Origin of the sequence: Amycolatopsis sp. FBCC-B4732, from assembly GCF_023008405.1 — a bacterium.
GTDB classification, from domain to species: Bacteria; Actinomycetota; Actinomycetes; order Mycobacteriales; family Pseudonocardiaceae; genus Amycolatopsis; species Amycolatopsis pretoriensis_A.
Genome location: NZ_CP095376.1, coordinates 4,850,114 through 4,907,784 on the forward strand (window position 1 = coordinate 4,850,114; position 57,671 = coordinate 4,907,784).

Sequence of the window (57,671 nt, forward strand, 5' to 3'; positions counted from 1 at the left end):
GCGGCCCGTTCACCGCCGCGAGGTCGACCTCGCCGGTCAGCAGGGGGCGGACGTCCGCCTCGGAGGCTTCGACGGCGACCATCGCGCCCCCGGGCGCAAGCGTTTGCATCAGGCGGCCGCGGGCGGCCACCAACGTGCACGCGTCTTCCAGGGACAGCACCCCGGCGACGTGCGCGGCCGCGATCTCGCCGACGGAGTGCCCGGCGACGAAGTCCGGCCGCACGTCCCACGACGCCAGCAGCCGCACCAGGGCGACCTCGATCGCGAACAGCGCGGGCTGGGCATGCCCGGTCTGGGCCAGGGCGTCGGCGGCCGTGCCCCAGATGACGTCCCGGAGTCCGGGGTCGAAGAAGGCGAGCACCTCGTCGAGGGCGGCGGAGAAGACCGGGTACGCCTCGGCCAGTTCGCGGCCCATGCCGAGCCGCTGCGCGCCCTGCCCGGTGAAGAGGAACGCCGGCACCGGCGGGCGGCCGGTCTCGGTGGCGCCGGTCAGTGCCCGCAGCTCGCGGACCGCGGCTTCCGGTTCGGTGGCGACGATCGCGGCCCGGTGCGCGAAGCTCGCGCGGGTCGTGGCCGCGGCGAAGGCGACGTCGAGCAGTTCACCGGACGTCTCGAGCCGCTCGGCGAGGCGGGCGGCCTGGTCCCGCAGCGCGTCGGCGGTCCGGCCGGAGACGACGAGCGGCACCGGGATCGCGGCCGGCTCCTCGCGCGGGGTTTCCGGGCGCGCTTCGGGTGCTTCGAGGATGACGTGGGCGTTCGTCCCGCTGATCCCGAACGACGAAACGCCCGCGCGGCGGGCCCGGCCCACCGGCGGCCAGGGAACGGCCTCGGCGACGACCTCGACCGCGCCGGCCTCCCAGTCCACATGGGACGACGGCTCGCCGACGTGCAGCGACTTCGGCACGACCCCGTGCCGCATCGCCTCGATCACCTTGATCATCCCGGCGACGCCGGCGGCTGCCTGGGTGTGGCCGATGTTGGACTTGATCGACCCCAGCAGCAACGGCGTGCCGCGGTCCTGCCCGTAGGTCGCCAGCAGCGCCTGAGCTTCGATCGGGTCGCCCAGGGTGGTGCCGGTGCCGTGCGCTTCGACGACGTCGACGTCCGAAGTGGACAGACCGGCGCTGGCGAGTGCGGCGCGGATGACGCGCTGCTGCGACGGCCCGTTGGGCGCGGTCAGGCCGTTCGACGCGCCGTCCTGGTTGACCGCGGAACCCCGCACCACGGCGAGGATCCGGTGCCCGTGGCGCAGTGCGTCGGACTGCCGCTCGACGACCAGCAGGCCCGCGCCTTCGGACCAGCCGGTGCCGTCGGCGTCGTCGGAGAACGCCTTGCAGCGGCCGTCGGGGGCGAGGCCGCTCTGGCCGCTGAACCCGATGAACCCGCCCGGCGTCGCCATCACGGTCACGCCGCCGGCGAGGGCGAGATCGCACTCCCCCGATCGCAGCGACTGCGCGGCCAGGTGCAGCGCCACCAGCGACGACGAGCACGCGGTGTCGATCGTCATCGCCGGGCCCTCCAGGCCCAGCACGTACGACAGCCGGCCGGAGGCGACGCTCGCGGCCAGCCCGGTGCCGGTCTGCCCGCGCAGGTCGGCGTCGGTGGTCATGAGCAGGTCGGAGTAGGTCTGGCCGTTGGTGCCGACGAACACGCCGGTGCGCGAACCCCGCAGGCGCGTCGCGTCCAGCCCGGCGCGTTCGAACGCCTCCCACGACACCTCGAGGAGCAACCGCTGCTGCGGGTCCATCGCGACGGCCTCACGCGGCGAGATCCCGAAGAACGCGGCGTCGAATTCGGCGGCGTCGTAGAGGAACCCGCCCGCGCGGGTGTCGGAGGCGGCCAGCGCCGCGGCGTCCCAGCCGCGGTCGGCCGGGAAACCCGAAACGGCGTCCCCGCCCGAGGCGACCAGGTCCCACAGCCCGTCGGGACCGGTGACGCCGCCCGGGAAGCGGCACGCCATGCCGACGACCACGACCGGGTCGTCGGACACCGGCCCGGTGACCACGACGGCGGTGCCGGTGCCGGCCGAGCCGACCAGCTCGCCGCGCAGGAACTCCGCGACCGCGCCCGGGGTCGGGTAGTCGAACACCAGCGTCGAGGGCAGCCGCAGGCCGGTCACCGCGGCGAGCCGGTTGCGGAACTCCACCGCGGTCAGCGAGTCGAAGCCCAGCTCGCGGAACTCCCGCGTGGTCTCGACGTCGTCGGCCGCGTGCCCGAGCACGGTCGCGACCTCGGCGGCGACGTGCCCGGTGAGCACCCGCAGCTGCTCGGCCGGGCGCATCCCGGCGAGCTGTTCGCGCAGCGACCCGCGCACGTGCTCGGCGTCGCCACCCGCGCGGCGGCGGCCCGGCCGGGCGACCGGGCGCAGCAGCCACGGCAGCTCACCCTGGGCGCGCATCGCCGTGAGGTCGACGCGCATCGGCACGACCACGGCGCTCGGCGAGCGGGTCGCCCGGTCGAACAGCCGGATGCCCTGCTCGACGGTCAGCGGCGGCACGCCACCACGGGCCATCCGCTCGCGGTCGGCGTCGGTGAGCGTGCCGACCATGCCGGTTTCCCAGCCACCCCAGGCCAAGGAGAGCGCGGCGCGGCCTTCGACGTGGCGGCGCTGGGCGAAGGCGTCGAGGAAGGCGTTGGCGGCGGCGTAGTTGCCCTGCCCGGCCGAGCCGACCGTGCCGGCGACCGAGGAGAAGACGATGAACGCGGCCAGGTCGAGCTCACGCGTCAGCTCGTCGAGGTGGACGACGGCGTCGGCCTTGGGCCGCAGCACGGTGTCCAGGCGCGCCGGGTCGAGCGACGCGACGACGCCGTCGTCGAGGACGCCCGCGGTGTGCACGACACCCCGCAGCGGGTGCGCGGCCGGGATCCGGGCGAGCACGGCCGCGAGCTGGTCACGGTCGGCGACGTCGCAGGCCGCGATGGTGACGTCGACACCCAGCTCTTCGCGCAGCTCGGCCGCGCCGGGGGCGTCGGGCCCGCGGCGGCTGGTGAGCAGGAGGTGCCGGACGCCGTAGGTGCGCACGAGGTGGCGGGCCAGCTCGCGGCCCAGCCCGCCGGTGCCGCCGGTGATCAGCACGGTGCCGTCGGGTTCCCAGCGCGGCGGCAGGGTCAGCACGATCTTGCCGACGTGCTTCGCACGGCTCATGTGCCGGAACGCGGCCGGGGCCTGGCGCAGGTCCCAGCTCCGGATCGGCAGCGGGGTGAGGACGCCGTCTTCGAACAGCCGCAGCAGCTCGACGAGCAGTTCTGCGGTGCGGTCGGGCCCGGCCTCGCCGAGGTCGAACGCGCGGTAGCGGACCCGCGGCAGCGCGGCGGCGTCGCGGATGTCGGTCTTGCCCATCTCGAGGAACCGGCCGCCGTCGGCGAGCAGGTCCAGGGAGGCGTCGGCGAACTCGCCGGTCAGCGCGTTGAGCACGACGTCGACGCCGGTCCCGCCGGTGACGCGGCGGAAATCGGCGCCGAACTCCAGCGAGCGGGAGGAGGCGATGTGGTCGCCGGCGACGCCGAGTTCGCGCAGGACGTGCTGCTTGCCCGCGCTCGCCGTGGCGAAGACCTCGGCGCCGAGGTGGTGGGCGAGCTGGATGGCGGCCATGCCGACGCCGCCGGCACCCGCGTGGATGAGGATCTTCTGACCGGGCCTGAGGTCCGCGAGGTCGACCAGCGCGTAGTAGGCGGTCAGGAAGACGAGCGGGACGGACGCGGCGGTGCGCGCGGACCACCCGGCGGGCACCGGCGCGAGGTAGCGGACGTCGGAGACGCTGTGCGTGCCGAACGAGCCGGGCAGCATGCCGAAGACGCGCTCGCCGATCCGGGCCGGGTCGACGCCCTCGCCGGCCGCCTCGATCACGCCGGCGCCTTCCGCGCCGAGGTCGCCGAGCTTGCCCGGGTACATGCCGAGCACGGACAGGACGTCGCGGAAGTTGAGCCCGGCCGCTTCGAGGCGGACCCGGACGTGGCCCGCGGGCGGGTCGTCGAGCACGGCCGGGCACGCTTCGGCGCCCAGGTCGTCGATGCCCGCGGGACCGGCGGTGAGCCGCCACGCCGGTACCGCGGGGGGCAGGAGGTCGCCGTTGCCGGCGAGGCGGCCGAGCCGGGCGACGCGGACGCTTTCGCCGCGGACGGCGAACTGGGGTTCCCCGGAGACGACGAACCCGGTGCCGGGCAGGGCCGCGCCGGCTTCGAGGTCGACGAGGACGAACCGGCCGGGCTGCTCGGACTGCGCGGAGCGGATCAGGCCCCAGGCGGCCGCGGCGGCGGGATCGGCGATCCGGTCCCCGGGCTCGACGGCGACGGCTTCCCGGGTCACGAAGACGACCCGGCGGGCCCGTTCGTCGGCGTTCTGCAGCACGGCCAGGGCCTGCGCGGTGACCTCGCGGACCGCGGTGAGCAGGTCGTGTCCGCCGCCGCCGGATGCCGTGAACGACTCGTTCACCGCGTCCGACGTCATGAACGACTCGTTCATGACGTCCGGGCCGGCGCCGAGCGGGACCAGGAGCACGTCCGGTTCCAGGGCCAGTGCCGTTTCGAGGTCCGCGCAGGGGCGGGCCACCGCCGCCAGCTGCGGGTCGTCGCCGAGCAGGGCCCAGGTGCCCGCCGGGGCGTCCTTGGCCAGGGCGGCCGGGACCCACGTGGTCTGGAAGAGGGAGTCGTCGTCCGCGTCGCGCTGGGCCGCTTCGCGCAGCTGGAGCGACTGGACGGTCAGGACCGGCTCGCCGGCCTCGTCGGTGACCGCGATCGCCACCGACTCGCGGTCCACCGGCGTGAAGCGGGCACGGATCCGCGTCGCGCCCGAGGCGTGCAGCGACACCCCGGACCACGCGAACGGCAGGCCGCCCGCGATCGTGTCGAGCCGGTGGAGGGCGTGCAGGGCCGCGTCGGACAGGGCCGGGTGCAGGCCGTAGTCGCCGTCGGCTTCGCCGGGCAGCTCGGCCTCGGCGAGCAGCGTGTCGCCGTCCAGCCAGGCCCGGGTCAGGCCGCGGAAAGCGGGTCCGTAGGCCAGGCCGGTCGCGGCCAGTTCCGGGTACACGGTGGACACGTCGAGCTCGGTCGCCCCGGCGGGCGGCCACTCCCCCGGCGGCGCCGCCGGGTGTTCCCCGACCGCGACGAACCCGGCCGCGTGCTGCACCCACTCGGCGTGCGGGCCGGTGCCGCGGGCGGAGATGGTCAGCTCGCGGCGCCCGGCGTCGTCCGGGCCGCCGGCGGCGATCTGCAGCAGCACCGGCTCGTCCGGGCGCAGCCACAGCGGCGCGGCGATGGACAGGCTTTCCACGGCCGAGCAGCCGACCTGGTCCGCCGCGCGGACGGCGAGGTCGAGGAACCCGGTGCCGGGGAACAGCACGTGCCCGCCGACGACGTGGTCGGCCAGCCACGGCTGGGCGTCCCGCGAAAGCAGCCCGGACAGCACGACACCGCCGGAGTCGGCGAGGTCGACGGCGAAGTCCAGCAGCGGGTGCCCGGCCGGGGTCAGCCCGAGGCGCTCGACGGCGCCGCGGCCCGGCACCACCCGCGGCCAGTAGTGCTGCCGCTGGAAGGCGTACGTGGGCAGGGTGATCCGCCGGGCGCCGGTGAACCACGGCGTCCAGTCGACATCGACGCCGGCGACGTGCAGCCGGGCCAGTCCGCTAAGGACGGTCTCGGCTTCCGGGCGGTCCTTGCGCAGCAACGGGGTCACGAGCGCGCCGGGCTCGTCGACCAGTGCCGAGAGGACGCCGTCCGGGCCGATCTCGACGAACGCCGTGACGTCCAGGTCCGCGAGGACGTCGGCGAAGCGGACGGTGTCGCGGACGTGGCGGACCCAGTACTCCGGGTCGGTGACGTCGCCGCTGGTGACGAGCGGGATCCGCGGCGGCGTGAACGCCAGCCCGGCGACGACCGCGCGGAAGTCGTCGAGCATCGGGTCCATCAGGTGCGAGTGGAACGCGTGGCTCACCTTGAGCCGCTTGGTCTTCCCGAACGTCGACGCCACCGCCAGCACCGCGTCCTCGGCGCCGGAGAGCACGACCGCGCGCGGGCCGTTCACCGCGGCGATGTCGACGCCGCCGGTGAGCCGGGCGCGAACGTCCTCTTCGGACGCTTCGACGGCGACCATCGCGCCGCCGCGCGGCAGGGCCTGCATCAGGCGGCCGCGGGCGGTCACCAGCGCGCAGGCGTCCTCGAGGGACAGCACGCCGGCGATGTGCGCGGCGGCGATCTCGCCGACCGAGTGCCCGGCGACCCGGGCGGGCCGGACGCCGTGCGCCTCGGCCGTGCGGGCCAGGGCGACTTCGAGCGCGAACAGCGCCGGCTGCGCCCAGCCGGTTTCGGCGAGCAGGCTTCCGTCGTCGCCCCACAGGACGTCCCGCAGGCCGGGGTCGAGGTGGGCGAGGACGGCGTCGAGCGCGGTGGCGAACGGCTTCGAGGTGCGGTACAGCTCGCGGCCCATGCCGAGCCGCTGCGAGCCCTGGCCGGTGAACAGGAAGCCCACCGAGAGCGCTTCCGCGGTTCCCCGCGCGATCTCGCGGACGCCGTCCGGCGTGGCCGAAAGCACCGCGCGGTGCGGGAAGCTCGCGCGGGTGGTGGCCAGGGAGTACCCGGCGTCGAGCGGGTCGGGCCCGGCCTCGGTAAGCCGGGCGATCTGGGCGGTGAGGGCGTCCTCGGTCTTGGCCGACACGACCCACGGCACGACCGGAACCTCCGGGCGCGGCGCGGGGACGGGCCGCGGCTCGGGTGCTTCGAGGATGACGTGGGCGTTGGTGCCGCTGATCCCGAACGACGAAACCCCGGCCCGCCGCGCCCGATCCACCGCGGGCCACTCGACGGCTTCGGAGACGACCTCGACCGCGCCGGCTTCCCAGTCCACATGGGACGACGGCTCGCCGACGTGCAACGACTTCGGCACGACCCCGTGCCGCATCGCCTCGATCACCTTGATCACGCCCGCGACACCCGCGGCCGCCTGCGTGTGCCCGATGTTCGACTTCACCGACCCGAGCAGCAACGGCGTCTCACGGTCCTGCCCGTACGTCGCCAGCAGCGCCTGCGCCTCGATCGGATCGCCCAGCGTCGTCCCGGTGCCGTGCGCCTCGACGACGTCGACGTCCGAAGTGGACAGACCGGCGTCGGCCAGCGCGGCGCGGATGACCCGCTGCTGCGACGGGCCGTTCGGCGCGGTCAGGCCGTTCGACGCACCGTCCTGGTTGACCGCGGAACCCCGCAGCACGGCGAGGATCTCGTGCCCGGCGCGGAGTGCCTCGGACTGCCGCGCCAGCACCAGCACGCCGACACCTTCGGACCAGCCGGTGCCGTCGGCGTCGTCGGAGAACGCCTTGCAGTGGCCGTCCGGCGCGAGGCCGTTCTGGCCGCTGAAGCCGACGAACCCGCCCGGCGTCGCCATCACCGTGACACCGCCGGCCAGCGCCAGGTCGCACTCCCCCGCCCGCAGCGACTGCGCGGCCAGGTGCATCGCGACCAGCGACGACGAACAGGCGGTGTCGATGGTCATCGCCGGGCCCTCCAGGCCCAGCACGTAGGACAGGCGACCGGAGACAACGCTGCCGGCGATCCCGGTGCCGGTCTGGCCGCGCAGCTCGACGTCGGCGGTGAGGAACAGGTCGGAGTAGGTCTGGCCGTTGGTGCCGACGAACACGCCGGTGCGCGAGCCGCGCAGGCCGGTCGCGTCCAGCCCGGCGCGTTCCAGTGCCTCCCAGGACACTTCGAGCAGCTGGCGCTGCTGCGGGTCCATGGCGACGGCTTCGCGCGGGGAGATGCCGAAGAACCCGGCGTCGAATTCGGCGGCGTCGTAGAGGAACCCGCCCGCGCGGGTGTCGGAGGCGGCGAGCGCGGCGGCGTCCCAGCCGCGGTCGGTGGGGAAGCTCGACACCCCGCTGCGGCCGCCGGCGACCAGGTCCCACAGGTCTTCGGGGCTCTCGACCCCGCCGGGGAAGCGGCAGGCGACCCCGACCACGACGATCGGGTCGTCGTCCCGCCGTCCGGTGGTCACCGCGGCGGGGGTGGCCGCGTCGCCGAACAGCTCGGCCAGCACCAGCCGGGCGACCGCGACCGGCGTCGGGTGGTCGAACACCAGCGTCGAGGGCAGCCGCAGCCCGGTCACCGCCGCCAGCCGGTTGCGCAGCTCGACGGCGGTCAGCGAGTCGAAACCCAGGTCGGAGAACGACTTCGCGGCCCCGACCGCGGCGGGATCGGAGTGGCCGAGGATGGTCGCGGCGCGGCCGCGGACGAGATCGGTGACCTTCGCGAGCCGCTCCTCGTCGCTCAGGGCGCGCAGCTGCCCGGCGAGGTCGGCGGCGGCCCCGGACGTCGTGGCGGCCGAGCGGCGGATGCCCCCGGCCAAGCCGCGCAGGATCGGCGGCAGCTCGTCGAGCAGGCGCAGGGCGGCGAGGTCGACGGCGACCGGCACCACCAGGGCCCGCGGCAGCGCGAGGGCGGCGTCGAACAGCGCGAGGCCGTGGTCGAGTTCGAGCGGCGGCATGCCCGAGCGGGCCATCCGCGCGCGGTCGGCTTCGGCGAGCGAGCCGGCCATGCCGACCGTCCACGAGCCCCAGGCCAGCGAGTGGGCGGGCAGGCCGGCGGCGTGGCGGTGCTCGGCGAGGGCGTCGAGGAAGCTGTTGGCGGCGGCGTAGCTGCCCTGCCCGGCGCCGCCCATGATCCCGGCGACGGAGGAGAACAGCACGAACGCGTCGAGGTCGTGGGTCAGCTCGTGCAGGTGCCACGCGGCGGCGGCCTTGGCGGCCAGCACCGGGGCGAGCCGCTCCGGGGTGAGCGCGGTGACGACGCCGTCGTCGAGCACGCCGGCCGCGTGCACGACCGCGGTCAGCGGGTGTTCGGCCGGAACCGCGGCGAGCGCGGCGGCCAGGTCGTCGCGGTCGGCGACGTCGCAGGCGCGGATCTCGGCGCCGAGCTCCTCCTGCAGTTCCCGCGCGCCGGGCGCGTCCGGGCCGCGACGGCTGAGCAGCAGCAGGTGCCGGACACCGTGCTCACGCACGAGGTGCCGGGCCAGCTCGGCCCCCAGTCCCCCGGTGCCGCCGGTGATCAGGACCGTCCCGTCCGGATCCCAGGCCGCACTTTCACGTGAAAGTGCGGCCCCCAGGTGGGCACTTTCACGTGAAAGTGCGGCGTCCAGGCGGGCGAGGCGGGGGGCGCGGGCGGTGTTGCCGCGCAGCTGCAGCTGGGGTTCGTCGAGGGCGAGGGCACGGGCGATGGTCGCGTCGGTGGTCTCGGCGTCGACGTCGACCAGCACGAAGCGGCCCGGGTTTTCCGCCTGGGCGGTGCGGATCAGGCCCCAGACGGCCGCGGCGGCGAGGTCGCCGGCCTCGGTCACGAAGACCAGCCGCGACGCCGCGGACTGCTCGTCCGCCAGCCAGTCCTGCACCAGTTCGAGGGCGCGGGTGGTCAGCGTGGTGAGGTCGTCCAGGGGGCTGCCGTCGCCGGCCAGCCGGACGAGGGTGACGTCGGTGGCGCCTTCCGGGGGCAGCACGACCGGCACCCAGCGCGGCTCGAACAGCGAGTCCACCTCGGACTCGGCGGTCACGGCTTCCGAGCGCACCGAGCCGATCGACGCCACGGGCAGGCCCGCGGCGTCGGTGAGAGCCAGGCCGGCACCGACCTGGACCCGGACCCGAGCCGCTCCCGTCGCGTGCAGCGAAACCCGCGTCCACCGGGTGGGGTACCCGGTGATCCCCGCGGCCTCCAGGACGTCCTGGAGCAGGCGCGGGTGCAGCCCGAAGCGGGCCGTCTCGGCTTCGTCTTCGCCGAAAGCGACTTCGATGCCGGAGTCGTCCGAGAAGTCTTCGTGGTGCGCGCCGGTGGCGAGGACGCCCTCCGCGCGGCGGATCCAGCGACCCTCGGTGCGGGTGTGGATGTCCAGGCGACGACGGCCGGTCTCGTCCGGCTCGCCGACCGCAAGCTGCAGGTCGGCGGCCTCGTCGGCGGCGAGGACCAGCGGGGCGCCGAGGGTGAGTTCTTCGACCAGGTCGCAGCCGAGGTCGAGCCCGGCGCGCAGGGCGAGCTCGACGAAACCGGTGCCCGGGAACACGCCGTCGGTGAGCCACGGGTGCGTGCGCGCCGAGATGCGGCCGGTCAGCAGCAGGCCGTCGGACCCGGCCGGGGCCAGGGACGCGCCGAGCAGCGGGTGGGTCACCGGGTCGAGCCCGAGCCCGGCGGCGTCGGCGGCGACGTCCACAGTGGACGGCCAGAAGCGTTCGCTCTGGAACGGGTACGTCGGCAGGGAAACCGTGCGCGCGCCGGTGCCGGCGAAGAACGCCGGCCAGTCGACCCGTACGCCGGCGGTGTGCAGCCCGGCCAGCGCCGCGGTCAGCACCGCGGCTTCGTCGGAGTCGCGGCGCCCCAGCGGAATCGCGGTGCCGTCCCCGATCAGCGGGGTGAGCGCGGCGTCCGGGCCCAGCTCGGCGAGCACCGAAGCACCGGACCCGGCGAGCCGCGCCACGGCGTCGGCGAACCGGACCGGTTCCCGCACGTGGCTCACCCAGTACTCGGGCGACGTCACGTCCCCGGAAGCGACGAACGGCAGCACCGGCTCGGCGAACGACAACCCGCCCACGACCGCCCGGAAGTCGTCGAGCATCGGGTCCATGAGCGGCGAGTGGAACGCGTGCGACACCGAAAGCCGGCGCGGGCGCTCGAAGTGCGCGGCCGCGGCCAGCACGGCGTCCTCGGCCCCGGACAGCACGACCGACCGCGGCCCGTTGACCGCGGCGATGGCGACGTCGTCGCCCAGGTACGGCCGGACGTCCTCCTCGCTCGCGCGGACGGCGACCATCGCGCCCCCGGCGGGCAGCGCCTGCATCAACCGGGCCCGGGCACCGACCAGTACGCAGGCGTCGTCGAGGGACAGCACACCGGACACGTGCGCGGCGGCGATCTCGCCGACCGAATGCCCGGCGACGAAGTCGGGCCGGATCCCCCAGGACTCCAGGAGCCGGAACAGCGCGACCTCGATCGCGAACAACGCGGGCTGCGCGTACCCGGTCTGGTCCAGGGCGGCGGCGTCGTTGCCCTGCAGCACTTCGCGGACGGCCGGGTCGAGCCGGTCGAGCGAAGCGGCCAGAGCGTCGGCGAACACGGGGAACCGCGCGGCCAGCCCCCGGCCCATCCCCGGCCACTGCGCGCCCTGGCCGGTGAAGACGTACGCGAGCGCGGGCGGCCGCTCGACCGAACCCGTGACGACGCCGGGCGCGTCCCCGTCCGCCAGCCAGGCGGCCAGCGCCGCACGAGGGTCCGGGTCGAGGACGCTCAGCCGCTCTTCGAAGGCCGACCGGGTGGTGGCGAGGGAGTAAGCGACGTCCAGGGGATCGCCGGTGACGTCGACGATCTGGGCGACCTGGGCGCGCAAGGCGGCCGGGGTGCGCCCGGACAGCAGCCACGGCGCCGGAACGTCCGCCCGCTCGGTCTCGACGGCCGCCGCGACGGGCGCCTGCTCGATGAGGACGTGGGCGTTGGTGCCGCTGACCCCGAACGACGAGACCCCGGCCCGGCGCGCACGATCGACCGCGGGCCACGGCTCGTTCGCGGTGGCGAGCCGCACCGCACCGGAGCTCCAGTCCACATGGGACGACGGTGTCTCAGCGTGCAACGTCCGCGGCACGACCCCGTGCCGGATCGCCTCGACCACCTTGATGATCCCGGCGACCCCCGCCGCCGCCTGGGTGTGCCCGATGTTGGACTTGACCGACCCCAGCAGCACCGGCGTCTCGCGGTCCTGCCCGTAGGTCGCCAGCAGCGCCTGGGCTTCGATCGGGTCGCCGAGCTTCGTACCGGTGCCGTGCGCCTCGACGACGTCGACGTCCGAAGTGGACAGTCCGGACGCGGCCAGCGCGGCCCGGATCACGCGTTGCTGCGAAGGACCGTTGGGGGCGGTGAACCCGTTGGACGCGCCATCGGAGTTGACCGCGGTGCCGCGGACCACGGCGAGCACCTCGTGCCCGTTGCGCTGCGCGTCCGACAGCTTCTCCAGCACCAGCACGCCGACGCCTTCGGACCAGCCGGTGCCGTCGGCGTCGTCGGAGAACGCCTTGCAGCGGCCGTCGGCCGAAAGCCCGCCCTGGCGGCTGAACTCCAGCAGCGACCCGGGCGTCGACATCACGTTCACGCCCGCGGCCAGCGCGAGCGTGCACTCCCCCGCCCGCAGCGCCTGCGCGGCCAGGTGCACCGCGACCAGCGACGACGAGCACGCCGTGTCGACCGTGACGACCGGGCCTTCGAGCCCGAGCGTGTAGGCCACCCGGCCGGACAGCGCGCTCGCCGCGATGCCGGTGCCGACCGAACCGTCGGCGTCGGCCAGCGAACGGACCATCAGATAGGCGTAGTCCTGCCCGTTGGTCCCGGCGAAGACGCCGGTCCGGCTGCCGCGCAGCCGCCTCGGGTCGAGGCCGGCCCGCTCGATCGCCTCCCAGGACACCTCCAGCAGCAGCCGCTGCTGGGGGTCCAGGGACACCGCCTCGCGGGGCGAGATCCCGAAGAACCCGGCGTCGAAGTCCGTGACACCGTCGAGGAACCCGCCCGCCTGGCTGACGCCCATGCCCCGCTCGTCCACTCGAGCGCCGGTGACCGCCTCGACGTCCCAGCCGCGGTCGGCCGGGAACGGCCCGATCGCGTCACCGCCGGCTTCGAGGAGCCGCCACAGCGCTTCGGGGCCGCGGACGCCGCCGGGGAACCGGCAGCCCATGGCCACGATGGCGATCGGCTCCGTGGCGGCGGCGCGCAGCTCCTGGTTCTGCCGCTTGAGCCGCTCGGACTCCTTCATCGCGGCACGGAGTGCTTCGACGACCCGGTCGCTCGGGGTGGACATGTGTCAGCTCCGTAGGTTCATCGGGGTCAGGTGGCCTCGCCGTCGAGCGCCGCGCGGACCAGGTCGTCGACCGACATGCCGTCGAAGTCGGCGGCCCCGTCCCCGGCCGGGTCGGGCCCGGCCAGGCGGCGCAAGGTGTCCAGCACGCCGCTTTCGCGCAGGCGCGCCGGGGAAACGGCCGCGAGCAGAGCCCGCAGCTCGGTGTCCAGGTCATCGGGGACCCGCTCGTCACCGACGAGCTGCCGCACCAGGTCGGCGGCGAGCACGGCGGGGGACGGCTGGTCGAACACGAGCGTCGCGGGCAGGTCGAGCCCGGTCGCCGCGGCCAGCTGGTTGCGCAGCTCGATCGCGCTGAGGGAGTCGAAGCCGAGCCCGGAGAACGGCCGCTCCGGGTCGACCGCGTGCGGCCCGGCGAACCCGAGCACCGCGGCGACCTGGGTGCGGACGACGTCGAGCGCGGCCTTCTCGCGGTCCGGCACCGGCAGCTTGCCCAGCCGCTCCCGCAACGCCGCGCCCGCGTCGGCCGCCCCCGGCGCTTCCGCGGTGAGGCGGTGGTACTCCGGCAGGTCGGTCAGCAGCGGCGCCGGCCGGGCCGCGGTGAACGCGCGCAGGAAGGTGGCGTGGTCGATGTCGGCGACCACCGGTGCCGCGTCGGTCGTGAGCACGACCTGCGCGAACGCGGTGAGTGCCAGCTCCGGCGCGACCGGCCGGGTGCCGGTGCGCTGGGCCCGGGCCGCCGCGTCGGCGGTCTCGGCCATGCCCGCCCGCCAAGCGCCCCAGGCGATCGAGGTGCCGGGCAGCCCGTCCGCGCGCCGCTGTTCGGCGATGGCATCGAGCACGGCGTTCGCCGCGGCGTAGTTGGCCTGGCCGGCGTTGCCGACCGAGCTGGACGCCGAGGAGAACAGCGCGAAGACGTCGAGGTCCAGCTCGCGGGTGACGCGGTCGAGCACGAGCGCGGATTCGGCCTTCGCCGCGAACACGGCGTCGAACCGGTCCGGGCCGTAGCCCTCGAGCACGCCGTCGTCGAGGACGCCGGCCGCGTGGATCACCGCGGTGACGTCGGCGGTGAGCAGCTCCCGCACGGCGTCCGGGTCGGTCAGGTCGCAGGCGACGACCGAGGCCCGCGGGCCCAGCTCGGCCCGCAGCGCGACGGCGTCCGGGGTGTCCGGGCCGCGGCGGCCGGTGAGCACCACCCGCGCGGCGCCTTCGGCCAGCGCCCAGCGGGCGACGTGCTTGCCGAGCGCGCCGGTGCCGCCGGTGACGACGACGGTCCCGCGCGGCTGCCACGCCCTCGCCGACGGACCGGCCGGAGCGCGCACGAGCCGCCGTGCGAACCCGCCGGCCGCCCGCACCGCGACCTGGTCTTCGGTCCCGGCGAGCACCGCGCCCAGCCGGGCGAAGGCGTGGTCGTCGATCTCGGCGGGCAGGTCGACGAGACCGCCCCAGCGCTGCGGCTGCTCCAGCGCCGCGACCCGGCCCAGGCCCCAGAGCGCGGCCTGCGCGATCGAGGTGACCCGGTCCGACGGCACGGCGGTGACCGCGCCGCGGGTCAGGCACCACAGCCGGGCCGCGCTGCCGGTGCCGGCCAAAGCCTGCAGCAGCGCGGTGGTGGCCGCGGCGCCCGCGGTCGGCGTCGATTCGTCCAGGCCCAGCAGGGAAACGACGCCGGTGACGCCGTCGAGCGCCGCGGTCAAGGTGTCGGGGCCGGTGACCTCGGCGCCGAGCGCCTTGACCACACCGGCGACCCACGGGTCTTCGGTGAAGCCGGCAGGCACGACGACCAGCCACTTTCCGTCCGGCACCGCACCCGAAGCGCCGCCGAGCGGCTTCCAGGCGACGCGGTACCGCAGTTCGTCCACAGTGGACTGCTGCGCCCGGCGGTGCTGCAGGTCGAGCAGGGCGGGCAGCACGGCGTCGAGCGCGGCGCGGTCGACGTCGATCTCCTTGGCGAGCACGTCGGCGTCGAGCCCGGTCAGGAAGTCCGGCGTGGGCGTCGCGGCGGCCGGGGTGTCCGGCCAGAACCGCTCGTGGTGGAACCGGTAGGTGGGCAGGTCGACCGGGCGGGCCCCGGCGAACAGCCCGGCCCACTCGACCGGGGTGCCGCCGACGTCGAGCCGGGCCAGCGCGGAGAGCAGCGTCGGCTCGTCCTCGCGGCCGGCGCGCAGAGCGGCGGTCACGGTGGCGGACTCGCCGGTGAGCGTCCGGGTGAGCGCCGCGAGGGTGCGGTCCGGGCCCAGTTCCAGGTACTTGGTGACGCCGAGCGAGTCGAGCGCGGCGACCGCGCCGGCGAACAGCACCGGGCGGCCGACGTGCTCGGCCCAGTACGCCGGGGTCCCGAGTTCGCCGGTGACCGGGGACGCGGTGACGGTGGACACGACCGGGAGCGCCGGCGGGGCGAACTGCACCCCCGCGGCGATCCGCTCGAACTCGTCCCTCATCGCGTTCATATGCGACGAGTGAAACGCGTGGCTGACCCTTAAATGTCTAGTCTTTCGGCCCCGGGCCGCGACCAGGTCCGCGACCTCGGCGACGGCGCCGGTGTCACCCGAAACGACCACCGCTTCGGGTCCGTTGACCGCGGCGATCGACAGCGGCCGCCCGCTGATCAGCTCTTCCGCCTCGGCTTCGGTGACTTGCAGCGCGGCCATCGCCCCGCCCGGCAGCTCCTGCATGAGCCGGCCGCGGGCGGCGACCAGCGTGCAGGCGTCGGCCAGCGACAGCACCCCGGCCGCGTGGGCGGCGGCGAACTCGCCGATCGAGTGCCCGGCCAGGTGGTCGGGCCGCACGCCCCACGACTCGACGAGCCGGTAGAGCGCGACCTCCACGGCGAACACCGCCGGCTGCGACCACCGGGTCTGCGCCAGCACCTCGGCGTCGTCGCCGAAGACGACGTCCCGCAGCGAGCCGGGCAGCTCGAGGTCCAGGTGCGCGCAGGCCTCGTCGAACGCGGCGGCGAACAAGGGGAACCGCTCGTACAGGTCGCGGCCCATGCCCGGGTACTGCGAACCCTGCCCGGAGAACAGGAACGCGAGCTTGCCGGCCGCCGGCTTGCCGGTGTGCACCAGCGGCGACGACGTCCCCGCGGCGAGGGCACCGAGCCCGGTCAGCAGTTCCTCGCGGTCCCCGGCCACGACGACCGCCCGCGACTCGAACCAGGCGCGGGTCGTCGCCGCGGAGAAGGCCACGTCGGGCAGCGCGAGACCGGGGTGGGTGACCAGGTGGTCCCGCAGGGCCCGGGCCTGGGCCCGCAGCCCGTCGTCGCTGCGCGCGGACAGCCGGACCGGCACGGTCGCCGGGGCGGCGGCCGGGCGCGGCTCCACCGCCGGGGCCTGTTCCAGTACCAGGTGGGCGTTGGTGCCGCTGGCGCCGAACGCGGAGATCCCGGCCCGGCGCGGGTGCCCGGTCTCGGGCCACGGCCGGCTCTCGGTGAGCAGCGCGACGCTGCCCGCCGACCAGTCGACGTGCTCCGACGGCTTGTCCACGTGCAGGGTCTTCGGCAGCAGCCCGTGGCGCATGGCCAGCACCATCTTGATCACCGCCGCCGCACCGGCCGCGGCCTGCGTGTGGCCGAGGTTCGACTTGACCGAGCCGAGCAGCAGCGGCTGTTCGCGGTCACGGCCATAGGTGGCCAGCAACGCCTGCGCTTCGATGGGATCGCCGAGCTTCGTGCCGGTGCCGTGCGCCTCGACGGCGTCCACTTCGGACGGTGCCAGTCCGGAAACGGCCAGGGCGCGCTTGATCACGCGCTGCTGGGCCGGGCCGCTGGGCGCGGTGAGCCCGTTGGACGCGCCGTCGGAGTTGACCGCCGAACCCCGCACCACGGCGAGGACCGGGTGCCCGTGGCGGCGCGCGTCGGACTCGCGTTCCAGCACGATCATGCCGACGCCTTCCGACCAGCCGGTGCCGTCGGCGGCGTCGGCGAAGGCCTTGCAGCGCCCGTCCGGGGACAGCGCGCCCATCTCGCCGAACTCGACGAACCCGGTCGGGCTCGACATCACCATCACGCCGCCGGCGACGGCCAGGGAGCACTCCCCCGTCCGCAGTGCCTGCGCGGCCAGGTGCAGCGCGACCAGCGAAGACGAGCACGCGGTGTCGACGCTGACCGACGGGCCTTCCAGCCCGAGTGCGTAGGAGACGCGGCCGGAGAGCAGGCTGGCCGCCTGCGCGGTGGCCTGGTGGCCCGGCGTGTCGGTGGGCGGGGTGTAGTCGCCCGAGCCGCCGCCGATGTAGACGCCGGTGTCGCCGCCGCGCAGCCCGGTGGCGTCGATGCCGGCGCGTTCGAAGGCCTCCCACGCCACTTCGAGGACGAGCCGCTGCTGCGGGTCCATCACGATCGCCTCGCGTGGCGCGATCCCGAAGAAGCCGGGGTCGAACTCGGCGGCGTCGTGCAGGAAGCCGCCTTCCTTGGCGGCGCTGCTGCCCGGGCCGTCGCCGGTGAGCGTGGCCAGGTCCCAGCCGCGGTCGGCCGGGAAGCCGCCGACGACGTCCCGTTCGTCGACGACCGCCCGCCAGAGGTCTTCGGGCGAGCCGATGCCGCCGGGGTAGCGGCAGCTCATGCCGACGATGACGACCGGGTCGGCCCCGAGCGCCGCCGGAGCGGCTTCGGTGGCGACTTCTTCTTCGTCGCCGAACAGCTCGGTCAGCAGGAACGCGGTCAGCTCGCGCGGGGTCGGGTGGTCGAACACCAGCGTGGCCGGCAGCCGCAGCCCGGTCTCGGTGCTCAGGACCGTGCGCAGGTCCATCGCGGTGAGCGAATCGAAGCCCAGTGCGGAGAACGCGCGGTCGGCCTCGATCCGGTCGGTGCCGGGGTGGCGCAGCACGGTCGCGGCCGCGGTCCGGACGAGGTCCAGGACGACGTCGGACCGTTCGCCCGGAGCCAGGTCGCGCAGGCCGGAACCGGTCGACGGCGCCGGGGTGAACAGCGTCGACAGCAGCGGGCTCGGGCGCGCCGCCGTGAACGCCGGGCCGAACCGGTCCCACCGGACGTCGGCGACGACCGTGGTGAGGTCGGCGGACCGCACGGCGGTGCGCAGCGCGGCCGTGGCGGCGGCCGGGTCGAGCACGGGCAGCCCGCTGTCGCGCAGGTGGGCCTCGTCCTCGCCGGTGCCCGCCCACGCCGCGAAGGCGACGACGGACGCGGGTTCGCCGCGGTCACGGCGTCGCCGCGCGAAGGCTTCCAGTTCGGCCGCTTCGGCGGCCTCGTCGCCGCGGCCGCGCACGCCCCAGACCCCGGCGATCGAGGTGAGCAGGACGAACGCCTCGAGCGGCCACTCGGCGTACCGCCTGGCCTCTTCGAGGCTCCCGCTGTGGATGACCGCGTCCGGCGGCGACGCCAGCGCGGCCGGATCGCGGACGACGTCGACCCCGGTCAGGTGGTCGGCGAGGAGTGCGGCGGGTCCGTCGCCGGTGACGAGCACGGTGCCGCGCGGCTCCCAGCGCTCCCCGCCCGCGGTGGCGCGGGTCAGGCGGCGGCCGTAGACCCCGGCCGCGCGGACGGCGACCTGGTCTTCCGCCCCGCCGAGCACCGCGCGCAGCCGGGCCGCGGCGCGGGTGTCCAGCTCGGCCGGGACGTCGACGAGCCCGCCCCAGCGCTGCGGGTCGTGCAGGGCCGCGACGCGGCCGAAGCCCCACAGCGCGGCCGGGCCGTCGACGCGTTCGGCCGGGGTGACCGCGACCGCGCCGCGCGTCAGGCACCAGACCGGGATGTCGACTTCGGCGAGGAGTTCCCTTGTTCCCGCAACGGTTTCCCGCAACGACACGACCACGTCGGCGCCGGCCAGGTCGCGGCCGGCCCCGAGGGCTTCGGTGACCCGAGCGGCCCACTCGGCGTCGTCGCCGGGGACGACCGCGATGTTCGCGGCCTTCGGCTCGCCGACGCCGACCGGCTGCCAGGTGATCCGGTAGCGCAGTTCGTCGGCCGCGGCCGCTTCGGCCTGCTTGCGCCGCCACGCGGCGAGCGCGGGCAGGACCGCGTCGAGCGTGGCCGGTTCGATGGCGAGCTGGTCGGCGAGCCCGGCGGTGTCCGCGCGGTCGACCGCTGCCCAGAAAGCGTCGTCGGCCGGGCCGCTCGTGACCACCTCGGGCCAGTACCGCTCGTGGTCGAAGGGGTAGGTCGGCAGTTCGGTGCGGCGGGCGCCGGTGCCGGCGAACCACGCGGCCCAGTCCGGGTTCACGCCCGCGGTGAACAGCGTGCCCAGCGCGGCCGCGGCACTGTCCTCTTCGGACCTGCCCCGGCGCGCCAACGGGACGACCACGCGGTCGTCGGCCGGTTCGACCAGCGGTGCCAACGCGGCGTCGGGCCCGACCTCGACGAACAGCGACACCTCGGCCAGCCGGTCGAGGGCGTCGCCGAAGCGGACGGTCTCGCGCACGTGCCGCACCCAGTACTCGGGGTCGGTGACGTCGCCGTCGCTGACGAGCGGGATGACCGGGGCCGCGAACCGCAGCCCGGTCACGACAGTGCGGAACTGCGGCAGCATCGGGTCCATCAGCGGCGAGTGGAAGGCGTGGCTCACGGTCAGCCGCCGTCCGCCGCCGAAGGTTTCGGCCACCGCGAGCACGGCGTCCTCGTCGCCGGAGAGCACGACGGACTCCGGGCCGTTGACCGCCGCGATGGCGACCCCGTCGGTGAGCCGCGTGCGGACGTCGGCTTCCGAGGCGCGGAGAGCGACCATCGCGCCGCCCTCCGGCAGCTCCTGCATCAGCCGGGCCCGGGCGGCGACGAGCGTGCACGCGTCTTCCAGCGAGAACACCCCGGCCACGTGCGCCGCGGCGACCTCGCCGATCGAATGCCCGGCGACGAAGTCCGGGCGCACGCCCCACGACGCCAGGAGCCGGAACGCGGCGACCTCGAACGCGAACAACGCGGGCTGCGCCCGGCCGGTCCGGTCCAGTTCGGCCGCGTCCTCGCCCCAGGCGACGTCGCCCAGCGGCATCCCGAGGTGCGCGCAGACCTCGTCCCACGCGTCGGCGAACACCGGATACCGCGCGTACAGCTCGCGGCCCATTCCCAAACGCTGGGCGCCCTGACCGGAGAACAGGAACGCGGTGACCCGCTCGCGGGCCACTCCCCGGCTCACGACCTCGCCGCCGACCAGCACGGCACGGTGGTCGAGCGCGGCCCGGCCGATGGCCAGGGTGTACCCGGTGTCGAGCGCATCGCCGGCCACAGTGGACAGCAGCGCGTCCAGCGCCGTCTCGGAACGCGCCGACACCGGCCACGGCACGACCGCGGGTGTGGTGCCGGGCGCGGCGTCCCGCACGGGCGGGGCTTCCAGGATGACGTGCGCGTTCGTGCCGCTGACCCCGAACGACGACACGGCCGCCCGGCGCGGACGGGCCGTCTCGGGCCACGCGGTCGCCTCGGTGACCAGGTCGAGCGCGCCGGCCGTCCAGTCCACATGGGACGTCGGCGCGCCGACGTGCAGCGTCTTCGGCACCACGGCCCGGTTGAGGGAGAGCACCATCTTGATCACGCCCGCGGCACCCGCGGCGGCCTGCGTGTGCCCGAGGTTGGACTTGACCGACCCCAGCAGCACCGGCGTCTCGCGGTCCTGCCCGTAGGTCGCCAGCAGCGCCTGCGCTTCGATCGGGTCACCCAGCGTCGTCCCGGTGCCGTGCGCCTCGACGACGTCGACGTCCGAAGTGGACAGACCGGCGTCGGCCAGCGCGGCGCGGATGACCCGCTGCTGCGACGGGCCGTTCGGCGCGGTCAGGCCGTTGGAAGCGCCGTCCTGGTTGATCGCGGACCCCTTCACCACGGCGAGGATCTCGTGGCCGTGCCGGAGTGCGTCGGACTGCCGCTCGACGACGAGCACGCCCGCGCCTTCCGACCAGGCCGTGCCGTCGGCGTCGTCGGAGAACGCCTTGCAGTGCCCGTCGGCGGCGAGGCCGCCCTGGGCGTCGAACTCGGTGAACGAGAACGGGCTGGTCATCACGGTGACACCGCCGACCAGGGCCAGCGAGCATTCGCCGTCGGTCAGCGCGCGGGCGGCCCAGTGCAGGGCGACCAGCGAAGACGAGCACGCGGTGTCGACCGTGACGGCCGGGCCTTCCAGGCCGAGGGTGTAGGACAACCGTCCGGAAAGGACACTCGCCGTAGTGCCGGTGGCCATGTGCCCGGCGACGTCGGCGTCGGAGTTGAGCAGCAGCCCGGTGTAGTCCTGGCCGTTGGTGCCGACGAAGACGCCGGTGTCGGTGCCGCGCAGGCTCGCCGGGTCGATGCCGGCGTGCTCCAGCGACTCCCACGACGTCTCCAGCAGGAGCCGCTGCTGCGGGTCCATCGCCAGTGCCTCGCGCGGGGAGATGCCGAAGAAGCCGGCGTCGAACCCGGCGGCGTCGGGCAGGAAGCCGCCGTGGCCGTCGCCGAGCTTCACGAGGTCCCAGCCGCGGTCGGCCGGGAACGGCCCGATCGCGTCGCCGCCGTCTTCGAGGAGCTGCCAGAAGGTGCGCGGGGAGGTGACGCCGCCGGGGAAGCGGCAGCCGATGCCGACGATCACCACCGGGTCGTCGGCGGCGGCGCGGGTGGTGACCGTGGTGCCGGCCGGTGTGTCGGCGCCGAGCAGCTCGCCGAGCAGGAACGCCGTGAGCGCGCGCGGGGACGGGTGGTCGAACACCAGCGACGACGGCAGCGCGAGCCCGGTGGCCGCGCCGATGCCGTTGCGCAGCTCGACCGCGGTGAGCGAGTCGAACCCGAGGTCGGCGAACGCGGCGTCCGGGGCGACCGCGCCGGCGTCGGCGTGGCCCAGCACCATCGCGACCTGCGTGCGCAGCAGGCCCAGCAGGTGCTTCTCGCGGTCGGCGGGCGGCAGCGCGGCGAGGGTGCCGCGCAGGTCGCCGCGCTCCCCCGCTTCCCGGGCTTCGCTGAGCACGGCCTTCGCCCGCGGCAGGTCGGCCAGCAGCGGGAACGGCCGGCCGATGGTGAAGGCCGGGATGAACCGCGCGAAGTCGATGTCCGCGACCAGGATCTCGGTGTCGCCGGCGCCGATCGCGCGCCGCATCGCCGCGACGGCCCGGTCCGGCGGCAGCAGCGCGAGCCCGCCGCGGCCGACGCGGTCCTGCACCCCCGCGTTGCCGCCGAGCATGCCGGCGCCCGCCCACGGGCCCCACGCGATCGACGTCGCCACGCGGCCGGCGGCCCGGCGGCGCGCGGCGAGCGCGTCGAGGTGGGCGTTGGCGGCCGCGTAGTTGCCCTGCCCGGCCGCGCCGAACGTGCCCGCGGTCGAGGAGAACAGCACGAACGCGTCCAGGTCGAGGTCCGCGGTCAGCTCGTCGAGGTGCTCCGCGCCGGCGCACTTCGCCTCGAACACGGCCGCGAACTGCTCCGCGGTGAGGGAGTCGGTGGTGCCGTCGTCGACCACACCGGCGGTGTGCACGACGGCGGTCAGGTCCGGGATCGTGGCGATGACCCGGGCCAGCGCGTCGCGGTCGGCGACGTCGCAGGCTTCGAGGGTGACGCGGGTGTTCAGCTCCTCGGCCAGCTCGGCCGCACCCGGAGCGTCCGGGCCGCGGCGGCTGAGCAGCACGAGGTGGTCGGCGCCCGCATCGGCCAGCTGTCGCGCGACCTCCGCGCCGAGCCCGCCGGTGCCGCCGGTGATCAGCACCGTACCCCGCGGGGTGTAGTCCGTTGTACGACCCGCGGGTGCGGTGGTGAGGCGGCGGGCGAAGACGCCCGAGGGGCGGATGGCGACCTGGTCTTCGTCGCCGATCCCGCGCAGGACGGCGAAGAGGCGACCGGCCGCGCGGGCGTCGAGGACCTCGGGGAGGTCGACGAGCCCGCCCCAGCGTTGCGGCTGTTCCAGGCCCAGTACCCGGCCGAGGCCCCAGAGCGCGGCCGCGTGCGGGTCGGGCGCGGGGTCCGCCGCGCCGGTGCTGACGGCGCCGCGGGTGCCCCACCACAAGGGAGCCCTGTCCCCGAGTTCCCGCGCGAAGTGCAGCGATTCGGCGGGGTCGGACAACAGCGAAAGCACGTGGTCGGCTTCGGGCAGCTCGGCGCCCGGCTCGACCCGGGTACCGCCGAGGGCTTCGGCGACCGAGTCCGCCCACGGGTCGTCGTGGGCCACGACCAGCACCCTGCTGGGCGCGGCGGGTTCGGCGCGGACCGGGCTCCAGACCACGCGGTAGCGCCATTCGTCCACTTCGGACTCTTCGCGCACGCGGTGGCGCCACGCGGTGAGCGCGGGCAGAACGGTGCCGAGCGCGTCGCGGTCGACGTCCAAGGTGGTCGAAAGCTCTTCGACGTCGGCCGCTTCCAGCGCGGTCCAGAAACCGGTGTCGGCTTCCGGTGCCGCGGCGGCGGGTTCCGGCCAGTAGCGGGACCGCTGGAAGGCGTACGTGGGCAGGTCGATCCGGCGGGCGCCGGTCCCGGCGAAGAACGCGGTCCAGTCCGGCCGGTACCCGCGGGAGTGCAGGTCGGCGAGCACCGCGGCGACGGTCTCTTCCTCCGGCCGGTCCTTGCGCAGCATCGGTTTCGCGGTGGACAGCGCCGACAGGACCGCGTCGGGCCCGAGTTCGACGTAGGCGGTGACCCCGGCTTCGTCCAGGGTCGTGAGGGCGTCGGCGAACCGGACGGCTTCACGGGCGTGGCGCACCCAGTAGTCCGGGCCGTCGACCGGGTCGGTGCCGTCGACCGTCGAGACGAACGGCAGTTCCGGTGCCGAGAAGGTGAGCCCGGCGATGGCGGCGCGGAACTCGGCCAGCACCGGGTCCATCGACGCGGAGTGGAAGGCGTGCGACACGGTGAGCCGCCGGGTCTTCCCGAACCGTTCCGCGAAGGCGAGCACGGCGTCCTCCGGTCCGGAGACCACAATGGACTCCGGGCCGTTGACCGCGGCGACGTCGACGCCGTCCGGCAGCTGCGCGCGGACGGCCGCCTCGGCCGCCCGGATCGCGACCATCGCGCCACCGGCCGGGAGGGCCTGCATGAGCCGGCCGCGGGCCTCGACCAGCGTGGCCGCGTCGGCCAGGGACAGCACCCCGGCGACGTGCGCGGCGGCGATCTCGCCGACCGAGTGCCCGGCGACGTGGTCGGGCCGCACGTCCCAGGACTCCAGGAGCCGGGCCAGCGCGACCTCGATCGCGAACAGCGCCGGTTGCGCGTACCGGGTTTCGTTCAGCAGCGCGGCTTCCGGCGTGCCCGGCTCGGCGAAGAGCACGCTCCGCTCCAGCTCGAGGTGCGCGAGGACTTCGTCGAGGGCCTCGGCGAACACCGGGAACCGCTCGTACAGCTCACGCCCGGCGCCGGGCCGCTGGCTGCCCTGGCCGGTGAAGAGGAACGCCGTCGTGGGACGGGTGGCCGACGTGCCCCGCAGGACGTGCGGGGCGGGCTCGTCCTCGGCGATCGCGGTCAGTCCGCTTCGGACATCCTCCTGTGTCGAAGCCAGGATCACCGCGCGGTGGCTGAGGTCCGCGCGAGCCGTGGCCAGGGTGAAGGCCAGGTCGGCCGGTTCGCCGGGCCACGCCCTGAGCCTGGCGGCTTGGGCGCGCAGGGCTTCCGGTGTCCGGGCCGAGACCACCACGGGCACGGTCCCGAGCGTCATCGGCTCCGGCGCCGCGGCCGGTTCGGGGGCCTGCTCCAGTACCGTGTGGACGTTCGTGCCGCTCAGGCCGAACGAAGACACCGCGGCTCGCCGGGGCTCCCCCGTGTCCGGCCAGGCGGCGGTCTCGTCGAGCAGCCGGATGGCGCCGCCGGACCAGTCGATGTGCGACGACGGCGTGTCCGCGTGCAGGGTTTTCGGCAGCACGCCGTGGCGCATGGCCATGACGAGCTTGACCACGCCGGCGATGCCCGACGCCATCTGCGTGTGGCCGAGGTTGGACTTGACCGAGCCGAGCAGCAGCGGCCGCTCGCGGTCACGGCCGTAGGTGGCCTGCAGCGCCTGGACCTCGATCGGGTCGCCGAGCGGCGTGCCGGTGCCGTGGCCCTCGACCGCGTCGATGTCCGAAGTGGACAGACCGGCGCTCGCGAGGGCCTGGCGGATCACGCGTTGCTGGGACGGGCCGTTCGGTGCGGTCATGCCGTTGGACGCGCCGTCGGAGTTCATCGCCGAGCCGCGGACGACCGCGAGGATCTCGTGACCGTTGCGCTGGGCGTCGGAAAGGCGCTCGACGAGGACCAGCCCGACGCCCTCGGCGAGGCTCATGCCGTCGGCGTCGTCGGAGTAGGCCTTGCAGCGGCCGTCGGGCGCCATCGCGCGCTGGCGGCTGAACCCGATCCACGGCGCCGGCGTCGCCATCACCGTGACCCCGCCGGCGAGCGCGAGCGAGCTCTCGCCCGAGCGCAGCGACTGGCACGCCAGGTGCAGCGCGACCAGCGACGACGAACACGCCGTGTCGAGCGTGACGGCCGGACCTTCCAGCCCGAACAGGTAGGCGATCCGGCCGGAAAGGACACTCGACACCGCGCCGGTGATCATGTGCCCTTCGGAGCCCTCGGCCGCGTTGAGCACGGTCGAGGCGTAGTCCTGGTAGCTGGCGCCGACGAAGACGCCGGTCCGGCTCCCCCGCGCCGCGGCCGGGTCGACGCCCGCGCGTTCGAAGGTCTCCCAGGCGACTTCCAGCAGCAGGCGCTGCTGGGGGTCCATCGACAGGGCCTCGCGCGGGGAGATCCCGAAGAAGCCCGCGTCGAAGTCCGCGACGCCGTCGAGGAACCCGCCGAGCGTCGAGTAGGTCTTGCCGCTGCGGTCCGGGTCGGCGTCGAACAGCCCGGCGGCGTCCCAGCCGCGGTCGGGCGGGAACGACGAGATCGCGTCGCCGCCGCCGATGATCAGGTCCCACAACGCTTCCGGCGAGGTGACCCCGCCGGGGAACCGGCAGCTCATGCCGACGATGGCGATCGGCTCGTCCACGGCGGTGGCCGCGACGACGGTCTCGCCGGCCACCGGGCCGTCCAGGGTGGACAGGATGAAGCCGGCCAGGGTGTCGGCGTTCGGGTAGTCGAACACGACCGTGCTGGGCAGGCTGAGCCCGGTCACGACCTCCAGGCGGTTGCGCAGGTCGACCGCGGTGAGCGAGTCGAAGCCCAGCTCGCGGAAGGCGCGATCGGCCTCGACGGCGTCGCCACCGGAGTGGCCGAGCACGGCGGCCGCTTCGGCGCGCACGAGGTCGACGACGAGCCGCCGCCCGGCGTTCGCGGGGAGCGCCCGGACCCGGCTCGCGAACGCCGAGGCGTCCGCGGTGTCGTCGGCCGCTTCGGCGAGCTTGCGGACGGCCGGCAGCTCGGAGAACAGCGGGCTGGGCCGCACCGACGTGAACACCGGGTGGTAGCGGTCCCAGTCGAGGTCGGCGATGAGCAGCGAGGTTTCGTCGTCGGCCAGCGCGCGCTCGAGCCCGGCGAGCGCCAGGCGAGGTTCCATGAACCGCAGGCCGCTGCGCAGGATCCGGCCGGGGTCGACCCGGCCCAGCTCGCGGTCGTCGGCCCAGATCCCCCAGGCGACGGTGGTCGCGGGCACCCCGCGGGCGCGCCGCTGCTCGGCGAGGGCGACGAGGTGGGCGTTGGCGGCCGAGTAGGCGCCGTGGTCCCCGCTGCCCCACAGGCCGGCGGTCGAGGAGTACATCACGAAGTGCTCGAGTTCGCCGTCGTCGAGGAGTTCGTCGAGGACGCTGTCGAGGTTGGTGGCGCCGGTGACCTTGGCGTCGAGGACCTCGGCGAAGGCGGCCGGGTCGGTGCCGGTGAGCGGGGCGAGCGCGATGTGCGCGGCGGTGTGCACGACGGTGGTGATCCGCCGGCCTTCGCTCTTCAGGCGACTGACGAGTCCGGCAACGGCCGCCCGGTCGGTGACGTCGAGCGAGACGACCTCGGCGGACGTGCCGAGCTCGTCCAGGAGAGCTTGCGCGTTGGGCGCGTCCGGACCCCGACGCCCGGTGAGCACGAGGTGCTCGATGCCTTCCGCGGCGAGCCACCGGGCCAGGTGCGGCCCGAGGGTGCCGGTGCCGCCGGTGATGATGGCGGTGCCGTGCGCGCGCCATGCTCGCTTGGGTGCACCGCTGACGGGTGCGGGCACGAGCCGGCGGGCGAAGACGCCACCGGAGCGGACGGCGAGCTGGTCTTCGTCCCCGGCCCCGGCGAGCACGGCGACGAGCCGCCGCGCGGCGGCCGCGTCGAGGGTTTCGGGCAGGTCGACGAGCCCGGCCCAGTGCGCGGGGTGTTCCAGGGCGGCGGACCAGCCGAGCCCGTGCACCTGAGCTTGCGCCGGGTCGCGGACGGGGTCGGCGGGACCGGTGGAGACGGCCCCGCGGGTCAGCGCCCAGACGCGCGGCGCGGGCTCGACCCCGGCGACGGCCTGGACGAGCGAGAGGGTGCGCAGGAGGCCCCGGTCGAGGCCCGGGTGGTCCGTCGGCGTGTGGTCGGCGGAGAGGAGGGAGACGATCCCGGTGACGCCGTCGAGGTCCCCGGGCGTGACGTCGTCGGCCTCGCGCACGTCGGCGCCGTGCCCACGCAGGACTTCGGCGACGTCGGCGCCGTGGCCGAGCACCAGCCAGGTGCCGGACAGCGCCGTCCCGGCCGGGCGGACCGGGCGCCACGCGATCCGGTACCGCCAGGAGTCCACTGTGGACTCGTCGTCGCGGCGAGAGTGCCACGCCGACAACGCGGGCAGCAGGTCGTCGAGGGCGCTCCGCTGGCGCTCGTCGAGGGCGAGCAGGTTCGTCAGCCCGGCCCGGTCGTCACGGGCGATGGCCTGCCACAGCTCGTCGTCGACCGGTGCCGTCGTCGCTTCCGTCTCGTCGATGGCCCAGTAGTGCTCGTGCTGGAAGGCGTACGTCGGCAGGTCGATCCGCCGCCCGCCGGTGAGGGTGTCCGCCCAGTCGACCGCCACCCCGCGGGTGTGGGCCTCGGCCAAGGACTTCAAGAAGCGCTCGACCCCGCCGTCGTCGCGGCGCAGCGTGCCCAGCGCCGTGACCGGGACGCCGGCCGTCTCGGCCAGCTCGCCGATCGCCATGCCGAACACCGGGTGCGGGCTCGACTCGACGAACACCGCGTGCCCGTCGGCGACCGCGGCCGACAGCGCCGCGGCGAACTCGACCGTCCCACGCAGGTTCCGGCACCAGTACTCGCCGGTCAGCTCGGCCGGCTCGACCAGCCCGCCGGTGACCGTCGAGTAGAACCGGACTCCGGTCTCACGCGGGGACACCGGCGCCAGCAGCTCCGCCAGCTCGGCGGCGATCCCGTCGACCTGCGGCGAGTGCGCGGCGAAGTCGACACCTTCCAGGCGCCACCGCATCAAGCCCGCCTTCGCCAGGCGGACTTCCAGCTCCGCCAAGGCAGCGGGCTCGCCGGACACGGTGACCGAGCGCGGCCCGTTGACCGCGGCGACCGCGATCCGGTCGGCCAGCTCCCCGATCAGCGAACGGACCTCGTCCCGGCTCGCGACGACCGACAGCATCGCGCCGTGCCCGGAAAGCCGCTCGGCGATCAGCTTCGACCGCAGCGCGACCACCCGCGCACCGTCCTCGAGGGATAGTGCACCCGCGACGCACGCGGCCGCGATTTCTCCCTGCGAGTGCCCGATCACGGCGACCGGCTCGACGCCGTGCGCGCGCCAGAGCTCGGCGAGCGACACCAGCACGGCCCACAGCACCGGCTGGACGACGTCGACGCCGGTCAGGGCGTCGTCGTGCAGCACGTCCGCGAGTGACCAGCCGACGAAGGGATCGAGCGCGGCGGCGCACTCGGCCAGCCGTCCGGCGAACACCGGCGACGTGGTCAGGAGTTCGCGCGCCATGCCGGCCCACTGCGAGTCCTGGCCGGGGAAGACGAACACCGGCGCGCCGGACCGCTTGGCCGTGCCCTGCACGAGCGCGGGGTCGGCGGTGTTCCCGGCGAGCGCGGTCAGGCCGCGCCGCAGGTCGGCGATGTCTTCGCCGACGACCACGGCGCGCTGTTCGAACGTCGCGCGGTGGTGCGCGAGCGTCCGGCCGACGTCGACCGGGCGCTCGTCGCCGAGGAAGTCCAGCAGCCGCAGCGCCTGGACCTTCAACGCGGGCGCGCTCTTCGCCGACAGCGGCCAGACGACCGGGCCGGTGTGCTCGGGCGTCGCGGCTTCTTCGGCCGCGGGCGCGGCCTCGATGATCGCGTGGGCGTTGGTGCCGCTGATGCCGAACGACGAAACGCCGGCGCGGCGCGGGTGCCCGGTCTCCGGCCACGCCGTTTCCTCGGCGAGCAGCTCGATCTCGCCGGCGGTCCAGTCGATCTTCGTGGACGGCTTGGCCACGTGCAGGGTGCGCGGCAGCACGCCGTGGCGCATGGCGTGCACCATCTTGATCAGGCTCGCGACCCCGGCGGCCGACTGCGTGTGCCCGATGTTGGACTTCACCGAGCCGATCAGCAGCGGGCGTTCGCGGTCGCGACCGTAAGTCGCCTGCAGTGCCTGGACTTCGATGGGGTCGCCGAGCGCGGTGCCGGTGCCGTGCGCGTCGAGCGCGTCCACTTCGGACGGTGCGAGACCGGCGTTGGCCAGTGCCTGGCGGATCACGCGCTGCTGCGACGGGCCGTTGGGCGCGGTGAGGCCGTTGGACGCGCCGTCGGAGTTCACCGCCGTGCCGCGCACGACGGCGAGGATCGGGTGCCCGTGGCGCTGGGCCTCGGAAAGCCTTTCCAGCACGAGCATCCCGGCGCCCTCGGCGAGGGACATGCCGTCGCCTTCGTCGGAGAACGCCTTGCAGCGGCCGTCGAAGGCGAGCGCGCGCTGGCGGCTGAACGCGACGAACGGGTCGGGCGAGGCCATCACCGTCACACCGCCCGCGATGGCCAGTTCGGACTCTCCGGAGCGCAGCGACTGGCAGGCCAGGTGCAGCGCGACCAGCGATGACGAGCACGCCGTGTCGACGGTGACCGACGGGCCTTCGAAGCCGAACAGGTACGACAACCGTCCGGAAAGGACACTCGGGATGGTGCCGGTGACGAGGTGGCCTTCGGTGCCGTCGCCGGTGGCGACGCCGTAGTCCTGGAAGCTGGAGCCGACGAACACGCCGGTCCGGCTGCCGCGCACGGCCGCCGGGTCGACGCCCGCGCGTTCGAAGGCTTCCCAGGAAACTTCGAGCAGCAGCCGCTGCTGGGGGTCCATCGACAGGGCCTCGCGCGGCGAGATGCCGAAGAAGCCGGCGTCGAACTCGGCGGCGTTCTCGAGGAACCCGCCGAGCGTCGAGTAGGTCTTGCCGCCGCGTTCGGGATCGGGGTCGAACAGGCCGGCGGCGTCCCAGCCGCGGTCGCCGGGGAACGCCGAGATCGCGTCGACGCCGCCGGTGACCAGCGTCCAGAGCTCTTCGGGCGTGGTGACGCCGCCGGGGAAGCGGCAGCCCATGCCGACGATGGCGATCGGCTCGTCGGTGGCCCCGGTCGCGGCGGCGACGGCGTCGGCGACGCCCGGGCCGTCGATCTCGGCGCGCAGGAACGCGACCAGCGCGAGCGGGGTCGGGTGGTCGAAGACGAGCGTCGCCGGCAGGGCGAGGCCGGTGGCTTCGGCGAGGTGCCGCCGGAATTCGACGGCGGTGAGCGAGTCGAACCCGAGGTCGCGGAAAGCGCGTTCTTCGGCGACGGCGTCCGCGGTGACGTGCCCGAGCACGGCGGCGGCCTCGGTGCGGACGAGGTCGAGCAGCGCGCGGTCGCGTTCGTCCTCGGACATCCCGGCGAAGCGGGCGGCGAAGGCGCTGACGACGGCGCTCACCGGCTCGGCCCGGGTCTCGGCGAAGGCGTCGAAGAGCCGGGTGGCGCGGGTGGCGGTGAAGACGGGCAGGAAGGTGTCCCAGGCGACGTCCGCGACGACGACGGCGGTGTCGTCGCGCACCAGGGCGCGTTCGAGCTCGGCGAGGGCGCTTCCGGTCGGCAGGAAGCCGAGCCCGCGCCGGCTCAGCTGGCCGGCGACGTGCTCGTCGGTGGCCATGCCCTCTTCGGCCCAGGCCCCCCAGGCGATGGAGGTGGCCCGGCGGCCCTTGCCGCGGCGTGCCTCGGCGAGGGCGTCGAGGTAGGCGTTGCCGGCGGCGTAGGCGGCCTGTCCCCCGCTGCCCCAGACGCCCGCGACGGAGCCGAAGAGCAGGAAGAAGTCGAGGTCGTGCCCGGCGAGGAGGGCGTCGAGGTGCGCGGCGCCCTGGGTCTTGGCGGCCATGACGCGGGCGAGTTCGGCGAAGTCCGTGGTGTGGACGGGGTCCATGGCCTGCGCGATGCCGGCGGTGTGGACGACGCCGGAGATGCCGGCGTGCTGCTGGAGGAGCGTTTCGACGGCTTGGCGGTCTCCGATGTCGGCCTTGGCGATGGTGACGCGGGCGCCGGCGGCGGTGAGTTCTTGTTCGAGCGCTTCCGCGCCCGGGGCATCGGGACCGCGGCGGCTGACGAGCACGAGGTGCTCGGCTCCGGCGCCGGCGAGCCACCGGGCGACGGACGCGCCGAGGGCGCCGGTGCCGCCGGTGATCAGGACGGTACCGCGGGCTCGGAAGCGTCCCGCGGTTTCGGCCGGCTGGTAGCGCGTGATGCGGCGGCCGAAGGCGCCTTGCGGCCGGAGGGCGACCTGGTCTTCGCCGTTCGCGCCGGCGAGGACGGCCGCCAGCCGCCTTCCCGCGGCGAGGTCGAGGTCGGCCGGGAGGTCGACGAGGCCACCCCAGAGCGCGGGCTGTTCGAGCGCGACGGTGCGGCCGAACCCCCAGAGCCGGGCGGCCCGGGGGTCGGGCCCGTGGTCACCGGGGGTGGCGACGGCGCCGGTGGTGAGGCACCAGAGCCGCAGCCCGAGGCCGGCGTCGCCGAGGGCTTGGACGAGGGTGAGGAGGTCTTCGAGGCCCCGGTCACCGGTGGCGGGGAGGTGGATGACGCCCGCGGCCGGCCCGGCGGCGGTGAGTGCGGCGGCAAGAGCGGCGCGGTCAGCGTCTCCAGGCCCATCGGCCTGGTCGGCGACCGCGAGATCCGCCGTGGCGATGCGGGTCACCGTTGCGCCGTGGGCCACCAGTGCCGACTCGACCTCCGCCCCCTCCCCCGCGTCGGCCGTCACCAAGAGCCAGCGGCCGGTCAGTGCCGGGGTCTCCGCCGTGCGGAACGAGGTCCACTCCGTCCGGTACCGCCAGGACTTCGCCGTCTCCTCGGCCGCTCGGCGGTCGCGCCAGCCGGTCAGGGCCGGGAGCAGGGTCTCCAGGGACGACCGCTGGTCCTCCCGCAGGTCCAGCAGCCCGGCCAGCTCCGCCGCGTCGCCCCGGCCGATGGCCTCCCAAAGCGGGCCCTCCGACTGCTGTTCCGGGGCCCGCCGAACCGGGGTCGCCCAGTAGTACTCGCGCTGGAACGGGTACGTCGGCAGATCCACCGTCCGGCCGCCGCCCAGGTACGTGCGCCAGTCGACCGCACACCCGCGGGTGTGCAACGTCGCCAGCGCCCAGACCGCCGACTCCGGCTCCGGGCGGTCCTTGCGCAGCAGCGGGACCGTGCCCGGCCGGTCCAGCAACGCCGACAGCGTGCCGTCCGGGCCCAGCTCCAGGTACGTCGACGCCGCGTCCGCGACCGTCTCAGTGAAGCGGACCGTCGCGCGCACGTGCTCGACCCAGTACTCCGGTGAGCACACGTCCCCGTGCGAGACGAAAGACAGAGCCGGCGCGGCGAAGTCCAAGGTGGAAACCACCGCACGGAACTCGTCCAGCATCGGGTCCATCAGGTGTGAGTGGAACGCGTGCGACACCGCAAGCCGCGTGGTCTTCCCGAACCGCGCCGCGACCGCCAGCACCGCCTCCTCGGCGCCCGACAGCACCACCGACTCCGGCCCGTTCACGGCCGCCAGGTCGACACCGTCCACAAGGGCCGCCCGGACGTCCTCTTCGGACGCCCGGACCGCCACCATCGCCCCGCCCGCGGGCAGCGCTTCCATCAAGCGGGCACGAGCCGACACCAGCGTGCACGCGTCGGCCAGCGACAGCACACCCGACACGTGCGCGGCCGCGATCTCGCCGACCGAATGGCCCGCGACGACATCCGGGCGCACGCCCCACGACTCCAGCAGCCGGAACGCCGCCACGCCGAACGCGAACAGCGCCGGCTGCGCGTTCCCGGTCCGCTCCAGCGCGGCCGCGTCCGTACCCCACACGACGTCGCGCAGGGCCGGGTCGCACCGGTCGAGCACGTCGGTGAACACGCCGGCGAACACGGGGAACCGCGAAGCCAGCTCACGTCCCATGCCGAGCCGTTGCGCGCCCTGGCCGGGGAAGACGAACGCCAGCCCACCGCCGGTGACCGACCCGGTCACCACGCCGGGAGCCGGGCCGCCGGCGGCCAGCGCGGCGAGTGCCGCAGGAGTGTCCGGGCCGAGCACCACGGCCCGGTGTTCGAACGCCGTCCGCGTCGTCGCCAAGGACCACGCCAGGTCGCCGCGCGGGAAGTCGAGCCGGGCCAGGTTCCCGGCCTGGGCGCGCAACCCCTCGGCGGTCCGCGCCGAAAGCAGCAGCGGTGCGTCCTCGAGAGTCTCGACGGGGTCGGACACGACCGCGGGGCCCGCTTCGAGCACCACGTGCGCGTTCGTCCCGCTGATGCCGAACGAAGACACACCCGCCCGGCGCGGCCGGTCGGCAGCGGGCCACGGCGTCGAAGAAGAAGCCAGCGACACGGCTCCGGCCGTCCAGTCCACATGGGACGAAGGCGTGCCCGCGTGCAGGGAGCCCGGCACCGTGCCGTGCTCCATCGCCAGGACCATCTTGATGATCCCCGCGACCCCCGCCGCGGCCTGGGTGTGCCCGATGTTCGACTTCACCGAACCCAGCAGCAGCGGCGTCTCACGGTCCTGCCCGTACGTCGCCAGCAGCGCCTGCGCCTCGATCGGGTCGCCCAGCGTCGTCCCGGTGCCGTGCCCTTCGACGACGTCGACGTCCGAAGTGGACAGACCCGACACCGCCAGCGCCGACCGGATCACGCGCTGCTGCGAGGGACCGTTCGGCGCGGTCAGGCCGTTGGACGCGCCGTCGGAGTTCACCGCCGAACCGCGCACCACGGCGAGCACGCGGTGCCCGTGCCGGCGCGCGTCCGACAGCCGCTCCAGCACCAGCACGCCGACACCTTCGGACCAGCCGACCCCGTCGGCCTCGTCCGCGTAGGACCGGCACCGGCCGTCCGGGGAAAGCCCGCGCTGCCGGGAGAACTCGACGAACGAGTTCGGCGTGGACATCACCGTTACGCCGCCGACCAAGGCGAGCGAGCACTCCCCCGAGCGCAGCGCGTGCGCCGCCCAGTGCAGCGCGACGAGCGACGACGAGCACGCCGTGTCGACGGTGACCGCGGGTCCTTCGAGGCCGAGCGCGTAGGCGACCCGGCCGGACACCACGCTCGACGCCGTCCCGCTGCCCTGGAAGCCTTCGAAGTCGCCGCCGGCCAAGACCAGGCCGTAGTCGTTGTACATCACGCCGGCGAACACGCCGGTCGCGCTGCCGCGCAGGGTCCGCGGGTCGATCCCGGCGCGCTCGATCGCCGTCCAGGACGCCTCCAGCAGCAGGCGCTGCTGCGGGTCCGTGGCCTCGGCCTCGCGCGGGCTCATGCCGAAGAACGCGGCGTCGAATTCGCCCGCGTCGTGCAGGAAACCGCCTTCGCGGGTGTACGACGTGCCGGTGTGGTCGGGGTCCGGGTGGTACAGCGCGCCGAGGTCCCAGCCGCGGTTGACCGGGAACGGCGACGTCGTGTCGCGGCCCTCGGCCACCGCCGCCCAGAGGTCCTCCGGCGACGCGATCCCGCCCGGGAAGCGGCAGCTCATGCCGACGATGACCACGGGGTCGTCGTCGGCGACCGCGGCCCGGGTGACGGCCGGGCCGCCGTCGTCGGCGCCGAGCAGCCGGTCGCGGAGGTGGCCGGCGAGCGCGGCCGGGGTCGGGTAGTCGAACACGAGGGTGGCGGGCAGCCGCAGGCCGGTCGCCGCGTCGAGCCGGTTGCGCAGCTCCACCGCGGTCAGCGAATCGAAACCCAGCTCGGCGAACGACCGCGCCGCGTCGACGGCGCCCGCGCCGGCGTGCCCGAGCACGGCGGCGACTTCGCGGCGCACCAGGTCGGTCACCCGCGCGGCGCGCCCGGCGTCGTCCAAAGTGGACAACTGGTGGGCCAGCCGGCCGGCACCGCCGGCGGTCCGCACCGCGCGGCGGGCGCCGACCAGCGAACGCAGCACGGCCGGGGGTTCCGGCTGCGCGGCGAGCACGGGCAGGTCGAAGCGGACCGGCACGACGGCCGGCTCGCCGGTCGTCAGCGCGGCGTCGAACAGGGCGAGGCCTTCGGCTTCGGTCAGCGCGGGGATGCCCATCCGCGCGAACCGGCCGCCGGCGCCGCCCGCCATGCCCTCGCCGCCCCACGGGCCCCACGCCAGCGACACCGCGGGCAGTCCCGCGGAGCGGCGTTCCCGGGCGAGGGCGTCGAGGAACGCGTTGGCCGCGGCGTAGTTGGCCTGCCCGGCCGCGCCGAGGGTGCCCGCCAACGAGGAGAACAGCACGAACGCGTCGAGCTCGAGGTCGCGGGTCAGCTCGTGCAGGTGCCAGGCGGCGTCCGCCTTCGGCGCGAGGACCTTCGCGAGCCGGCCGGCGTCGAGGGTGTCGAGGAGCCCGTCGTCGAGGACGCCGGCGGCGTGCACGACGGCGGTGAGCGGGTGCGCGGCCGGGATCCCGGCCAGCAGCGCGGCCAGCGCGTCCCGGTCGCTCGCGTCGCAGGCGGCGACCGTGACGTCCGCGCCGAGCCCGGCCAGCTCGGTGACCAGGCCTTCGGGTGCGGAGCCACTCCGGCTGGCCAGGAGCAGGTGCCGGACGCCGTGTTCGCGCACGAGGTGCGCGGCCAGCACCCGGCCCAGCTCGCCGGTGCCGCCGGTGATCAGGACGGTCCCGTCCGGGTTCCACGCGGGCGCCTCGCCGGTCGCCGTGCGCACCAGCCGCGGCGCCAGGACGCGCCCGTCGCGGACCAGGAGCCGGGGCTCGCCGGTCGACAGCGCCGTTTCCAGCACCTCGGCGGGTACGTCCTCGGTGGACTCGATCAGCACGAACCGGCCGGGGTGTTCCTGCTGCGCGGCCAGGACCAGGCCGCGCACGGCGGCGGCGGGCAGCGCGGCCGGGACGACCAGCGCCAGCCGGCGCGCGTCCTCGGTCAGCCGCTCCCGCAGCAACTCCAGGGCCTCCCCCGCGAGCGCCCGGGCGGCCTCGGGCGGGGTTCCGTCCGGAATGGACAGGGTGACGACGTCGGCGTCGTGGCCGGTGACGCCGGTGACCGGTTCGGTCCAGTCCACCCGGTAGACGCCCCCGCCGGTCACCGGGGCCTCGGTCGAGATCGGCCGCACGGTGAGCGAGGCGGCCGTCGCGACGACGTCGCCTTCGGGCGTGGTCAACGACAAAGCCAAGGTGTCGTCGCCGGTTTTGCGCAACGCGACGCGCAGGGCGGTCGCGCCGACCGCGCGCACGGCGACGTCCTGCCACGAGAACGGCACCCCGCCCGGGGCGGCGAAGAAGGCCGCGGCGTGCAGGGCCGCGTCGAACAGCGCGGGGTGCAGGTCGAACGTCTCGGCCTCGACGTCGTCGGGCAGGGCCACCTCGGCGAACACGTCGTCGCCGCGCTGCCAGGCCGCGCGCAGCCCCTGGAACGCCGGGCCGTACTCGCGCTCGTCGTAGAAGCCGGTGAGGTCGACGGCGGTGGCGTCCGCCGGCGGCCAGGCGCCGGGGACGTCCACAGTGGATTCGATCCGCTCGGCCAGCCGGCCGACCGCGTGCGAGGTCCAGCTGACCTCGCCGTCGGGTCGCGAATGGACGGCCACCGGGCGGCGGCCCCGCTCGTCCGGCGCACCGACCCAGACCTGCACGACCACGCGCTCGCCGGCCGCGCCGAGCACCAGCGGGCGGGTCAGCGTCAGGTCTTCGACGTCCGGGCAGCCGGTCTCGGCACCGGCCCGGACGGCCAGTTCCAGCAGCGCGGTGCCGGGCACGACGACCACGCCGCCGACGCGGTGGTCGGCGAGCCAGGCGTGGGTGCCCGGGTCCAGCCGGCCGGTCAGCAGCAGGCCGCTGGCGTCGGCGACCTCGACCGCCGTGCCCAGGAGCGGGTGGTCGACGCTGCGCAGCCCGGCGGAACGCAGGTCGCCGCGGGCGCGGCCGGTGTCGCGCGGCCAGAACCGCTGCCGCTGGAAGGCATACGTCGGCAAGTCGACCCGGGTCCCCGCGCCGTCGAAGAACGCGGTCCAGTCCACGGCGACGCCGTCGCCGTGCAGCCGGCCGAGCGCTTCGGCGGCCGACGTGGCCTCGTCGCGGTCCTTGCGCAGCACCGGCACGGCGAGCGCGCCGGGGACGTCGACCAGCGGCGTCAGCGCGGCTTCCGGGCCCACCTCGACGAAGCGCCGCACCCCGGCGTCGGCCAGCCGGGCGAGGGCGTCGCCGAAGCGGACGGTCTCGCGGACGTGCCGCACCCAGAACTCCGGGTCGGTGACGTCGCCCGCGGTCACCAGCGGCACCGACGGCTCGGCGAAGGTCAAGCCCGAGACGACCTCGCGGAACGCGGGCAGCATCGGGTCCATCAGGGGCGAGTGGAACGCGTGGGACGCGCGCAGCCGGGTCGTGCGCTCGAACCGCGCGGCGACGGCGAGGACGGCATCCTCCACACCGGACACCACCACGGCCGAGGGCCCGTTGACGGCGGCGATGCCGGCACCGTCCACCAGGGCCGCCCGGACGTCCTCTTCGGACGCGCGCACGGCGGCCATGGCCCCACCGGCGGGCAGCGCGCCCATCAGGCGGGCGCGGGCCGAGACCAGCGCGCAGGCGTCCTCGAGCGTGAGCACCCCGGCGCAGTGCGCGGCGGCGATCTCGCCGGCCGAGTGTCCCGCCAGGACGTCCGGGTGGACACCCCACGACGCCAGGAGCCGGAAGAGCGCGACTTCGACGGCGAAGATGGCCGGCTGGGCCTGCGCGGTGTCGGCGAGACGGTCCGCGTCGGCGCCCCACACGACGTCCCGCAGCTCGGGCCCGAAACGGGCGAGAACCTCGTCGAACGCGGCCGCGAACACCGGGTAGGCGCGGTGCAGCGCCCGGCCCATCCCGAGGTGCTGGGCACCCTGGCCGGTGAACAGGAACGCGGTCTTGCCCTTGACCCGCGGAGACGCGAAACCCGGCAAGTCACGCAGGGCCGCAACGACCTCGGCGACGTCCGAACCGACCACAGTGGACCGGACGTCGAACGCCGTCCGCGCGGTGGCCGCGGTGAAGGCCACATCGGCGAGCGGAGTCCCCCGCTCGAGCACGTCGGCCAGCCGGGCGGCCTGCGCCCGAACGGCGTCTTCGCTCTTGCCCGAAACCAGGATCGGCAACGGCCGCGCGACCCGCTCGGAGATCGGCTCCTCGACGGCCGGCGCCTGCTCGATGATCACGTGCGCGTTCGTGCCGCTCAGCCCGAACGACGAAACGCCGGCGCGCCGCGGTTCGCCGGTCTCCGGCCATGGCGTCGCCGCGGTCGCCAGCTCGACGCGTCCCGCGTTCCAGTCCACATGGGACGACGGCGTGTCGACGTGCAGCGTCGGCGGGACGACGCCGTTGCGCATCGCCAGCACGACCTTGATCACCCCGGCGACACCAGCCGCCGCCTGGGTGTGCCCGAAGTTCGACTTGACCGAGCCGAGCAGCAGCGGCGCCGGCCGGTCCTGCCCGTAGGTCGCCATCAGCGCCTGCGCCTCGACCGGGTCGCCGAGCGTGGTGCCGGTGCCGTGCGCTTCGACGACGTCGACCTGCGCGGGCGCGAGCCCGGACGTCTTCAGCGCCTCGCGGATCACGCGCTGCTGCGACGGGCCGTTCGGCGCGGTGAGCCCGTTGGTGGCGCCGTCCTGGTTGACCGCGCTGCCGCGGACCACCGCGAGCACCGGGTGCCCGTGGCGGCGCGCGTCGGACAGCCGTTCCAGCACCAGCACGCCCGCGCCCTCGGCCCAGCCGGTGCCGGCGGCGGAGTCGGCGAAGGAGCGGCAGCGGCCGTCCGGGGACAGGCCGCCCTGGCGGCTGAACTCGACGAACGTCGTCGGCGCGGACATCACCGTGACACCACCGGCGAGCGCCAGTTCGGACTCGCCCGAGCGCAGCGACTGCGCGGCCAGGTGGAGCGCGACCAGCGAAGACGAGCACGCGGTGTCCACGGTGACCGCCGGGCCGACCAGCCCGAGGACGTAGGCGAGCCGGCCGGACAGCACGCTGTTCGTGTTGCCGGTCAGCAGGAAGCCTTCGGACGGGCCTGCCGCGCCGGTCAGGTACTCCTGCGCCATCGCGCCGACGAACACGCCGGTGCGGGTGCCCTTCAAGGCGGACGGCACGATGCCGGCGCGTTCGATCGCCTCCCACGCCGTCTCGAGCAGGATCCGCTGCTGCGGGTCCATTTCGGCCGCTTCCCGCGGCGAGATGCCGAAGAAGCCCGCGTCGAACTCGGCCGCGTCGAGCAGGAAGCCGCCGGACATCGCCGCTTCGCCGCCGTCCGCGGCGAGCGCGCCGAGGTCCCAGCCGCGGTCGGCGGGCAGCCCGGTGACGCCGTCACGCCCGGAGCTCAGCAGCTCCCAGAAGTCCTCGGGCCCGGCGACGCCGCCGGGGTAGCGGCAGCCGAGCCCGACGATCGCGATCGGCTCGGCCGCGCGGCTCTCCAGCTCCGCCAGCTTCTGCTGGGTGCGCACGAGGTCCGCGCTCGCCCGCTTGAGGTAGCTCCGCAGCTTCTGTTCGTTGTCCATGAATCAGCAACCCATCCCGACACGACGGCGAGCGGTGCGCCCCGGTGACGGCTGCTGCTCCGGCAACCCGGCGCCCGGCGGTGTGGCCGCCCGGGGCGCGAATGTCTTTTGGTTCCCTCGCGGGAGGGAAAGCGGTTACCAGACGGCGGCGGTCAGCGCCTCGCCGAGGTCCAGCTCACGGCTGGTCTGGGTCAGGTCGGACTCGACCATCATCCGCATCAGTTCTTCGAAGGTCACGACCGGCTTCCAGCCGAGCTCGGTGCGGGCGCGCGTCGCGTCGGCGCAGAGCACCTCGACCTCGGCCGGGCGCACCAGGCTCGGGTCGATGACGACGTGGTCCCGCCAGTCGAGCCCGACGGAGGCGAACGCGATCTCGGCGGCCTCGCGGACGGTGTGCATCCGGCCGGTGCCGATCACGTAGTCGACGGCTTCGTCCTGCTGGAGCATGAGGTGCATCGCGCGCACGTAGTCGCCGGCGAAGCCCCAGTCGCGGACCGCGTCGAGGTTGCCGAGGCGCAGCTCGTCCTGCACGCCGAGCTTGATCCGCGCGACCGCGCTGGAGATCTTGCGGGTGACGAACTCCATCCCGCGCCGCGGCGACTCGTGGTTGAACAGGATGCCGGAGACGCCGTACATCCCGTACGACTCGCGGTAGTTGCGGGTGATGTAGTGGCCGTAGGCCTTCGCGACGCCGTACGGGCTGCGCGGGTGCAGGATCGTCCGCTCGTTCTGCGGCGTCTCCGCGGCCTTGCCGAACATCTCCGACGAGGAGGCCTGGTAGAAGCGGATGCCGCCGCCGGTGGTGGGCCGCGACTTGTCGAGCCCGCACACCATCCGGATCGCTTCGAGCACCCGCAGCGCGCCCATGCCGTTGACGTCGGAGGTGAGTTCGGCCTGCTGCCACGACATCGGGACGAAGGAGATCGCGCCGAGGTTGTAGACCTCGTCCGGCTGCACCAGGTCCACCGCCGCGACCAGGCTCGCCTGGTCCAGCAGGTCGCCGTTGACGAAGCTCAGCTCCGTGGCCAGCTTGCTGATGCGCAGCTTGCGCGGGTTGGCCTGGCCGCGCACCAGTCCCCACACCTGGTAGCCGAGACCCAGCAGGTACTCGGCGAGGTAGGAGCCGTCCTGCCCCGTGATGCCCGTGATCAATGCTCGTTTCGTCATGGTTCTCCCACGTCCACCGGCCGGCTGCGCCCACGGCTTCCCGAGACTGCCGCTGATCGGATCCCATTGGACGCCCGGCCGACTCGGGAAATCATTGGAGAATCGGGGTGTCCGGCCGCGATCACTGGTGTTTTCCAGTCACCGGCGGACCCATCCTGGGGCTTTCCTCCCATCCCCGAACCGAGCGAGGAACCGATGGCCTTTGCCCACCCCGTGTCCCAGCCGTACCTGACCGGGCGGGAGAGCGACTACGTCACCGAAGCGGTCGGCACGGGCTGGATCTCCGCGCAGGGACCGTTCGTCACGCGGTTCGAAGCCGCTTTCGCCGAGTGGAACGGCGTCGGGCACGGCGTCGCGTGCTCCTCGGGCACGGCAGCGCTGACGCTCGCGCTGCGGGCGCTCGGCATCGGCCCGGGCGACGAGGTGCTGGTGCCCGAGTTCACCTTCGTGGCTTCGGCGTGGGCGGTCACCTACACCGGCGCGACGCCCGTGTTCGTGGACTGCCGCGACGACCTGACGATCGACCCGGCTTTGGCCGAGGCGGCGATCACGCCGCGCACCAAGGCGATCATGCCGGTCCACGTGCACGGCCGGCGCTGCGACATGGACGCCGTCATGGAGCTGGCCTTCGAGTACAACCTGCGGGTCGTCGAGGACACCGCGGAGGCGCACGGGGTCCGCCCGGTCGGTGACATCGCGTGCTTTTCGCTGTACGCCAACAAGATCGTGACGGCGGGCGAGGGCGGGATCTGCCTGACCGACGACCCGCGCCTGGCCGCCCAGATGGCGCACCTGCGCGGTTTCGCGACCGGCAAGGCCCACGACTTCGTGCACAAGAACCTGGCCTACAACTTCCGGATGACCAACCTGCAGGCGGCCGTGGCGCTGGCGCAGGTCGAGCGGCTGGACGAGATCCTGGAGCTGCGGTCGCAGATCGAGAAGCGCTACGACGAGCGCCTGGACTTCCCCGGGGTCACGCGCATGCCGGGCCGAGACGTGCTGTGGATGTACGACGTGCTGGCCGAGGACCGCGACGAGCTGAAGGCCCACCTGGCGGCGGCGGGCGTCGAGACGCGGGTGTTCTTCCCGCCGATGAGCCGCCAGCCGATGTACCTCACTCCCACGTGGACGGAGCTGAACGCGGCGAAGTTCGCGGCCGGCGGCCTGTGCCTGCCGACGCACACGGGACTGTCCGAAGCGGACCAGGACTTCATCGCGGCCCAGGTCGCGGAGTTCTACGGCGCCCGCTGACCCCCGCACTTTCACGTGAAAGTGCCGTCCTGGGGGCCGCACTTTCACTTGAAAGTGCGGGGTCCGTGACGTGAAGAACCGCCCACCGGGGTTCCGGTGGGCGGTTCTTGTTTCGTGGGGCTCCGGCGAGCCGCCCGCACAGTGGGGCAGACGGCCCGCCGGAAGCACGGGGTCCGGCGGGGTACCCGGCCTGGGGGTCACCGGGCGCCCCGCCGGAGCGGGCCGGGTGAGTCCACGAAGCTCCCCGGCCGCACTGGGGGCGTCAGCTCGCCGGCTGCTCCGCCGAGTCGAGGTCGCGGGCCAGCAGCTCGCACACCTCCGCCACCGCCTCTTCGGCGCCTTCGCCTTCCGCCGTCACCAGGACCTCTTCGCCGCCGCGGACGCCGAGGGCCATCAGGGCGAGGATGCTGGCCGCGTCGACCAGCTGGTTCTCGTCGCGGCCGAGCTTGACCGGGACCGGCAGGCGGCCCGCCAGTTCGACGAGCAGCTTCGCCGGGCGCGCGTGCAGCCCGACGGGCGAGCCGATCACCACTTTCCTACTGGACATCAGGATTTCCCCATCTCGTGAACGCTAGTCGACCGACCGGGCCGAGAACTCTTCGACGACCGTGCGCGCCGACGGCACGTCCGGTGCCCCCAGCACCTCCCCGGCCAGGATCTGGCACTGCTCCAACGTGTAGTCCTTCAACGCGGCCCGCACCGCCGGGACCGCGGACACCGACATCGACAGGCTGGTGATGCCCAGCCCGGCGAACACCGGTGCCAGCCCGGGATCGCTCGCCGCCTCGCCGCAGATGCCGGCGGGCTTGCCCGCTTCCTTCGCCGCCGCGGCGACGTTGGCCACCAGCGCCAGCAGCGCCGGCTGCCACGGGTCCAGCAGCTCGCCCAGCTCGCCGAGCATGCGGTCGGCGGCGTAGGTGTACTGCGAGAGGTCGTTGGTGCCGATGCTGACGAAGTCGACCTCCGCCAGGATGTCCCGCGCCCGGATGGCCGCGGCCGGCACCTCGATCATCACGCCGACCTTGCCGATCCCGTGTTCCCGCGCCAGGTCCCGGAACGCCGCCGCCTCCGCCGGGGTGGCGATCATCGGCGCCATCACGCGCACGTCGGCGTCGTGGTCGGCCGCCGCCAGGCTGATCGCCTTCAGCTGCGCGGTGAGCAGACCGGGGTTGCGGACGCCGACGCGGTAGCCGCGCACACCGAGGGCCGGGTTCGGCTCGTCCTCGGTGTTGGCGAACGGGATGTACTTGTCGGCACCGGCGTCGAGCGTGCGGATCACGACCTGGCGGCCGGAGAACCCGCGCAGCACTTCGCCGTACGCCGCTCGCTGCTCCTCGATCGTCGGGGCTTCCGTGCGGTCCAGGAACAGGAACTCGGTGCGGAACAGCCCGACCCCTTCGGCGTCGGCCGCGGCGTCCGACTCCGCCCCGCCGGCGCTGCCGACGTTGAGCAGGAGCTTGACCGGGTGACCGTCCGCCGTGGCGCCGGGACCGCTGTGCGCCGCGAGCTTTTCCTTCAGTGACGCCGCTTCCGCCTCGATCCGGTGCACGTACTCGTCGTCCGGGTCGACGGCGACCGTGCCGCGGGTGCCGTCGACGGCGATGCGCTGCCCGTCGGCCAGGCCCGCGGCGCCGGCGCAGCCGACCACCGCGGGGATCCCCAGCGCCCGGGCGACGATCGCCGTGTGGCTGGTCGGCCCGCCCTTCTCGGTGACGATGCCGAGCACCTTCGCCGGGTCGAGCAGGACCGTGTCGGCCGGCGCGATGTCCTGTCCCACCAGGACGAACGCGCCGTCGACCGCCGGGATGCCCGGCTGGGCCAGGCCCAGCGCGGCGGCGATCGCCCGGTCGCGGATGTCGATCAGGTCGGCCGCCCGCTCGCCGAGGTAGCCGCCGATGGCCTCGAGCGCGGCCACGTGCTTGCCGAACGCGTCGCGGATCGCCCACGCCGCGGGGCGGCCGTTGGCCACCCCGTCGGCGATGCCGGTCCGCAGCGACGGGTCCTGCGCCATCATGATCTGGGTGTCCATGATGGACTTCGACTCGCCCGACACCGAAGCCGCGCGCTTCTCCAGGTCCGCCACCGCCGCGTCGAGCGCTTCGGTCGCCGCCGCCAGCTCCGCTTCGGGAGCCGCCGGGGCGTCCCAGTGCTCCGGCAGCACCGGGGGCGGCGTCAGCCGCACCACCGGGCCGGCGGCCGCGCCCGGGCTCGCCGGGTTGCCGCGCAGTTCGTCAACCACCGTTGGTCGCCTCCTCAGGTCCGCACGCACCGCTTACGCGGAGACGGTGCCCGGCTCGATCGTCACCTTGATCGCCTCGCCACTGCTGACGATGTCGATCGCCTTCAGCACGTCCGACAGCGGCAGGTGGTGGGTGATCAGGTCGTCGACCGGGACCTTGCCCGAGGAGATCAGCTCCAGCGCCTGGCGGTTGTGGTCCGGGCTGGACCCGTTGGCGCCGTAGATGGTCAGCTCCCGGTAGTGCACCAGGTTCGAGTCGCACGCGATGATCGGGTTGTCCTTCGGCAGGCCGCCGAAGAAGCTGATCCGGCCGCGGCGCGCGGTCATCTTCAGCGCGTCCTCCTGGGCCTTGCCCGCCGCCGCGGCCGTGATGACCACGTCGGCGCCGTCGCCGCCGGTGAGCTCGAGGACCTTCTCGACCACGTCGACCTCGCTGCCGCAGATCGCGGCGTCCGGCTTGACGAGGTCGGCGGCCAGGTCCAGCCGGTTGCGGTTGAGCTCGACCAGGTAGACCGCGGCCGCGCCCTTCGCACGGGCCAGCCGCACGTGCAGGCAGCCGATCGGGCCGGCGCCGACGACCACGACGACGTCGCCCTCGCCGACCTGCGCGAAGTTCTGTCCATTGAGGACACACGCGAGCGGCTCGGCGACGGAGGCCTCGGCGTAGCTGACGCCGTCCGGGATCCGGTTGACGCCGTCGACCTTGAGGACCTGCTTCGGCACGATCATGTACTCGGCGAACCCGCCGTCGAAGTGGTAACCCATCGACAGCTGGTTCGGGCACACCTGCTGCAGCCCCTTGCGGCACTGCTTGCACTCGCCGCACGGGATGGCGGCGATGACCTGCACGCGGTCGCCGGGCGCCCAGCCCGACGTGTTCGCGCCGGTTTCCACGACCTCGCCGGCGATCTCGTGGCCGATCACGCGCGGCGGGTCGATGTGGTGGTGCCCGTGCCGGAAGATCTTCAGGTCGGTACCGCACGTCGACGTGTTGTGCACGCGGATCTTGATCTCGTCCGGGCCGGGGTTCGGCTCGTCCGCGTCTTCGACCCGCAGGTCACCGGGCGCGTAGAAACGTGCCACCTTCATCGGGAAAACTCCTCGTCCACTTCGTTCAACAGTCGCAGGATCGTCTCGGCGTCCGGTGCTTCGCGCAGCTGCTTGACCTGCTCGGAATCCATCAGGATCCGGGCCAGCGAGGACAGGATCCCGACCTGCTCCGAACCCTTGGCCGCGATGCCGACGCAGAGCCGGACGTCGTTGCCGTCCCAGTCGACCCCGTCGGGGAACTGGAGGATCGCCAGCGCGGTGCGCTTGACGAACTTGCGGGATTCGTCGGTGCCGTGCGGGATCGCGACGCCCTCGCCGAGGTAGGTCGACACGGACTTTTCGCGTTCGTGCATCGCGTCGAGGTACCCCGGCTCCACCGCCCCCAGTTCGAGGAGCTTCCGCCCGACCTGGGCGATCGCGTCCGCCTGGTCGGGGGCGGTGCAGCCGATGAGCACGGACTCGGGCCCGAGGATGGTGGCGTCAGTCGGCAAGGGAACCGCCGTCCCGGATCGCCTGCTCGACGCGGTCGAAGACCGGGTCGCCGAGGAAGCTCTGGAAGCCCAGGATCACCGCGCCGGTGCTGGCCTTGCGCGCCCGGCTGACCAAAGTGGACTGGCACAGCACGACCTGCGCGTCCGCCGGGATCTCGTTGACCGGCGTGTGCTCGACCTTGACCGAGTACGGCTTCAGCCGCTTGGCCAGCTGGGAGGCGACCATCACGCTGCTGCCCATGCCGGCGTCGCAGGCGATGATGACCTTCTTGACTTCCTTGCCTTCGATGCTGCTCATCCTCGTGGTTCCTTCCTTCGATCGACGGTGATCGTCACGCCACCGAGCCACCGGCGGCGATCGCCGCGGCACGTTCTTCCTTGCGGGCGTCGCGCCCGAACTTCAACAGCACCGCCGCGACGATGAACGACACGGCCGCCGCGATCACGACGCCGGCGATCACGCCCAGGTAGCCGCCCTTCGGCGTCACCGCGAGGACCGCGATGATGCTGCCCGGCGACGGCGTGGCGGTCAGGCCGGCGTCGAAGATGCTGAACGTCGCGACACCCGCCGCGCCACCGGCGATCGCGGCCAGGATGAGCCGCGGGGTCGCCAGGATGTACGGGAAGTAGATCTCGTGGATGCCGCCGAGGAACTGGATGACGATCGCGCCCGGGGCGGTGGCCCGCGCGCTGCGGGCGCCGAAGAACGTCAGCGCCAGCAGGATCCCGAGGCCGGGGCCGGGGTTCGGCTCGATCAGGAACTCGATCGCCTTGCCGTCCTTCAGCGCGTCGGCCACGCCCAGCGGGCTCAGCACGCCGTGGTTGATCGCGTTGTTGAGGAAGAGCACCTTGGCCGGCTCCACGATGATGGAGACCAGCGGCAGCAGGTGCGCGTCGATCAGGCCCTGCACGCCGTTGCCGAGCGCCTTGGTGATGCCCTGCACGACCGGGCCGATGCCCAGCAGGCCCAGCACCGCCATGATGCCGCCGATGATGCCGGCGCTGAAGTTGTCGACCAGCATCTTGAAGCCCGGCGCGGTCTTGCTGCCGACCTTCTCGTCCCACAGCTTGATCAGGAAGCCGCCCAGCGGGCCCACGATCATCGCGCCGAGGAACATCGGGATCGACGCGCCGACCGCGATGCCGACCGTCGCGACCGCACCGACGACCGCACCGCGCTGCCCGTGGACCATCCGGCCACCGGTGTAACCGATCAGCACCGGCAGCAGGAAGTTGATCATCGGGTCGACGAGCTCGGCGATGTGCGCGTTGGGCGTCCACCCGCTCGGGATGAACAGCGCGGTGATCAGACCCCAGGCGATGAACGCGCCGATGTTCGGCATGACCATGCCGGCGAGGTGCCCGCCGAACCGCTGGATGCTGACCCGCGCGCGTTCCGCCCTCGACGGAGTGGCTTCCTCTTCGCGCTCCGCAGTGGTAGTCATCGTTGGCTTCCTTTTCTGGGAAAGGGGTTGGGGAGGGATCGCCATCCGGGGATGGCGGTGAGCGGTCCGGGCCGGCGCACTATTCGCGCACCTTCTCGTCCCACTCCGGACGCGGGTCCACCCGCACTCGACGTGCCCCCACGTCTTCGGGACCCGGCATCGTGCTCCCGGGCAGCGACACTGCTGCCGCTCCCCAGGCGACGGCTGTGGCCAGCGCCTGCGGGCCACTCCCCCCTGCCGCCAGGAAACCGGCGAGCATCGCGTCGCCGGCCCCCACCGAGCTCCGCGGTTCGGCCGATGCGTTGGCGCACCAGACTCCCGCGTCTTCCACCAGCACGGCGCCCTTGCTGCCGAGACTGGCGAGAACCGTGCCCGCGCCGAGGGCGCGGAGTTCCTGTGCGGCGTCGACGACGTCCCGCACGGTGTCCAGCTGCCGGCCGACCGCTTCCTCGAGCTCGTCGAGGTTCGGCTTGACCAAGGCCGGTCCGGCCTTGACCGACGTGCGGAACGCCGGGCCGCTGGTGTCCACGACGACCTTGGCGCCGGTCGTCGCCAGGCGCGCGATCAGGTCGGCGTAGAAGTCTTCGCCGGCGCCGGGCGGCAGGCTTCCCGCCGCCACCACCCATTCCGCGTCGGCCACGTGCGACATCAGTGTGTCGCAGAGGGTTTCCAGCTCCGCACCGGAAAGGTGCGGACCGCTCTCGTTCACCTTGGTGACGGTCGCGTCCGGTTCGACCACGCTGATGTTGCTGCGCACGGGTTCCGCGGTCCGCACCCGCACCACGTCGATGTTGTAGTCGTGCAGCAGGCTGATCAGGTGGTCGCCGTCGGCACCGCCGGCCGGGACCACCGCCCGGGCCTTGAGACCGTTGCGCACGAGCGCGCGTGCGACGTTGATGCCCTTGCCTCCCGGCTGGACACGCGCACCCGTAGCCCGGTGCAGCTCGCCCCGGATGAGCCGGTCGACCTCGATCGTCCGGTCGACGCTCGGGTTCGCCGTCAGGGTCACGAACACTTCAGCACACCTCCGCCGGGGTCCTCGTTGGTTTGGTTGATATTGCCTGTGTTCATCTGCGTTTGCAAGACCCAACTTCACCGGAAGTTCAACCGTTATCTTCGGAAGTCGCTGATCTTTGCACTGTGGCCAGGAAGAACGTCGACCACGCCGCGTGGCAACAAACCAACACAAAGCCAGATCTCCGGACCGCGCGCCGAACACGACAAGGCGGGCCGGGTGGCCCTCCGATTCCCGGAAGGACACCCGGCCCGCCAAGCTGTTTTCCCTCGTCACGCCGCTTCGCCCACCGTCCCGAGCGCCGCGGCTCCCGCCGGGGTCAGCCGGGCGCGCACCCGCTGCCCCACCCAGCCCGGCCGCGCCGGGGCCAGCAGGCCGCGGTGCGCGAGCTCGTGGGCGGTGTACTGGTCGCAGCACACCAGCCCGTCGATGTAGAGGTCGGGCTCGCAGCTGCAAGCGATTTCCGCCCGGCCGGCCGCGACCGCGCGCAGCATCGCCCGCGCCCGGTGGTTCAGTTCGTCCGGGAGCCCCGTCGCACCCATCGCGGCCACCGCCCGTCACCGCACGAAGTCCGGCAGCGCACGCGGAGGCCACGACCCGACCCCGAAGATGCCCATGGAGTAGGCCTTCGAGATCAGCGCCGGCCGGTTCTTCACCTTCATCTTCCGCAGCAGCGTCGTCACGTGGTACTCCACGCCGCCGCGGCTCATGTAGAGGTTGGCCGCCAGCTGGATCGTGGAGACGCCGGAGGCGACCCCCTCGAGGATCCGGGCGTCGATCTCGGACAGGATCTTCTTCTTGCTGCAGGCCACCTGGTTGCCGCGCTCGTTCTTGTCCGGCCGGAACACGACCGTCAGGCTGTCGAGGCGGTCGCCGACGCCGTGCACCGTGGAGCCGATGAACTCACCGGACAACGTCGTGCCGTTCTCGCGCATCACCAGGATCCGCTCGACGAACCGGCTGCGCTCACCGCGCGCCAGCAGCCGCAGCTGGTTCTCGACCTTGCTCCGCACGCTGGGGTGCAGCAGGTCGCAGAGACCGGTGCCGGTGACCGCGTCCGAGCTGCGCTCGAAGACGCGGAAGAACTCCATGCTGGCGGAGACGATCCGCAGCCGGTGGTCCAGGTTCACCATGCACATCTCGGGGGTGATGGCGCGCAGCGCGGGCTTTCGGGTGGCCGTCCGGACCGCCTGGTCCGCGACCCCGGCCACCCCGATACCCACAGCCAGATCCGCAACGTCCGCACTCATGAAGGCATTCCTTTCTCCGGCTGGAAGCTGAAGCCCCGGGGGCGAGAAGGCCGACGGCTGCGAGTCACTGTGTGAGCCGTGTCTCCGGGGTGATGCAGATCATGTTATGCACGCTTGATTATCCCGGGCAACACAATCCGGACACCCGTTCTTAACACTGTGGTGCGGAGGCGGTGGGGGTACGGAGGTACGGAGCGCCGTGCGGTGCGGTGCGGTACCGAACCCCGGGCGGACGGGCACCGGCACTGCCCTTTTGGCTCCTGACCTGGGAAACCTGGGGAAAAGGGGGTCCGTACCCCCGCACCCCGCACCGCACGGGCGTACCGAACCTGGGGTGCGGACCCTCGCGGTGCGGGGTGCGGCAAGGGGAATCAGCTCTCCTGCTCGAGCGCGCCGAAGCGCTCGATGAGCTCGGCCCGGCCGCTGACTTCGAGCTTGCGGTAGGTGCCGGTGAGGTTCTTCTCGACCGCGCGCCGCGTGACGCCGAGGGAATCGGCGATCCGCTGGTTCGTCCAGCCCTGGACGACGAGCCGCGCGACCGCGGCTTCGGTCTTCGTGAGGTTCCCCAGGCTGTCGCCGGAAAACCGCAGCACGGGACCGTTCAGCTCGGTTTCGCCGCTGCCGTCCAACCAGGACGCGCCGATCGCCTTGACCAGTTCCCGGCCCTCGGCCAGCAGGTCTTCGGCTTCGGGCAGCCCGGCGTCGAGCAGCCGGGCACCCAGTACGACGGCGGTGCGGGCGCGCTCGACGACGTTCTCCGACTCGCGCAGGATGCCGGCCGCCTCCTGCAGCAGCGCGATGCCGTCCGCACCGCCGGTCAGCATCCCTTGCAGGCGCAGGGAACGCCCCACGCTCAGCGGGGTCCCCCAGTGCTGCGCGAACTGGTCCTCTTCGGCCGCGTGCGCCTGGGCCGCGGCGAGGTCGCCGAGCCGCTGCTGCACCAGCGCCGCCCAGATCCGCCACGGGTACTGGGGTGTGTTGACCCAGCCCTCGCGCTCCAGGCGCCGCCCGCAGTCGAGGAACCGGCCCAGTGCCGTCGCCGGGTCGCCGCGGACCAGGTCGATCATCCCCCGCGTCAGACGCCGCGCGGCGAACACGCGGTGGTCGGTGCCGTCCATCGGCGTACCCAGCAGGCGTTCGCCGAGCTCGGGATCCTGGGTCTCCAGGGCGATCTGGGCGAGGGTGGTGACCGACCGCGCGAGCGCGTCCGGCCAGGCTTCGTGGTCGGTGCCCTCCAGCACGCCGAGCGCGATCCGCCGCGCCTTGGCCAGCTCCCCTTGCGCCAGCTTGACTTCCGCGAGTTCGGCGGCGATCAGCGGCGCGGTGTCCGGCCAGTGCTCCTGCGCCGCCTGCGCGGCCGCGGTCAGCGCGGGCTCGAGCACGGCGGCGTTGTCGGCGAGGACCGAGGTGGACACCAGCAGCGGCAGCGACGTGTAGGCGTGCCGCGGGTCGAGCGGCTCTTCGCTGACCAGTCGCTTGAGGACGGTCTCGACGTCGTCGACCGGCACGCTGCCGGAGAGCACCGCGGTGTGCAGCAGCACCACCGCGAGCTCCCGGCCGGCCGGGGCGTCCAGGCGTCCGGTGTGCTCGAGTTCGGCGAGGCGGGCCAGCGCGGCCTGGCCGCGGCCCGGCTGCCCGATCCCCGGGTACCAGGTCCGGGCTTCGGCCCGCAGCGCCAGTTCCACCGGTTCCCCGGCGCGCAGCACGGGTTCGACGGCGGCGCGCACGGCCGCGCCGAGGTTCGGTGCCGCGGCGGCGTACGCGGGCGGGATCCACAGCGCCGCTTCCGCCTGCTGCGGACCGGGTGGCAGCAGCGAGAGCGCCTGCGACAGGTGCCGGGCCGCGGCGACCAGGTCGAAACCCCGTTCCGCGGCGGCGAGTTCGACGAGCAGCCGGCCGCGTTCTTCGCTGTCGGGCGCGGTGTTGAGCAGGGCCCGGCGCAGGTAGCGCGCCGCGAGTTCGCCGGCGCCGCGTTCCAGCACGCTGCCCGCGGCCGAGCTGAGGATCCGCACTTCCCAGGGGTCTTCGGCGATGCCGACCTTCATCAGCGTCTCGGCCACCCGCTCCGCCGGGCGGCCGTGCTCGTAGAGCAGCCGCGCCGCGCGCCGGTAGAGGTCTTCCCGCAGTTCGACCGGGATCGCGGACTCGATGCCGTCCCGCACGCTCGTGGTGACGAACCCGATCCGCCCGTCCTCGCGGTCGACCAGGCCCAGCCGCTCCAGGTGCTGCACCGCCGAGGAGTACTCGACGTCGTCGAGCGCGACGAGGTCGGCGGCGAGGCCCGGTTCGGCGAGGTCGCCGAGCACCGCGACCGCGCGGGCCAGCGCGAGCACCGCGGGCGGCTGCGAGCCCAGCGACATCAGGACGCGGTGGTCGAGCAGCCGCACGGCTTCGGTTTCCGCGGCCGCGGTCTGCGCGGCGACCGGCCGCAGCCCTTCGGCGACCAGTCCGGTGAGGACGGTCGCGACGTCGGCCGGGTTGCCGCCGGAGACTTCGTGCAGCATCGCGGTGAACGGCTCCTCGGCGCGTTCGCCGAACGCGACCTCGGCCATCGAAGCGACGCCCGACCGCGAAAGCGGTGCGGGCACGACGATCCGCGCGGCCGCCGTCACCAGTTCGTGCACCAGCGGGTACTTCGGCGCCTCGCATTCGTCGGCCAGCGCCAGCGCCAGCAGGATCCGCGATCCGCTCAGCCGCTTGGCCAGGTAGCCCAGCAGGCGCAGCGATCCCTGGTCGGCCCACTGCAGGTCGTCGACGATCACCACGACGAGGTCGTCGTGGGACATCGCGTGCACGACCGTGTGCAGTCCATAGAGGACGGCTTCGGTCGGCAGGTAGTGCTCGTGGCCGTCGGTGATCAGCCGTTCTTCGGTCAGGGCACGCAGGATCTGCTCGGACGCGCCCTGGAACCACCGGTCCCGCTCGGCTTCGCCGGCCGCGACGAGCACCGGGCGGCACAGCTGCTGGGCGATACCGAAGGCGAAGTCCTCTTCGAGCCGGGTGGCGTCCGCGCGCAGCACCCGGGCACCCGCGCCGAGCGCCGCCGCCATGGTGTCGCGCAGCAGCGCGGACTTCCCGCTGCCGGCCGGCCCGCTGATCAGCAGCAGGGAGCCGTCGCCGCCCGCGGCCGCGTTCAACGCGGTCGCGATGGCGGCCCGCTCGGTGTCACGCTCCAGCAGCACCGGCCATCAACTCGCTGCGGAGCCGGGGCTCATCAGCTCGGTGAGCTGCCCCCGGCCGGTCACGGTCAGTTTGCGGTAGATCCGGGTCAGGCGCAGCTCCACCAAGCGGCTGCTCAGCTGCAACGCCCGCGCGATCTCGGGGTTCGTGCGGCCCGCGGCGGCGAGTGCGGCGATCCGGGCCTCCTGTTCGGACAGTGCGCCGGCGGGGTCGCCGGGCGCGGGACGGTCGGCGATGTCGTGCCCGCGGCGGGCCAGCCGGCCGGAGACGTCGCGGATCTTCTCCGCGAGCCCGGCCGGCAGCAGCTGCGGCCGCAGGGTCGCGACCCGCCCGATCAAGGCGGTGGCTTCGGCGACGTCCCCGTCGTCGAGCCGCGCGGCGGCGAGTTCGGTTACGGCGGTGAGGAAGTCGACGCGCCGGGCCGTCCCCTCCAGCAGCTCGACCGCGCGTTCCAGGTGCGCCCGGCGTTCGGTGCCGGTGAAGACGTCGGCCAGGCGCAGGCTCGTGGCGCCGCGCGCGCCCGGCACGCCCCAGGTTTCCGCGCGTGCCAGCGCCTCCCGGGCCAGTTCGACGGCGCCGTCGGCGCCGGAGCGGGCCAGTGCCAGCGCCGCGCCGGTCCGCCACGGCAGGTCGACGGGGTTGCCTTCGCGCCGCCCGGTGGTGCCGCGCCCGGCCGCGCGGAACGCTTCGAGCGCGGCTCGGGCGTCCCCCTTCGCCAGGTGGACGCGGCCGCGTTGCAGCAGCAGGTACCCGGCGGCCAGGCCGTCGTCCGCGCCGGCCGGCAGCACCGGGCCCACCGCGCGCTCGGCGTCGTCGAGCCGCATCGCGGCCAGTGCCGCTTCCGCGCGCACGGCCCGCAGCCCGGGCAGCGCCCGCGGGTGCCAGGCGCGTTCGGGCAGCCGGGCCACCGCGGCTTCGAGATCGGCCTGGGCCTGGCCGAGATTGCCGCGGCGCAGTTCGCAGCGGGCCCGCAGCAGCACCGCGTTCGCCGCGACCGCGCGGGCCCCGGCGCGGACCGCGTCCTGGTGGACGTCGGTGAGGCCAAGCACGGCCTCGGAAAGCTCGTCGGTGCACAGCAGCACCCACGCGGCCCGCAGGCGCAGGGTGTGCGGCAGGTTCGCGCGCGGTTCGAGCGCGAGCCGGGCGAGTTCCCGGGCCCGGCCGGGCTCGCGGCCGCGGCGGGCGAGCTCGACCGCGGTCGTCGCCGCGCGCACCGGGTCGGTGTCGCCCGGCTCCGGGTGCGGCGCGTCGAACGCGGTGGCCGGGACGACCGGGCCGGCCGCGCAGTCCTCCTGCGCCAGCCTGCCGAGCGCGGCCAGCGCGGACGTGCCGGCCTCGAACCCGCTGCGGCGGCGGCAGGTCGCGGCGATCACGCGGTGCGCGGTGCGGGTGTCACCGCGGGCGAGCAGGTGGTCGGCCGCTTCGAGCAGGACCGCGCCGGAGACCTCGGGACCGGTGTCGAGCAGGACGCGCTGCAGGCGCTGGTCGCTCAGCTCCGGTTCGTCGGCGACCTCGGCCAGCGCGAGCCCGAGCATCAGCTTCCGGCGTTCGGCCGGGCTGACCGGTTCGCGCAGCGCCCGGCCGAGCAGCCGCGCCGCGCCGGCGTCGTCCCCGAGCACCCGGCGGCGTTCCGCGGCCCGGCGCAGGGTCGCCACCGCCCACGAGGCACCGACCGGGCGGACGGCGGAGAGCAGTTCGGCGAGCTGGTCGTCCGGGACCGCGGCGCGGTAGGCGAGTTCGGCGCACCGGTTCGCGAGCTCGCCGCGTTCGGCCGCGCTCAGCGTGCCGAGCGCGGCGTCGGCGGTGGTGCCGTCGGCGATGCGCGTCGGCGCGCCTTCGCGGACCAGGCCGAACCCGACCAGCTGGCGCAGGGCGTCGCCGACGCGGCCGGCGAGCGGGCCGGCCAGGTTCGTCACGAGGTCGAAGTCGAGCAGCCCGCGGCAGACCGCGATGGCGCGCAACAGGTTCAAGGCGTCGGCGGGCAGCGCCGCGATCGAGACGGCCAGCTCGGCGGCGCGGACGTCGGCGAGGTGCGCGGTGACGGCGGGCAGGTGCTCGGCCACCGGGTCGCCCCCGGCGGCGGCGAGCCGTTCGAGCACCGGCGCGACCAGCGCGGGCCGTCCGCCGGTGGCCCGGTGCAGGCCCGCGGTGAAGCGGGGGTCGGGCAGGCTGCCGGGGAAGCGGTCGGCGACCAGCTCGCGCAGGCCGTCCTCGGTGAGCAGCCGCACGGCGGCGGTGTCCCCGCCCGGCACGGCCGCGTGCTCACCGGTGGCGAGCACGGACCGGACGAGCAGCATCGGCGCCTGCTGCAGCCGGTGCTCCATGGCTTCGAGCCAGGCCTTCGAGCCGGGGTCCGCCCACTGGGCGTCGTCGACGGCGATCAGCAGCGGGCCCTGGCTCGCGACGCCCACGAAGTCGCCGCAGAGGGTCGGGATGGACCGCTCGGCCGAGGTGCGGCCGCAGGAGCGCGGCCCGCCGTCGAGCCGGCAGTCGGCGTCGGCGATGTCGGCGAAGAGCCGGTTGATGACGCCGCGGTGCACGGCCGATTCCCCGGGCGAGCAGGAGGCGAAGGCGGTGATGACACCGGCGACCCTGGCTTCCCGGACGGCGGCGGCGAGCAGCGCGCTGCGCCCGGCCCCGCGCGGGCCGACGACGGTCACCTGGCCCGACCGCCCGGCCAGCACCCCGCGAATCCCCCGCCGCAGCACGGCGATCTCGTCCTCCCGTTCGACCAGCCGCGTTTCGGCGGTGCGGCGGGAGCGGTCGTCGCGTTCCCCGAGCCAGGGAACGGTCAAAACGGGCGCGGCAACGGGCCCTGCGCTCCGCGCGACGGTGTCCACGGAGGGCAGGGCAGGCGCGACCGGCCACGCCGATCCGGCTCTACCTGATCCGGGCACCACCATCACCCTCCGCCCCACAGCGGCTGCTTTCCGTCACTCCCCCGGCGGTGTACCGGTGAGTGACGTGGCTCTCCAGCCTAAGACGACCAATGTTGGTTTAACAAGTCCAGCACCTTCGTTTTGTCTGCGGTTGACCCCTGCCGACAACGCACTACCCACGAAGACCCAGAAATCCCTACATTAAGGCAAAGCGACTTGACACCCCGCCAGGGCCGTGGGTGAAGGTGGCTCGACACCCCGTCCGACCGGTTTCGAGGCCGCGAACATGAAAAACTCCCACGATCGCCGCCCCGCGAAGATCGGCTCGGCATCCCTGTCCTTCGGCGGCTGGGGCGACTACGAGGTGTGGGCGGCGCATGGATTCACACCCAAACCCAACTCGGACCCGGCTCACGCGCCGGAGCCGCAGGTGGAGGCCGTCGAAGAGGCGGGTGAGGATACCGGTGAGCGGGACGCGCGACCGGGGAAGGCGGCTGGTGGTGCCCGGCCGGCCACGGGGCGGGGCAAGCGGGGCGGGAAGGCGGCGGGGGCGGGCGCTGGGGGTACGACCCGCGCCGACGAGCGCGACTCGGGCACCGCGACCCGCACCGGCAAGGGCGGGCGCGGCTCCGGTGCCGCCGCGACCGGTACCGGCACGACCGCCGGCGCCGCCCGGGGCAAGCGCGGCACCCGCCCCGAGAAAGCCGCGGGCGCGACCGCCAGCAGTGCCGGCGGGCAAGACGCCGGTCGTGGCTCTGCTTCCGGCGATGCCGCGCACAGGCCCGGCAAGAGTGCCCGCGACCCCGGCCCGCGCCCAACCGGCCGTAGCGTCCCCGCCCGCACCGGCGAGCGCGGCACCGGCACGCACCGAACCGGCCCCGCGGAACCCGCCCACGCCGACCGCGACCCCGGCCCGGGCGATGCCACCCGCGAGCGCGGCCCGCGTCGAGACGAGCAAACCGGACCCGGCGAGACAGGCGAGCGCGGCCCACGCCGAGCGGAACGAACCGAACCCGCCCGCGGCCGCGACACCGGCGCGGAGCGCAGCGAAGCCGTCCACGAAACCCGGCCAGGCAAGCCCCTCGATCCCGCCGAGGACGACCGCACCCGTGGGCGCCGTGCCGCCAGTCTCGGGACGCACCCCATCCCCGCCCTCGACGAACACACCACCCGGGAACGTCCCCGTCCCTACGTCCGCGGCAGCACTCCCCCGCCTCCCCGGGCCCGGCACGTCCTCCCGCCGGAAGTCATGCTCTTCGCCACCGGCCGGCACCGCGGCGCCGCCGGCCTCGATCCGGATCTCACCGCCCTGTGCCGGATGTGCCAGATCCCCACCTCGATCGCTGAGGTCTCCGCCTACCTCCGGCAGTCGCTCGACGCCACCCGCGACCTCGTACAGCACGGGATCGACCTCGGGCTGCTCGTCGCCGACGTCGCGGAGCTCGGGATCGCCGGCCGGCCGCCGCTCGCGTTGCTGCACCGCGTGCACCAGGGACTGCTCCGCCTGTGAACTAGACACTTCCAGGATCCGGCGAACCTAGGCTTCCGCCATGGCGACCCAACTACTGGCGTCCTCCGACGTGCTCGGCTACGTGAGCGAGCATTCGCAAGCCGAGGACGAGATCCTGCGCGAACTGCGCGACGAGACGGCCTCGCTGCCCATGGGCGCGGCGATGCAGGTGTCCGCGGAAGAAGGCCGGCTGCTCGCGCTGCTGGTCAAGCTCACCCGGGCGCGGCTGGTGGTGGAGGTCGGCACCTTCACCGGCTACAGCTCCCTCTGCATGGCCCGGGCGCTGCCCGCCACCGGGCTGCTCATCACCTGCGACGTCACCGACCGCTGGCCGGCGTTCGGGCGGCCCTACTGGCGGCGGGCCGGCGTCGAAGACCGGATCGACCTGCGGATCGATCCCGCCACGCAGGTGCTCGACACGCTCTTCTACGAGTACGGGCCCGGCACCGTCGACCTGGTCTTCATCGACGCCGACAAGGTCGGGTACGCCGCCTACTACGAGGCCGCGCTCGGGCTGCTGGCGCCGGACGGGCTCATCGTCGTCGACAACACGCTCTTCTTCGGCCGCGTCACCGATCCCGAAGCCCAGGACCCCGACACCGTCGCCATCCGCGAGTTCAACCGCTTCGTGCGCGACGACCCGCGCGTGGAGATGTCGCTGCTGCCGATGGCCGACGGCATCACGCTCATCCGCAAAGCCGGCTGAAACCCGCGCGGAAAGGCCGCCACGGACCC

The 57,671-nt window shown here is 74.2% G+C and carries 17 protein-coding genes (1 of these 17 cut by a window edge); 3 read left to right on the top strand and 14 right to left on the bottom strand.

Features of this window, described 5'->3' with window-relative positions; genetic code table 11:
* From MUY14_RS20855 to MUY14_RS20865, 3 genes are all read right to left on the bottom strand, one after another.
* Positions 1-12,802, bottom strand: the 5' portion of a protein-coding gene (locus MUY14_RS20855) for a type I polyketide synthase (protein WP_247024810.1). 12,392 nt of this gene lie to the left of the window's left edge; 12,802 of the gene's 25,194 nt are visible here — the first part of the coding sequence; it begins with the start codon at positions 12,800-12,802; its stop codon lies off the left edge, out of view.
* A gap of 26 nt (positions 12,803-12,828) precedes the next feature.
* Positions 12,829-39,459: a type I polyketide synthase gene (locus MUY14_RS20860; protein WP_247024812.1), complete on the bottom strand. Its 26,631-nt coding sequence runs from the start codon at positions 39,457-39,459 to the stop codon at positions 12,829-12,831.
* Positions 39,460-39,594: 135 nt separating this feature from the next.
* The gene (locus MUY14_RS20865; RefSeq protein ID WP_247024814.1) at positions 39,595-40,626 is read right to left on the bottom strand and encodes a GDP-mannose 4,6-dehydratase; all 1,032 of its coding nucleotides are present in this window, start codon (positions 40,624-40,626) and stop codon (positions 39,595-39,597) included.
* Positions 40,627-40,821: 195 nt separating this feature from the next.
* Here MUY14_RS20865 and MUY14_RS20870 point away from each other — a divergent pair, with 195 nt between their 5' ends.
* Positions 40,822-41,877, top strand: a complete 1,056-nt coding sequence (locus MUY14_RS20870) for a DegT/DnrJ/EryC1/StrS aminotransferase family protein (protein ID WP_247024816.1) — start codon at positions 40,822-40,824, stop codon at positions 41,875-41,877.
* A 262-nt stretch (positions 41,878-42,139) separates the two neighbouring features.
* On the opposite strand, the gene MUY14_RS20875 is transcribed toward MUY14_RS20870, so the two are convergent.
* From MUY14_RS20875 to MUY14_RS20925, 11 genes are all read right to left on the bottom strand, one after another.
* Positions 42,140-42,424: an HPr family phosphocarrier protein gene (locus tag MUY14_RS20875; protein ID WP_247024818.1), complete on the bottom strand. Its 285-nt coding sequence runs from the start codon at positions 42,422-42,424 to the stop codon at positions 42,140-42,142.
* Between the two features lie 24 nt (positions 42,425-42,448).
* On the bottom strand, positions 42,449-44,116 hold the full coding sequence (gene ptsP / locus MUY14_RS20880; protein ID WP_247024820.1) for a phosphoenolpyruvate--protein phosphotransferase: 1,668 nt from the start codon (positions 44,114-44,116) through the stop codon (positions 42,449-42,451).
* Between the two features lie 33 nt (positions 44,117-44,149).
* Positions 44,150-45,205 carry a zinc-dependent dehydrogenase gene (locus tag MUY14_RS20885; protein WP_247024822.1) on the bottom strand — a complete coding sequence of 352 codons (1,056 nt, stop codon included), beginning with the start codon at positions 45,203-45,205 and terminating at the stop codon, positions 44,150-44,152.
* Complete coding sequence (locus MUY14_RS20890) at positions 45,202-45,657, bottom strand: PTS sugar transporter subunit IIA (protein ID WP_247024823.1); 456 nt, start codon at positions 45,655-45,657, stop codon at positions 45,202-45,204. The genes MUY14_RS20885 and MUY14_RS20890 overlap by 4 nt, the downstream gene beginning before the upstream one ends.
* Positions 45,647-45,955 (bottom strand): PTS lactose transporter subunit IIB, encoded by a 309-nt coding sequence (locus tag MUY14_RS20895; RefSeq protein ID WP_247024825.1) that lies wholly within the window; start codon positions 45,953-45,955, stop codon positions 45,647-45,649. Before MUY14_RS20895 ends, MUY14_RS20890 begins: the two co-directional genes overlap by 11 nt.
* 34 nt (positions 45,956-45,989) lie before the next feature.
* Positions 45,990-47,102: a PTS mannitol transporter subunit IICB gene (gene mtlA / locus MUY14_RS20900; RefSeq protein WP_247024827.1), complete on the bottom strand. Its 1,113-nt coding sequence runs from the start codon at positions 47,100-47,102 to the stop codon at positions 45,990-45,992.
* Positions 47,103-47,181: 79 nt separating this feature from the next.
* Positions 47,182-48,117, bottom strand: coding sequence for a 1-phosphofructokinase (gene pfkB, locus MUY14_RS20905; RefSeq protein ID WP_247024828.1), 936 nt, complete (start codon positions 48,115-48,117; stop codon positions 47,182-47,184).
* A gap of 272 nt (positions 48,118-48,389) precedes the next feature.
* A complete protein-coding gene (locus MUY14_RS20910) occupies positions 48,390-48,659 on the bottom strand; it encodes a hypothetical protein (RefSeq protein ID WP_247024830.1) in 270 nt (89 codons plus the stop codon).
* Positions 48,660-48,674: 15 nt separating this feature from the next.
* Positions 48,675-49,367 (bottom strand): helix-turn-helix transcriptional regulator, encoded by a 693-nt coding sequence (locus MUY14_RS20915; RefSeq protein WP_247024832.1) that lies wholly within the window; start codon positions 49,365-49,367, stop codon positions 48,675-48,677.
* A 371-nt stretch (positions 49,368-49,738) separates the two neighbouring features.
* Positions 49,739-52,549, bottom strand: a complete 2,811-nt coding sequence (locus MUY14_RS20920) for an AAA family ATPase (protein WP_247024834.1) — start codon at positions 52,547-52,549, stop codon at positions 49,739-49,741.
* Between the two features lie 6 nt (positions 52,550-52,555).
* Positions 52,556-55,342, bottom strand: a complete 2,787-nt coding sequence (locus tag MUY14_RS20925) for an AAA family ATPase (RefSeq protein WP_247024836.1) — start codon at positions 55,340-55,342, stop codon at positions 52,556-52,558.
* 370 nt (positions 55,343-55,712) lie between these two features.
* Between MUY14_RS20925 and MUY14_RS20930 the strand changes: the two genes are divergently transcribed.
* Complete coding sequence (locus tag MUY14_RS20930) at positions 55,713-56,936, top strand: DUF742 domain-containing protein (RefSeq protein WP_247024838.1); 1,224 nt, start codon at positions 55,713-55,715, stop codon at positions 56,934-56,936.
* A gap of 40 nt (positions 56,937-56,976) precedes the next feature.
* On the top strand, positions 56,977-57,642 hold the full coding sequence (locus MUY14_RS20935) for an O-methyltransferase (protein ID WP_247024840.1): 666 nt from the start codon (positions 56,977-56,979) through the stop codon (positions 57,640-57,642).
* The last annotated feature ends 29 nt before the right edge of the window (positions 57,643-57,671 follow it).

What these genes read in the sequence shown, in the direction of transcription:
- MUY14_RS20935 (WP_247024840.1), top strand. Translation starts at nt 56,977, where the DNA reads ATGGCGACCCAACTACTGGCGTCCTCCGACGTGCTCGGCTACGTGAGC.
- MUY14_RS20860 (WP_247024812.1), bottom strand. Translation starts at nt 39,459, where the DNA reads ATGGACAACGAACAGAAGCTGCGGAGCTACCTCAAGCGGGCGAGCGCG.
- MUY14_RS20885 (WP_247024822.1), bottom strand. Translation starts at nt 45,205, where the DNA reads ATGAAGGTGGCACGTTTCTACGCGCCCGGTGACCTGCGGGTCGAAGAC.
- MUY14_RS20870 (WP_247024816.1), top strand. Translation starts at nt 40,822, where the DNA reads ATGGCCTTTGCCCACCCCGTGTCCCAGCCGTACCTGACCGGGCGGGAG.
- MUY14_RS20910 (WP_247024830.1), bottom strand. Translation starts at nt 48,659, where the DNA reads ATGGGTGCGACGGGGCTCCCGGACGAACTGAACCACCGGGCGCGGGCG.
- MUY14_RS20915 (WP_247024832.1), bottom strand. Translation starts at nt 49,367, where the DNA reads ATGAGTGCGGACGTTGCGGATCTGGCTGTGGGTATCGGGGTGGCCGGG.
- MUY14_RS20895 (WP_247024825.1), bottom strand. Translation starts at nt 45,955, where the DNA reads ATGAGCAGCATCGAAGGCAAGGAAGTCAAGAAGGTCATCATCGCCTGC.
- MUY14_RS20930 (WP_247024838.1), top strand. Translation starts at nt 55,713, where the DNA reads ATGAAAAACTCCCACGATCGCCGCCCCGCGAAGATCGGCTCGGCATCC.
- MUY14_RS20875 (WP_247024818.1), bottom strand. Translation starts at nt 42,424, where the DNA reads ATGTCCAGTAGGAAAGTGGTGATCGGCTCGCCCGTCGGGCTGCACGCG.
- mtlA (WP_247024827.1), bottom strand. Translation starts at nt 47,102, where the DNA reads ATGACTACCACTGCGGAGCGCGAAGAGGAAGCCACTCCGTCGAGGGCG.
- MUY14_RS20865 (WP_247024814.1), bottom strand. Translation starts at nt 40,626, where the DNA reads ATGACGAAACGAGCATTGATCACGGGCATCACGGGGCAGGACGGCTCC.